Raw genomic sequence first — 54,778 nt, 5'->3', positions numbered from 1 at the left:
CGCCCACAGCGGCAGGTCCCCGGTGATCTTTGCCAGCGCGTCGAGGTCGGCGGGCGAAGACACCTTCGGCAGGAGGATGGCGTCACATCCCATGTTGGCAGCCGCCTCTGCATCCGCACGCCCCCATGCGGTGTCGAGCCCGTTGATCCGCACGATCTTCACGCGGTTGCCATAGCCGCCTGCCGCCAGCGCCTCGGCCAGGGTGGCGCGGGCGTTGTCCTTCTCCTCGACCGAGACCGCATCCTCCAGATCAAAGATGATCGCATCCACCGGCAGGCTGCGGGCCTTGTCCAGCGCCCGGGGCTTTGATCCCGGAATATAGAGGACGGAACGATGAGGGCGGGCGCGCGGATCCATGGGGCTCTCCAGATCTGACAAAGTCACAATATTACCCAAATCGCTACATTTGACGCGGAATAATTTCAAGGCGAATTGCGCCGCATCGCAGAAATTATCCAGGTGGCGCGTGTCGGAAATCTGATAAACGCTTGAATTACAACATGAACGCCCCATTAACCAGTTCTTTGGACCTCTCTGTCAGTCTGAACCATACCGGCGCTCTTCTCCGGCGGGTGTTCCGCTCTGGCGCCATGTGGGCCTTGGGTCCGCAGTCATGATTACGTCACCAGAAAACCGGTCCGTCCCAGGTCGCCGGGGTGCCTCTTCGGCGCCCTGCCGGGGGAGCCGTTCCGAAAGGGGTAAAACCTATGATGAAGACGCTGTTCACATTCTCCGCAGGGCTGATCCTGGCCCTGACCGCCCAGATGGCCACCGCCCAGAGCCAGAATTGCGCGCCGCGCGAAATGGTCGTGAAGCGGCTGGCCGAGAAATATGGCGAGAGCCGCCAGAGCATCGGCATGGGCCAGCAGGGCATGGTGATGGAGACATTTGCCTCCAACGAGACCGGCTCCTGGACCATCACCGTCACCACTCCCAACGGCATGACCTGCCTGGTGGCTTCGGGCCAGTCCTACGAGGTCCTGGCCGAGGCGCTGCCGGCGATGGACACCGACGCCTGATCGCACCGGACCCGGCCGCCACGCCCCGTACGCGGGGACGCGTTCGGGTCAGGTCACCCCGCGCGTGGGTACGCGTTCGGGCAAGGCCACATGTGGTCAGGCCACGTGCGGCCACGGCTGCGGGCATGGGCGCAGGGAAGGGTCTGCAAAACCCGGGCATCGGGGATGCGCAGGTCCCCCGATTCGCCGCTTCACCAGCGATGACCATCCGCGTGCATCGTCTCGGCACAGTGCCGTGCCGGGGCGCCCCGCGACGCCAGTGTCAGGGTGCAGCAGCGGGGTCGGCCGCGCCATCCGGCGCCCGACTTCCTTCGCAAAATCAACACATGTTGTCGCAAACAGGCACAAAGCAGCACCCCTCTCCGGAAATGCCGCATCGCAGAACACTTGCGAAGCGGCACCGAACGCCGTAGGCATCGGGTCAGAAATCAACCGGACCGGAGAGATTATCCCATGGCACGACCCAAAATCGCCCTTATCGGCGCAGGTCAGATCGGTGGCACCCTCGCGCATCTTGCAGCCCTCAAGGAACTTGGCGACGTCGTTCTGTTCGACATCGCCGAAGGCACCCCCGAAGGCAAGGCGCTGGACATTGCCGAATCCGGTCCGTCCGAGGGCTTTGACGCCAGCCTCAAGGGCACACAGGACTATGCCGACATCGCGGGCGCAGACGTCTGCATCGTAACCGCAGGTGTGCCGCGCAAGCCGGGCATGTCCCGCGACGACCTGCTGGGCATCAACCTCAAGGTAATGAAGTCCGTCGGCGAAGGCATCCGCGACAACGCCCCCGACGCGTTTGTGATCTGCATCACCAACCCGCTCGACGCGATGGTCTGGGCGCTGCGCGAATTCTCCGGCCTGCCGCATGAAAAAGTCTGCGGCATGGCGGGCGTGCTGGACAGCGCCCGCTTCCGCCACTTCCTCGCCGAGGAATTCAACGTCTCGATGAAAGACGTCACCGCATTTGTGCTGGGCGGCCATGGCGACACCATGGTGCCGTCGGTGCGCTACTCCACCGTGGCCGGCATCCCGCTGCCCGATCTGGTGAAGATGGGCTGGACCACCCAGGACAAGCTCGACGCCATCGTGCAGCGCACCCGTGATGGCGGCGCCGAAATCGTTGGCCTGTTGAAAACCGGCTCTGCCTATTACGCGCCGGCGACCTCGGCGATCGAGATGGCCGAAGCCTACCTCAAAGACCAAAAACGCGTCCTGCCCTGTGCCGCCTATGTGGACGGCGCGCTGGGTCTGAACGGCATGTACGTCGGTGTGCCGACCGTGATCGGTGCCGGCGGCATCGAGCGCATCGTCGACATCAACCTGAACGCGGAAGAGCAGGCCATGTTCGACACCTCCGTGAACGCGGTCAAGGGTCTCGTGGACGCCTGCAAGGGCATCGACAGCTCGCTGGCCTGAGCCACGACGCGATAGCACAGATCAAAGCGCCCTGTTCCGGGGCGCTTTTTTCTTGTCCCTGCGGTGTCACGCTGCACCGCAATTGTGGAGCCCCCGCACATGCCCCCGCACAAGACACCGCCGGAGATCGAGACCCAACGCCTGCTCCTGCGCGGCTGGAAACCGGTTGATTTGACCCCCTTTGCCGCGATCTGCGCTGACCCGGATGTCATGCGCTACATCGGCACTGGCGCGACCCTGACGACCGAGGAGACCGCGCGACGCATCGCATCCTTCGAGGCGCATTGGGCGGAGCGCGGATATGGTCTGTTCGCGGTGCAATCGAAGGCCACCGGCGACCTGATCGGCTTTGCCGGGTTGTCCTGGCCCGGGTTCCTGCCGGAGGTCCTCCCCGCGGTCGAGATCGGCTGGCGGTTTGCCAAGGCACACTGGGGGCACGGCTACGCCAGCGAAGCGGCAAGGGCGGCGCTGGAGTTTGGCGTCGGGACGCGCGGCCTGACGGAGATCGTCAGCATCTACCAACCCAAAAACGCCGCCTCCGGGCGCATCATGCAAAAGCTCGGGCTGGTATTTGACCGGCGCACCCTGGACCCGAGCTGCGGGCGCGCGGTCGAGGTCTATCGCCTGCCCAGACCGTGACGGCCAGGGGACAGCCCCCACAGAATCAATGTGGTCACTTGAAACGCCCGCCCCCAACGTCGCCCGAGGGCGACGAAGCGCCCGGATACTGGTCACTGGAAACCGCCCCGACAGCCGCTGCAAACAGTGACCTCCAGTTGCTGGAAGCCTCTTGACGCCGGGCACATCCTTCATCCGCCTTCGGGGAATGCCTGCACGAATCGGCTGTTTTTTAGCGTTTCAGTTATGTGATCACACCCCGCAAACCTGTGATCACAAATCCGAAAAAACTTCATCATTTAGCGCTCACCGGGCAGAAAACCCTTTAACCTCCTGTTTGAAGACGGCGTACTAGCAAGGGACAATTGCAGCCAGACGGGACAGTTTCTCATGAACATCCACGAATATCAGGCCAAGGCCCTCCTCCGCAGCTACGGCGCTCCGGTTTCCGACGGGCGCGTGGTGAAGAAAGCCGACGAAGCCAAGACCGCAGCCGGTGAGCTGGACGGGCCGCTCTGGGTGGTGAAGGCCCAGATCCACGCGGGTGGCCGCGGCAAGGGCTCCTTCAAGGAGGCCGATGCGGGCGAAAAAGGCGGCGTGCGCCTGACCAAATCGGTGGAAGAAGCCGCAGAAGAAGCCAAGAAGATGCTGGGCCGCACCCTTGTGACCCATCAGACCGGCCCGGCGGGCAAGCAGGTCAACCGGATCTACATCGAAGCTGGCTCCGGCATCCAGACCGAGCTCTATCTGGCGCTGCTGGTGGACCGCGTGACCTCGCGCGTGTCGTTTGTATGCTCCACCGAGGGCGGCATGGACATCGAAGAGGTCGCCGCAGAGACCCCGGAAAAGATCCTGTCCTTCTCCGTCGATCCGGCCACCGGCTACCAGCCCTACCACGGCCGTCGCATCGCCTTCTCCCTCGGCCTTGAAGGCGCGCAGGTGAAGCAGTGCGTCAAGCTGATGGGTCAGCTCTACCAGGCCTTCATCGACAAGGACATGGAGATGCTGGAGATCAACCCGCTGATCGTGACCGACAGCGGCGACCTCAAGGTGCTGGACGCCAAGGTCGGGTTTGACGGCAACGCGATCTATCGCCACGCCGACATCGCCGAGCTGCGCGACACCACCGAGGAAGACCCCAAGGAGCTGGAAGCGTCGAAATACGACCTGAACTACATCGCGCTGGATGGCGAGATCGGCTGCATGGTGAACGGCGCAGGTCTGGCGATGGCCACCATGGACATCATCAAGCTGTATGGCGCGGAGCCTGCGAACTTCCTCGATGTGGGCGGCGGCGCCACCAAGGAGAAAGTGACCGAAGCGTTCAAGATCATCACCTCCGACAAGAACGTCAAAGGCATCCTGGTGAACATCTTTGGCGGCATCATGCGCTGCGACGTGATCGCAGAAGGCGTGATCGCGGCCGTGAAGGAAGTCGGTCTTGAGGTTCCGCTGGTTGTGCGTCTCGAAGGCACCAACGTCGAGAAGGGCAAAGAGATCATCGCGACCTCCGGCCTGAACGTGATTGCCGCGGATGATCTGTCCGATGGGGCCGAGAAGATCGTGAAAGCGGTGAAGGGCTGACCCGCCTTCCCCGAGCCAACCGGTTCGGGGAGCGCAGGATCTGAATGGTTTCCGGGCATGAAGCTGGCGACATACATGATCTCTCTCGACCGGGCGACGGGTCGGCATGCCGCGATGCAGGCCGCCCTGTCCGATGCCGGTCTGGAGGCTGAGTTCGTGTCCGCCGTGGATCTGGAAACCACTCCGGAAGCGGAGCTGTTGCAGCAATGCAAGAGCTTTGGCCCCTGGGGGGTGTTTGCCCATGGCAACATGGCCTGCACCCTGAGCCACGCCAAGGTTTGGGAGCAGTTTCTGGCGTCGGATGCGGATGTTGCCCTCATTTTTGAGGATGACGTCTTCATCTCGTCGGAGTTGCGCCAATGGACCGCGGATCTGAGCTGGTGGCCGCAGGGCTGCGATCTGCTCAGTCTGGAGTTCTGGCGCAGCGAGACCATGAAAGTCATGCTGGGCACCAAACCCTACAGGCATCTGGGCCGCGACGTGGCGCCGATGCTGTCGCGCTATCCCGGCGCGGCGGGCTACATGCTGACCCGGCGCGGGGCCGAGGTGCTGCTGGCGCAGGCGCCGTTCGACCAGACCGTGGACTCGCTTTTGTTCAACCCGATGGTGTCCGGGCCCGCGCGGAGCCTGACCCCGCATCAGATCACCCCTGCCCTGGTCACACAGGGCAACACCCCTCCTGACGAGGGCACCTTTCTGGGCCATGCGCAACGCAAGCCCCGAGGTGCGCTCTACCGCAAACAAAAACGCCTGCGGGGCATGGCCGAGCTGCGCGCTCTGCCCCTGCATCTCCTTCGCCTGATCTCGGGGCGCGCACGGCTTGTGCGGGTCACCTATGCGGATCGGGCGCTCACCGACGACAGCGCGGCACGTGCCGCCGAGGCACAAACCGCATAATCGAAAGGAAAGGACATCATGGCAGTCCTCATCGACGAAAACACCAAAGTCATCTGTCAGGGTCTCACCGGCTCTCAGGGCACCTTCCACACCGAACAGGCCATCGCCTATGGCACCAAGATGGTCGGCGGCGTGACCCCCGGCAAGGGCGGTCAGACCCACCTCGACCTGCCGGTGTTCAACTCCGTGCATGAAGCCAAGCATGTGACCGAGGCCAACGCTTCGGTGATCTACGTGCCGCCGCCGTTTGCCGCCGATTCCATCATGGAGGCGATCGACGCCGAGATGGAACTGATCGTCTGCATCACCGAGGGCATCCCGGTTCTGGACATGATGAAGGTGCAGCGCGCTCTCGAAGGCTCCAAATCGCGCCTGATCGGCCCCAACTGCCCCGGCGTGATCACCCCCGACGCGTGCAAGATCGGCATCATGCCCGGCCACATCCACAAGCGTGGCTCGGTTGGTGTTGTGTCCCGGTCCGGTACCCTGACCTATGAGGCGGTGAAGCAGACCTCCGACATCGGTCTGGGCCAGTCCTCTGCCGTGGGTATCGGCGGCGACCCGATCAAGGGCACAGAGCATATCGACGTGCTGGACATGTTCCTCGACGATCCGGAAACCCAGTCGATCATCATGATCGGTGAGATCGGTGGCTCTGCCGAGGAAGAAGCGGCGGAATTCATCGCCGAGCAGAAGAAAAAAGGCCGCTGGAAGCCGATCGCGGGCTTCATCGCAGGCCGCACCGCCCCTCCGGGCCGCCGCATGGGCCACGCGGGCGCGATCGTTGCCGGCGGCAAGGGCGGCGCCGAAGACAAGATCGAAGCGATGAAATCCGCAGGCATCGTGGTTGCCGACAGCCCGGCCACCCTGGGCGAAGCGGTTCAGAAAGCGATCGCAAACGGCTGATGCAACCGCATCCGACATATAGCGAGAGATCATCTGATGATCTGCGGGGTGGGCGTTTTGCGCCCGCCCCGGTTCTGCCTGTCCTGCGCAGATCCACGGACCCTGTTGCTGATGCGGCGCTCTGGCCGCCTTCGCCACAAGATCCGCCAGCCCCCTGATACGGAATTTACGCCCTTTCGGGCTTTCAGCCCCGGACAACAGGCTGATTGCTTACGGTCCAAACCCATATGAGGCACAACAATGACCGACCAAAGCCCCAACGACATCTTTCATGCGTCCTCTTTCATGCAGGGGCACAATGCGGAGTATCTGGAGCAGCTCTATGCCCAATACGCCAATGATCCGGGTGCGGTGGACGCCGCCTGGGCAGAGTTCTTCCGCGCCATGGGCGACGGCGACATGGACATCAAGAAAGAGGCCGCCGGGCCGAGCTGGGCACGCAGCGACTGGCCGCCGACCCCCAACGATGACCTGACCGGCGCGCTGACCGGCGAGTGGCCCGCCCCGGCCGAAGCCAAGGCCGCCGGCAAGAAGATCGCGGACAAGGCCAAGGAGCATGGCGTTGCGGTGTCCGATGACGCCATCAAACGCGCGGTGCTCGACTCGATCCGCGCCATCATGCTGATCCGGGCCTACCGGATTCGGGGCCATCTGGCCGCAGACCTGGACCCGCTGGGCATGCGCGCCAACACGCCCCACCCGGAGCTGGACCCCAAAACCTACGGTTTCAACGATTCCGACATGGATCGGCCGATCTTCATCGACAATGTGCTCGGGCTTCAGGTCGCACCGATGCGCCAGATCGTCGACATCGTGAAGCGGACCTATTGCGGCACCTTTGCGCTGCAGTACATGCATATCTCCGACCCGGAGCAATCGGCATGGCTGAAGGAGCGTATCGAGGGCTACGACAAGGAAATCCGCTTCACCCGCGAGGGCCGCAAGGCGATCCTCAACAAGATGGTCGAGGCCGAAGGGTTCGAAAAATTCCTGCACGTCAAATACATGGGCACCAAGCGGTTTGGTCTCGACGGCGGCGAGAGCCTGATTCCGGCGATGGAGCAGATCATCAAGCGCGGCGGCAATCTGGGCGTCAAGGATATCGTCATCGGCATGCCGCACCGGGGCCGTCTGTCGGTTCTGGCCAATGTGATGCAAAAGCCCTACCGCGCGATTTTCAACGAATTTCAGGGCGGGTCGTTCAAGCCCGAAGATGTGGATGGCTCGGGCGATGTGAAATATCACCTCGGCGCGTCCTCGGACCGCGAGTTTGACGGCAACAAGGTCCACCTGTCGCTGACCGCGAACCCCTCGCACCTTGAGGCGGTGAACCCGGTGGTGCTGGGCAAGGTCCGCGCCAAGCAGGACCAGCTCAATGACCGCGCGGATCGCACCGCGGTGCTGCCGATCCTGCTGCACGGCGACGCGGCCTTTGCGGGTCAGGGCGTTGTGGCGGAGTGTTTTGCGCTCTCCGGTCTGCGCGGCCACCGCACCGGCGGCACCATGCATATCGTTGTGAACAACCAGATCGGCTTCACCACGGCGCCGCATTTCTCGCGTTCCTCGCCCTACCCCACCGACAATGCGCTGGTGGTCGAGGCGCCGATCTTCCACGTCAACGGTGACGATCCGGAGGCCGTGGTGCATGCAGCCAAGGTCGCAACCGAGTTTCGCCAGAAGTTCCACAAGGACGTGGTGATCGACATCTTCTGCTACCGCCGGTTTGGTCACAACGAAGGCGATGAGCCGATGTTCACCAACCCGCTGATGTACAAGAAGATCAAGGGCCACAAGACCACCCTGAGCCTCTATACGGAACGTCTGGTCAAGGACGGCCTGATCCCCGAGGGCGAGATCGAGGACATGAAGGCCGCGTTTCAGGCGCATCTGAACGAGGAGTTCGAGGCCGGCAAGAACTTCAAGCCCAACAAGGCCGACTGGCTGGACGGGCGCTGGTCGCACCTCGACAGCAAGGACGAAGATTACCAGCGCGGCGAGACCGCCATCAAGCCCGAGACGCTTGAAGAGGTCGGCAAGGGTCTGACCACCCTGCCCGAGGGCTATCCGGTGCATAAGACCATCGGGCGTTTCCTCGATGCGCGCAAAAAGATGTTCGACAGCGGCGAGGGCTTTGACTGGGCCACCGGCGAGGCGCTGGCGTTTGGCTCGCTGCTCACCGAGGGCTACCCGGTGCGTCTGGCCGGTCAGGATTCCACACGCGGCACCTTCTCGCAGCGGCATTCGGGCATCGTCAATCAGGACACCGAAGAGCGCTATTACCCGCTCAACAACATCCGCAAGGGTCAGGCCTCTTACGAGGTCATCGACTCGGCGCTGTCGGAATATGCGGTGCTGGGGTTTGAATATGGCTACTCGCTGGCCGAGCCCAACGCGCTGACGTTGTGGGAAGCGCAGTTCGGCGATTTTGCCAATGGCGCGCAGATCATGTTCGACCAGTTCGTGTCCTCGGGTGAATCGAAATGGCTCAGGATGTCGGGCCTTGTGTGCCTGCTGCCGCACGGGTTCGAAGGCCAGGGGCCGGAGCACTCCTCCGCGCGTCTGGAGCGGTTTTTGCAGATGTGCGGTCAGGACAACTGGATCGTGGCGAACTGTACGACGCCGGCGAACTACTTCCACATCCTGCGCCGTCAGCTGCACCGGACCTTCCGCAAGCCGCTGATCCTGATGACGCCGAAATCGCTGCTGCGTCACAAGCTTGCGGTCAGCAAGGCGCATGAGTTCACCTCCGGATCGTCGTTCCACCGGGTTCTGTGGGATGACGCGGAAACCGGCGCGTCGGAGACCAAGCTGGTCGAAGACAAGAAGATCAAGCGCGTGGTGCTGTGCTCCGGCAAGGTCTACTTCGATCTGCTGGAAGAGCGCGACGCCCGGGGCATCGACGATGTCTACATCATGCGGATCGAGCAGTATTACCCCTTCCCGGCGATCAGCCTGGTGAAGGAGCTGGAGCGGTTCAAGGATGCGGAGATGGTCTGGTGTCAGGAAGAGCCCAAGAACCAGGGCGCCTGGACCTTTATCGAGCCCAACATCGAATGGGTCCTCACCCGCATCAAAGCAAAACACACCCGTCCGGTTTACGTCGGACGCGCCACCTCGGCCTCGCCTGCAACCGGCCTGGCCAGCGAACACAAAGCCCAACAAGCGGCGCTCGTTGACGAAGCGCTGAGCATCTGAGGAAGATTGAGATCATGACCACCGAAGTGCGCGTGCCCACCCTGGGCGAATCCGTGACCGAAGCCACCGTCGCCACCTGGTTCAAGAAACCGGGTGACAGCGTGGCGCAGGACGAGATGCTCTGCGAGCTGGAGACTGACAAGGTGACCGTCGAGGTGCCGGCGCCCGCCGCAGGCACCCTGGCCGAGATCGTCGCCAAGGAAGGCGAGACCGTCGGCGTCGATGCGCTGCTGGCCAATATCGCCGAGGCTGGCGAAGCGGGCCCGGAAACCCCGGAGCCGAAAGCCGACAACAGCGCAGGCCTGGCCCCGGCCGCAGGCGCGGGATCCGTCGATGTGATGGTGCCGACCCTGGGCGAAAGTGTTTCCGAGGCGACCGTCTCCACCTGGTTCAAGAAAGTCGGCGACAGCGTCGCACAGGACGAAATGCTCTGCGAGCTGGAAACCGACAAGGTTTCCGTCGAGGTGCCCGCGCCTGCCGCCGGCGTTCTGGCCGAGATCACAGCGCCGGAAGGCACCACGGTCGATGCCTCCGCGAAACTGGGCGTCCTCTACGGCGACGGCGCAGCGGTAGCGGCGGCCCCGGCTGATGCGCCTGCGGCAAGTGACGCGCCTGCCGCCGCGTCCAAGGACGTCGCCAATGCGCCATCGGCGGAAAAGGCGATGGCCGAGGCCGGTCTCTCCGCCTCCGACGTCAAGGGCAGCGGCCGCGATGGTCGCATCATGAAGGAAGATGTCGCAAGCGCAATCGCTGCGGCCCAATCCGCCCCCTCTGCTGCGGCGCCCGCCGCCGCCCCGCGTGCGCCGGTGTCTGCCGATGATGCCTCGCGTGAAGAGCGGGTGAAGATGACCCGTCTGCGCCAGACCATCGCCAAACGCCTGAAAGACAGCCAGAACACCGCTGCCATGCTCACCACCTACAATGAGGTCGACATGACCGAGGTGATGGCGCTGCGCAACGAATACAAAGACCTGTTCCTGAAGAAACACGGCGTGAAACTGGGCTTTATGTCCTTCTTCACCAAGGCCTGCTGCCACGCGCTGAAAGAGGTCCCCGAGGTCAACGCCGAGATCGACGGCACCGACATCGTCTACAAGAACTTCGTCCACATGGGCATCGCCGCTGGCACGCCCACGGGTCTGGTGGTTCCGGTCATCCGCGACGCCGATGCGATGTCCTTTGCCGATATTGAGAAGGCGATTGCCGAGAAAGGCGCGCGCGCCCGTGACGGCAAGCTGTCGATGGCGGAAATGCAGGGCGGCACCTTCACCATCTCCAACGGCGGTGTCTATGGCTCGCTGATGTCCTCGCCGATCCTGAACCCGCCGCAGTCCGGTATCCTGGGCATGCACAAGATCCAGGACCGCCCGATGGCGATCAACGGCAAGGTTGAGATCCGCCCGATGATGTATCTGGCGCTGTCCTATGACCACCGCATCGTCGACGGCAAAGGCGCTGTGACCTTCCTCGTGCGCGTCAAGGAAGCGCTGGAAGATCCCCGCCGCCTGCTGATGGATCTGTAAGCACCATCAGGGCAGCGCCCGACCCTGGGTGGGTGCGAAAGCGCCCTCCCGTGGGGAGGGTCGGGCGCTGCCCGGCGATGCCGGGCAAGAGGGAAGCAGCAAATGACTGCGCAAGAATTGGCAGAGCTATTTCGCGATATGTCGAGGTAAAATGACCCCCGAACTCACCGCCCTCACCCTTGCCGCCCTGCTTCAGGTCTTTCAGATCGCCCTGATGGCGGTGCCGGCGAACCTGGAGCTGAAACCGGGCCAGACGGTCAGTCCGCGCGACCGGGACCGCATGGGCGGGGACCTGCAAGATCAGGTCTCCAAACGCACCGCGCGGCTGTTTCGTGCGATGAACAACCACTTTGAGGGGCTGATCCTCTTTTCGATCGCCTGCGTCGTGGTCACGCTCGCGGGGCAATCCTCGCTGTTCACCACCGTCTGCGCCTTTGCCTACCTCGGCGCGCGGGTGCTTTATATCCCGGCCTATGCCTTTGGCTGGGTGCCGTGGCGCAGCCTGATCTGGGCCGTGGGCTATCTCGCGACCGCGGCGATGCTGGTGGCCGCCCTGATATGAGCATCACCAGGCATATCCTGCGCCTGGGGCTACTTGGGCTGGGGCTCGGCGTCGCCATTTTCTCCTATACCAAGGTGATGGCGCGCACGGGGTCCGGCACACCGCCGCCAATGGCCGAAGTCCACGCACAAGCGGATGAGATCCTCGTGATCAAATCCACCCGCGCGCTGCATCTGCTGCGCCAAGGCGAAACCATCCGCCGCTACGACATCTCGCTTGGGGCCGCACCCGAAGGCCACAAACTGGCCGAGGGCGACGAGCGCACCCCCGAAGGGCGCTATGAAATCGACTGGCGCAATCCAAACTCCATCGCGCATCTGAGCCTGCATATCTCCTACCCCAATGCCGCAGATCAGGCCGCAGCCAAAGCCGCGGCGCGCGATCCCGGCGGCAATATCATGATCCACGGCCTGCCCAACGGGTGGGGGGCCTTGGGTGCATTGCACCTGATGCGGGACTGGACCGACGGCTGCATCGCGGTGACCAACGCCGAGATGCGCGAGATCTGGTCGCTTGTTCCAGACGGAACCCCGATCACCATCGCGGAGGCGCTCTGATGATCCTTCAGATCGAACATATTCGCTCTGGACATTATCGGGCGCATCTTCATCTTTTCACCAATACCTCGGGGGAGGCCCGCATGGGCCGGGGGCAGCGCCCCCTCCCCGCTCAACTCCAAAGGAGCACATGACCCATGGCATCCTATGACGTCATCATCATCGGCGCCGGCCCCGGCGGCTATGTCAGCGCCATCCGCTGCGCCCAGCTGGGCCTGAAGACCGCCATCGTCGAAGGCCGCGAGACCCTCGGCGGCACCTGCCTCAACGTGGGCTGCATCCCCTCCAAGGCGCTGTTGCACGCGACCCATATGCTGCATGAGGCGGAGCACAACTTCGGCGCTATGGGTCTCAAGGGCAAAAGCCCCTCGGTCGACTGGAACCAGATGAAATCCTACAAGGATGAAGTCATCGGCCAGAACACCGGCGGTGTTGAGTTCCTCATGAAGAAGAACAAGATCGACTGGCTCAAGGGCTGGGCGTCGATCCCCGAGGCCGGCAAGGTCAAAGTGGGTGACGACACTCATGAGGCCAAGAACATCGTGATTGCCTCCGGCTCCGTGCCCTCTTCCCTGCCGGGCGTCGAGGTCGACAACGACAAGGGGATCGTGGTCGACAGCACCGGCGCGCTGGAACTGCCCAAGGTGCCAAAGAAAATGGTCGTGATCGGCGCAGGCGTCATCGGTCTGGAGCTGGGCTCGGTCTACGCGCGCCTCGGCGCGGAGGTCACCGTGGTCGAATATATGGACGCGGTCTGCCCCGGCATGGACAAGGACGTCCAGCGCGGCTTCAAGCGCATCCTTGAAAAGCAGGGCCTCAGCTTCATCATGGGGGCCGCCGTCAAGGGGGTGGAAACCACCAAGTCCAAGGCCAAAATCTCTTATGAGCCGAAAAAGGGCGGCGACGCCGAGGTCATCGAGGCCGATGTGGTGCTGGTTGCAACAGGGCGTAAACCCTATGCCGAGGGCCTTGGGCTGGATGCGCTGGGTGTCAAGATGACCGAACGCGGCCAGATCGCCACCGACGCGCAATGGGCCACCAATGTCAAAGGCATCTACGCCATCGGCGACGTCATCGAGGGTCCGATGCTCGCGCATAAGGCCGAGGACGAGGGCATGGCCGTCGCCGAGGTGATCGCGGGCAAACATGGCCATGTGAACTACGGCGTCATTCCCGGTGTGGTCTACACCACACCCGAGGTTGCGACCGTCGGTGCCACCGAGGACGCGCTCAAGGCCGAGGGCCGCAAGATCAAGACCGGCAAGTTCATGTTCATGGGCAATGCGCGCGCCAAGGCTGTGCATCAGGCCGAGGGTGGTTTTGTCAAACTGATCGCCGACAAGGAAACCGACCGCATCCTCGGCGCGGCCATCATCGGCCCCGGCGCAGGCGATCTGATCCACGAGATCTGCGTGGCGATGGAATTCGGCGCCTCTGCCGAGGATCTGGCGCTGACCTGCCACGCGCACCCGACCTATTCCGAGGCCGTGCGCGAAGCCGCCCTTGCCTGCGGCGACGGCGCCATCCACAGTTAAGCCCAACCGGGCCCGGCGGAGCAATCCCGCCGCATATCTCATCGGCCCGCCACATCGGCGGGCCGTTTCCGTCTGCAAAGGAACGCAACCATGACCGTCAGCCTGCAAGTGCTCTATCCCGCGCCCGAGGAGGCGCAGTTCGATTATGACTACTACGTCGAGACCCACCTGCCCCTGATCGAGGAGCACTGGGGCGATCTGATCGAAACGGTCGAGGCAACGCGCGGGCTGGCGGGCGGCCCGGATGTGCCGCCGCCCTACCTGCTGATTGCCACGATCACCTTCCCGGATATGGAGGCCCTCGATACCGCCATGGGGGATAAAGGCGGTGTCATCATCGACGATGTGGCGAATTTCACCAATATCCGTCCACAGATCCTGGTCGGCGAACTGCTGATGAGCTGACCTCGCAGGCGCCCGACCGGCGCGGTGGGACCGCAGTGGAACCGGCAATTGGTCGCGGCGTCATTCCCCCACCTGCGCGGGCTGGCGCCAGGTCATCCCCCGCGATGCCAAAACCATCCGGATCAGCGGCCCCGGCATGATCGGAATCATTTGCCCCAGGGGCCGGTTTTGCCCTAAACGCGGGCCATGGATCATTTTCTCTACCGCGATGGCGCCTTGTTCGCCGAAGACGTCCCCGTAGCCGAGATTGCCGCTGCGGTGGGCACGCCGTTCTACGTCTATTCGACCGCGACGCTCCTGCGCCACTTCCGCCTGTTTGACGAGGCATTGGAAGGCACCGACCATCTGGTGTGCTACGCGATGAAGGCCGCCTCCAATCAGGCGATCCTGAAAACGCTGGCCGCGGCGGGTGCGGGCATGGATGTGGTCAGCGAGGGCGAATACCGCCGCGCCAGGGCCGCAGGTGTGCCGGGGGACAAGATCGTCTTTTCCGGCGTTGGCAAGACCGCAGACGAGATCCGGACCGCGCTAAGCGGCGGCATTCGCCAGTTCAACGTCGAATCCGAGCCGGAAATGGACGTCATCAACACCGTCGCGCTGGAACTCGGCACCACCGCGCCGATCACCGTGCGGGTGAATCCGGATGTGGATGCCAAGACCCACGCCAAGATCGCCACCGGCAAATCCGAGAACAAATTCGGCATCCCGATCGCGCGCGCCCGCGAGGTCTATGCCCATGCCGCCAGCCTGCCGGGGCTTGAGGTCATCGGGATCGACGTTCACATCGGCTCCCAGCTCACGGATCTCGACCCGTTCCGCCTTGCGTATCAAAAGGTTGCGGAGCTGACGCAGACCCTGCGCGACGATGGTCACGACATTCGCCGCCTCGATCTGGGCGGCGGGCTGGGCATCCCGTACACCCGCTCCAACGAGGCACCGCCGCTGCCGGTGGAATACGGCCAGATGATCAAGGAAGAACTCGGCCATCTGGGCTGCGAGATCGAGATCGAGCCGGGCCGACTGGTGGCGGGCAACGCAGGCATCATGGTCTCCAAGGTGATCTACGTCAAAGAGGGCGAAGGGCGCGATTTCCTGATTCTGGATGGCGCGATGAACGACCTCATCCGCCCCGCCATGTATGAGGCCTATCACGATATCATTCCGGTGGTGGAACCCACTCCGGGACTGGAACCCAAGCCTTATGATATCGTCGGTCCGGTCTGCGAAAGCGGCGACACCTTTGCCAAGCAGCGCCAGATGCCGCCGCTGGGGGCGGGCGATCTGGTCGCCTTCCGCAGTGCGGGCGCTTACGGCGCGGTGATGTCGAGCGAGTACAACTCGCGCCCGCTGATCCCCGAGGTTCTGGTGCATGGCGATCAATTTGCGGTCATCCGGCACCGCCCGACCTTTGACGAGATGATAAATCGCGATACCATCCCGGAGTGGCTGTAACACGCTCCGCCCTGCGCCGGTCCGGGACCTGATCCCGTCCGGTCGAGACCGGCGGTGGCGGGTCAGCAGCCCGACGACAGGTGGTCTCTCCCCTGTCGGGACCCGCGCGGAGGCACAGCGGCATGACCGAGCAGCACACCCCTGACCCGTCCGTCGAGGTCGGATCGTCCCCCCGCCCACCGGCGCTGGCACCGCTGCGCCGGGCGATCGTGATGACCCGGCTTGGCCTTGTTGCGGAACGCCTGTGGCGGGCGTTCTGGCCCTTGGTGACGATCCTGTTCCTGGCCACCGGCATCGTATTGCTGGGCGGCTTCGACTGGCTGGCGGTCGAAGCGGTCTGGGCGCTGGTTGTCATCACCCTCTTGGGCAGCGCGGCGGCGTTGGTCTGGGGGGCTTTGCGCTTTCGCTGGCCCCGCGACGAGGACGCGCTGATCCGCCTCGACCAGACCCTGCCGGGCCGGCCCATTGCCGCGCTTCTGGATACCCAGGCCTCCGGGGCGACCGACCCGGCCTCGATTGCCCTGTGGCAGGCGCATCAGGACCGTATGGCCGCCCGCGCCGCCCGCGCCGAAGCCCCGGCGCCAAACCTGCGGCTGCATGACCGCGACCCTTATGCGCTGCGCTATGTGGCGCTGCTGGTGCTGGTCACCGGGGTCCTGTTCGGCACCGCCTGGCGCGCCGGCAGCGTGGCCGAGCTGTTGCCGGGCACGGGCACTGCGGGCCTGTCGGGCCCCACCTGGGAGGGCTGGATCGAACCGCCGCGCTATACCGGCCTGCCGACGCTCTATCTGGGCGACATGACCGGGACGGAGTTGCGCATTCCCGAAAACAGCCAGATCACCCTGCGCTTTTACGGCGAGGTCGGCGATCTGGCTCTGGCCGAGACCGTCTCCGGGCGCACCGGAGAGCTGCCCTCGGCCACCGATCCGGAACAGAGCTTTGCCGTCACCCGCAGCGGTGATCTGACGATCGACGGGCCGGGCGGCGACAGCTGGCAGGTCTCGGTGATCGCCGACGCGCCGCCGGATGTGGCCATCACCGGGACGCCGGACCTGGCCGCGGACGGGACCATGACGCTGCCGTTCGACGCCGCCGATGATTATGGCGTGATTGGCGGTCAGGTGACCATCACGCTGGACGACACTGCATTGCCGCGCACGCATGGGCTGGCGACGCCACCGGATGCGCGCGACCCGATCACCGTGCCGCTACCCCTGTCCCTGACCGGCGACCGCCGCATGTTCAGCGAGGCGCTGGTCGAGGATTTCTCCGCCCATCCATGGGCCAATCTGCCGGTGGTCTACAGTTTTCGCTCAGAGGATGCGCCGGGACAGCAAAGCCGCGCCGCGACCCTCTCCGCGCCGCTGACCGCGCGCCGGTTCTTTGACCCGATGGCGGCGGCCCTGATCGAACAGCGTCGCGATCTTTTGTGGGCGCGGGCAAATGGCCCAAGGGTGGCGCAGATCCTGCGCACCCTCAGCCACCGCCCCGAGGATGTGTTCCCCGATATGGGCAACTATCTGCAACTGCGCACGATCCTGAAGCGGCTCGAAAGCTTTGGCGCGCAGGGTCCGATCAGCGTGGCACAGCAGGAGGAGATCGCCACCGCGCTGTGGGATCTGGCCTTGCAGCTGGAAGAGGGCGATGTCGGCGATGCGCTGGAGCGTATGCGCCAGGCCCAGGAACGGCTGAGCCAGGCAATGCGGGACGGGGCCAGCGACGAGGAAATCGCCCGCCTGATGCAGGAACTGCGCGAGGCGACCGAGGATTACATGCGCCAGCTGTCGCGGCAGGCGCAGGAACAGGGCGACTCGCAGGACGGCGGCGAGGAGGGGCAGCAGAACAGCATGCAGCTGAGCCAGTCCGACCTGCAGGCGATGATGGACCGCATCCAGGAGCTGATGGAACAGGGCCGCATGGCCGAGGCCGAACAGGCCCTGCGCGAGTTCCAGCAGATGATGGAGAACATGCGCGTCACACAAGGCGAAGGTGGTGAAGGCGGCAGCCCGGGCCAGGAGGCGATGGAAGGGCTCGCCGAAACCCTGCGCGATCAGCAGGGCCTGTCCGATCAGGCTTTCCGCGACTTGCAGGAACAGTTCAATCCCGATGCCCGCCGCGGGGAAAGCCAGGGCAACGAAGGGCGCAATGGCGGGCTTGGGCGCGGCCAGTCCCACGAGGGCGGCCAGGGGGGGCAGGGCGGCAGTGACGGCCAGTCTCCCGGTGAGCGCGACCAGAGCGAGGGCGGTCAGGGTCAGGGCGGCAGTTCGGCCCCCGGCGCCACCCCCGGCAGCCCCGAAGATCTGGCGCAGCGGCAACAGGCCCTGCGCAACGAGTTGCAGCGCCAGCGCGACGGTCTGCCTCTGGGCGGTCCCGAGGGCGACGCGGCGCGCGACTCCCTCGATCAGGCCGGGCGCGCCATGGAGGGCGCCGAAGAGGCCCTGCGCGGTGGCGATTATGCCGAAGCCATCGACCGCCAGTCCGAAGCGATGGAAGCGCTGCGCGAAGGCATGCGCGCCCTGGGCGAGGCCATGGCGGAACAGCAACAACAGGGCCAGCAGCCGGGCAACCAGCAGGGCCTCGGCAACCGCCAGGGCAACGCGCTCGATCCTCTGGGCCGCGACCGCAGCGGCCAGGGTGGCGACATGTTCAGCCGCGACAGCATCAGCGACGGCCAGGCCTATCGCCGCGCCTGGGATCTGCTCGAGGAAATCCGCCGCCGTGCCGGCGAGCGGGAGCGCAGCGAAAGCGAACGCAATTACCTGCAACGCCTGCTGGATAAATTCTGACCCTCACGGCCCCGCAGCGGGACAGAAACACAAACGCCGCGTTCGGCCTTTGGCGAACGCGGCGTTGTGCTGTCAGTGTCGAATAACGGTGTTGGCTCAGTCCGCCGCCAGCGCGCTGGCCTTGGCATCAAGCCACAGACGCAGCTGGTCGACCCAGGCCACATAGGCGCTGATGTAAGGATCGGCCTGCGGCAGGCGCTCGGCAATGGCGGGGGCATTGGCGTAGACTAGGATCGCCGCCACCATCAGCAGGATCATCAGGACAAAGCCGCGTGAAAAGCCGCTGCGTTGCCGGGCACGCGGCAGATCCTGTTCCGGGGGCGGCGTCGCAGAGCCGCCGCCGGAGGCAAAGCCACTGTTGATCTCCTCGATGTCCGGCAGCAGGTCGCGGCGGGAGGTGGTCTCCGGCATCACGCGTTCGGACGCCCCGGCATCCTCCCGGGGGCGTGCCGCCGGCTCTGCCGGTGCCGGATCGGGCGCGGGGGGCTCGCCCCGCATCCGCGCCACACGGTCCTGCGCCTGTCGCGCACGGCGGCTCGCCTCATCCTCGGCCGGATCGGACAGGCCCAGTTCGGCCTGGGTTTCCAACCCGTCCTGCCCGGATCTGAGGGCGCTTTCGCGCAGAGCTTCCTCACGCAGCACGCGGGACACTTCGGGATCCAGACGACGCTTGGGCGGTGCATCCACGGGGCGCGGCGGCGCAGTCGCCGCCTCATCGTCGATGTCGTCCTCCTCGTCCCCGGCCGCGGCGTCCCGTTCCGCTGCGCTCTCGGGCGCCTCCGGGTCCTCCTGCCAGGTGGCATCGGCCGCGGCGGCGGGGACCTCGGGCTCGGGCGCAGGCGGCCAGACCTCCTCGGCGGGAGGCTCGGGGATTTCCTGCGGTGCGGGCTCCGATGCCGGATCAGCGGGAGCCGGGTCGGAGGGCGGCGTCGGGCTGGGTTCTGGAGACGGTTCGGGCGCTGGCGTCGGTGTCGGCTCCGGGTCCGGCGCGGGTGCTGGCTCGGGTTCCGGTGCCGGTTCGTCAGGCGCCATAGCCGTCGACGCCGCGGGCTGTGCCGCGGTTTCAGCCAGCATGCGGGCGGAGGGTTGAAACCAGGTATCACCGCAATTGGAGCATTGCACATCGCGCCCGTCGTCCGGGATCACGTCCTCGGGCACCTCGTATTGTGCGCCGCAATTGGGGCAAATCAGTCTCATCCGGTCTCCTTGGCGGGCCCTGTGACCCCGAAAAGGGTGAATTTCCCTCTAATCATAGTAACTTCCTGAAAGGCAAGAAAGAGCCAATCCCCGCCGGGCCTCCAGATTGCGCGCCGCACCCGGTTGCGCGCACCATTGAAACTGCCGCCTTGCTCGTGCAAAACACCGCGACGCAACGCGGAATGGCCGCGCGCTGGCAGAAACCTCGGGCTGGGATGCAATCGTGATCGAACTCGAAGATGTGGGCTACAACTACGGCGGAGGAGAGCTGTTCAGCAACCTTTCCGTGCAGCTGGCGCCCGGCTCCTTCCACTTTCTGACCGGCCCGTCCGGTGCGGGCAAGACCACGCTGCTCAAGCTGTGCTACGGGGCCCTGACGCCGACCTCGGGCCATGTGCGCGCCTTCAACATGGACGTGAAGGGGCTGGACCGGGACCAGATGGCCTATCTGCGCCGTCGCGTCGGCGTGGTGCATCAGGACTGCCGCTTTCTCGACCACCTGCCGGTGGTGGAAAACATCGCCCTGCCCCTGACGGTGTCGGGTCGCGGCCTGATGGAAGAACAGGCGAACCTGCAGGAACTGATGAACTGGGTCGGCCTGTCCGAGCGGATGGACGCCCTGCCGCCGGAACTGTCGGGCGGCGAGCGCCAGCGCGCAGCCCTGGCCCGTGCGGTCATCCTCAGCCCTGATGTGATCATCGCGGACGAACCCACCGGCAACGTCGACTGGGAAATGTCGCAGCGCCTGCTGCGGCTGCTGGTGGAGTTGAACCACATGGGCAAGACGATCCTGGTGGCGACCCATGACCTGCCGCTGATCCGCGCCGCCAAGAACCAGGTGCAGGCGCGGGTGCTGCGGCTGTCGAACCGGCAGATCGTCTCGGCGGGGGCAGACCTATGAACGCGCTGCGCAAGCTCATCATCGGTGACGCCCAGGCCGACCGGGTGGTGCCGCCCTCCGGCTTTACCGCGCAGCTGACGCTGTTCGTCTCCGGCGCGATGGCGTTTCTCTGTGTCTTTGCGCTGGCGCTGTCGCTGGCCTCGGGTCGGGTGGCCACGCGCTGGTCGGATGAGCTGGCGCGCGCCGCGACCCTGCGCATCAATGCGCCCGCCGAACAGCGCGATGCCCAGACCCAGGCGGCACTGGAAATCCTGCGTCAGACCCCCGGCGTCGCCAAGGCCCGGGCGTTGACCCAAGAGGAACAGGCGGCGCTGCTGGCGCCCTGGTTCGGCGCTGGCATCCCGCTGGACACGCTGCCGGTGCCGCAGCTGATCGAGGTGACCGAGGACGATCCCGGCTATGACGCCCAGGGGCTGCGGCTGCGGCTGCAGGCGGAGGTGCCCGGTGCGGTGCTTGACGACCATGCCCGCTGGCGGCGCCCGCTGGTGGAGGCGGCGATCGCCCTGCGTCGCCTTGGTGTGGTGTCGATCCTGCTCATTGGCGGCGCCATGGCCGCGATGATTACGCTGGCGGCCAATGCCGCCCTTGCTGCCAACGCGCAGGTGATCGAGGTGCTGCGGCTGGTGGGGGCGCAGGACAGCTATATCGCGCAGGCCTTTGTGCGCCGTTTCACCCTGCGGGCGCTGACCGGGGCCGCTGTCGGCGTCGGGCTGGGCATGATCGGCGTCTGGCTGATGCCGGCGGCCTCGGAGGAAGGGGGCTTTCTCACCGGGCTTGGCTTCCAGAGCTGGCGCTGGCTGCTGCCGCTCCTCATCCCGCCTGTCGCGGCGACCGTGGCCTTTGCGGCCACCACCCGCGCGGCGCGCAAACGTCTCGGAGAACTTGCGTGACCCTTGCCTTTCAATATCTTCGCTCGCTGATCTACGTGATCCAGATCTATGCCGCCATGCTGCTGCTGGGCATCGTCTTCGCCCCTTATGCGCTCTTGTCGAAGAACGGCGCGCGGCAAGCCTGCAAGACCTATGCCCGCTGGGCGCTGTGGAGCGCGCGCTGGATGGTCGGCATTCGCACCGAGGTGCGCGGCACGGTGCCCATCGGCGAGGTCATCGTCGCGGCCAAGCATCAGAGTTTCCTTGATATTCTCGTCATCTTCAACGCGCTGCCGCAGGCCAAGTTCATCATGAAGCGAGAGCTGATGTGGACCCCGATCATCGGCGTTTATGCCAAGCGCCTGGGATGCATCCCCGTCAACCGGGGCCGCCGCGGGGCCGCGATCGCCCGGATGGTGCAGGATGTGGCCAAGGAGTTCACCGAACCGGGGCAGCTGGTGATCTACCCGCAGGGCACCCGCGTCGCGCCGGGCGCGCAGAAGTCCTACAAGGTGGGCAGCGGCGTGCTCTATGCGGAGTTGCAGCAGCCCTGCGTTCCGGTCGCCACCAACGTGGGCCTGTTGTGGCCGCGCACCGGCATACTGCGCAAACCCGGCCTCGGGGTCGTCGAGTTCCTCGACCCGATCCCGCCGGGACAGGAGCGGGACCTGTTCATGGCCGAGCTGGAGCGCCGCATCGAGACCCGGTCGGATGCACTGATGTCAGAATTGGGGTTTGAACACGATGGACTTCGTCAACACGGTTGAAGATCTGGAGGCGCTTTACGGGACACCGGGAGCGCCTTCGTTACGTAAAGTGGCGCGGCAGATGACGCCGCTCTATCGCAAATGGATCATGGCATCGCGCCTGTGCATGCTGGCCACGGTCGGGCCGGAGGGCACCGACGACAGCCCCCGCGGCGATGACGGTCCGGTGGTGCAGGAACTGGATCCAGGCACGCTGGCGCTGCCGGACTGGCACGGCAACAACCGCATCGATTCATTGCGCAATATCGTGCGCGACGGGCGGGTGTCACTGATGTTCCTGGTGCCGGGATCAAACAACGTGGTGCGCGTCAATGGCACCGCCAAAGTGACCGCCGACCCTGACCTGCTGCGGCGGTTTGACAAAGCGGGCAAACTGCCGCGCACGGTCATCGTGATCAAGATCAACGAAATCTACAGCCAATGCGCCCGCGCCCTGATGCGCGCCCGGATCTGGACCTGCGGGGATGAAAGCGCGGATCTGCCGTCGATGGGCGACATCCTGGCCGAACAAACCGCAGGCGAGGAAGGCGGCCCCGCCTATGACGCCGCCTGGGCCCCGCGTGCGGCCAAGACCATGTGGTAATCCGGGGAGGCTCGGTTTCGGGGGCGTGTCAGGACCGGAGAAAGGTCGGACGCGCAGAGTGCAGAGGCGCCGGACGATCCGGCCTCAATCGCTCCAGACGACGCCCACGCGGGCCTCACCGGAGATGTGAATGCCCGGCTCTGACGGCGGTGTGGGGGCTGGTGCCCGGGGTGGGCCGCCGACATCGCAGGCGGCCAGCCCCAGCGTAATGCAGATCAGGCCGACCCGACGGCAAAGCGCCCCCGGCCCACGCTGCGCGCATCGCATTGCAAGCTCGGACATCACGCGGGCGCCCTCACAGGCCGACGCTGACGGTGACGGGGCCCTTGCTGACCCCTACTGCGCCACCGAGGTGGATACCGCTGTTGGAGATCCCGAGACCCGCGTTCAGGCTCGGGCGCACCGGTTCGCCGTCGACGCCGCAGGCGCCGAGGAACGCCGCCACACCTAGCACCATCAGAACACGGGTCATGGTCGTTCTCCTTGCGTCGGGCTCAGCCCAGGATCTGTTTCCAGCGCGCCACCTGCGCGCGCACCTGCGCGGGGGCGGTGCCGCCATAGGATGTGCGGGAATTCACCGAGTTTTCCACGCCCAGTACCGAGAATATATCCTCGGTGATGCCCGCGTGCACGGATTTCATGTCCTCAAGGGTCAGATCCGGCAGATCAACGCCGCGCCCTTCGGCCATCGCAACCAAAGCGCCGGTCACATGGTGGGCATCGCGGAACGGCACCTTGAGAACCCGCACCATCCAGTCCGCCAGATCGGTGGCGGTGGAGAAGCCGGACCCCGCCGCGGCCGCGAGGCTGTCGCGGTTGCCGGTCATGTCCTTCACCATGCCTTCCATCGCCGCAAGCGCCAGCATCCAGTTGTCGGCGGCATCAAAGACCTGTTCCTTGTCTTCCTGCATGTCCTTGGAATAGGCCAGCGGCAGCCCCTTCATCACCATCATCAGCGCCGTGTTGGCGCCAAAGATCCGGCCCACCTTGGCGCGGATCAGCTCGGCGGCGTCTGGGTTTTTCTTTTGCGGCATGATCGAGGAGCCGGTGGAGAACCGATCCGAAAGCGTCACAAAGCGGAACTGCGCCGAGGACCAGATCACCAGCTCTTCGGCAAAGCGCGACAGATGCATGGCGCAGATGGAGGCGGTCGACAGAAACTCCAGCGCGAAATCACGGTCCGAGACCGCATCAAGCGAGTTCGCGGTCGGGCGGTCGAACCCCAGCGCCTCGGCGGTCATCTCGCGATCAATCGGGAACGACGTCCCCGCCAGCGCGGCAGAGCCAAGGGGCGATTCGTTCATCCGTTTGCGGGCATCGCGGACGCGGCTGAGATCGCGGCCAAACATCTCCACATAGGCCATCATGTGATGCCCCCATGTGACCGGCTGCGCGGTTTGCAGGTGGGTAAAGCCCGGCATCACCCATTCCGCGCCAGCCTCGGCCTGATCCACCAGCGCGCCAATCAGCGCCAGCAGGCCTTTTTCTGCGGCATCGAACTGATCGCGCACCCAGAGTTTAAAGTCGGTCGCGACCTGATCGTTGCGCGACCGGCCGGTGTGCAGACGGCCTGCCGGTTCGCCGATGATTTCCTTCAGGCGCGCCTCGACATTCATGTGGATGTCTTCCAGTGCTGTGGAAAACTGGAACTCGCCGCTTTCGATCTCTGACAAAACGGTGAGCAGCCCTTCACGGATCGCCTCGGCATCATTATCCGTAATCACACCGGTGGCGGCGAGCATCGCAGCATGCGCCCGTGAACCGGCAATATCCTGCGCTGCCATGCGCTGGTCGAACCCGATCGAGGCATTGATGGCCTCCATGATCGCGTCCGGTCCGGCGGCAAAGCGGCCGCCCCACATCTGGTTCGAGGTCTTGTCTGTCATGGCCAACCCTGGAGATACTATGCGTCTAGTTCGTCAGCTTTCCCTTTATATGGCCCTTGCCCTCGGTGCAAATGCCGCCTTTGGCGCCGATCTCAGCGCGGTAGAAGCGCTGCGCGAGGGCGACATGAAGAAACTGGTCTTTCACACCGAGGCCAAACCGGCGTCAAATGCCAGCTTTGAGCTGGCCGATGGCGCGGGTGAGGCGCAGCTGTCGGACTATGAGGGCAAATATGTGTTGCTGAACTTCTGGGCCACATGGTGCCCGCCCTGCCGCAAGGAAATGCCGATGCTCTCGGCCCTGCAAGACGAGTTCGGTGGCGAGAATTTCGAAGTTTTGACGCTGGCAACGGGACGCAACAACCCGGCCGGGATCAAGAAGTTCTTTGAAGAAATCGGCGTCACCAACCTGCCGCGCCATCAGGACCCCAAGAGTGCCGTGGCCCGCGACATGACCGTTCTGGGCCTGCCGATCACCGTGATTCTGGACCCGGAAGGCAATGAAATCGCACGGTTACGTGGCGAGGCCGACTGGAGCTCCGAGAGCGCCAAGGCCGTGATCGGCGCCCTTGTGGCGGGGTCCTGACGCACGTTCTGGACCTGTCGCATCGCCCGGTTTTGCAGCGTCTTTCGGCTGCGAACCGGGTATTGACTAAAATGCGCCTCTTAATCTCCACGCAACTCTTTTGAGAGAAGTTAGAGTTCAATGGACAACTCGGACGGTGGCGGCGCTGCGCCGGTCACCGCAGACCGATGGGGCGTGCGAAGGTGAAGAAACGGCATTTCTGGAAAACCGACATCCCGGAAGGGGCGGAAAACCCACTCTCGGCGGCCATCGTCGCCCGGGATCGCAGCGTGGTCGATATGGTGGCGGAGGCGGTCAAGCACGACCAAACCCTGCTGGCCTATCAGCCCATCGTGCAAAGCCAGGCCCAGGACACGATCGCCTTTTACGAGGGCTACATCCGGGTCATGGACGCCACTGGTCGCATCATTCCCGCCCGCGAGTTCATGAGCGTGATCGAAGAGCGCGAGTTGGGGCGCAAGCTCGACTGCCTCGCGCTGGAACAGGGCCTGCGGGTGCTGCAACGCAATCCCAACGTGCGCCTGTCGATCAACATGTCCGCCCGCTCCATCGGCTACAGCCAGTGGAACAAGGTGCTTGAGCGGTTCTTGGAACGGGACGAATTCCTCGGCGAACGGCTGGTGCTGGAAATCTCCGAAGCCTCCGCCATGGCGGCGCCGGAGCTGGTGATCGACTTCATGGACCAGATGCAGCAGCACGGCATCGCCTTTGCGCTGGATAACTTTGGCGCTGGCACCACCGCGATCGGACATTTCCGCGATTTCTTCTTCGACGCGGTGAAGATCGACGGGCAGTTTGTCCGCGGCGTCAGTGGCAATCACGACAATCAGGCGGTGATCCGGGCTCTGGTGGCGATCGCCAAGCAGTTCGACATGTTCATCGTCGCCGAATCCGTGGAACGGCAAGAGGATGCCGATTTCCTGGTGGATGCCGGGGTCGATTGCCTGCAAGGGTTCCTCTACGGTGCGCCGACGATCACGCCCCCCTGGCACGAAAAGGGCGAGACCCGCGCCCGCGCCTGATCCGCTGCCCTGACCACTGCAACCTCCCCTGCCCCGGGACGGCGATCACCTCTGTCCTGTCTCGGTATAGCACGGGCGCAAGGGCGCGTTTGCCCGCTGTACCCCTGTGCCGGTCCCTCCAGTCCCGGAACGTCCTTTTTGCGCCGAACCCGGCTCCGCTGCGCCGAAACCATTGCTGCACGTGCACGGTTGGGCTATCCAGTGAGAGAAAGGGAGGAGACGTCGCACGATCCGGGTGACGCTTTACACACCCCGGCGCGTCGGCATTTCCGCATTTAGTGCAGAGGACTGACCGAATGACCAACGTAGTAATCGCATCCGCCGCGCGTACCGCCGTCGGCAGCTTTGGCGGCGCGTTCGCCAATACGCCCGCCCATGATCTGGGCGCCGCCGTGCTGGAGGCCGTCGTGGCCCGCGCCGGCATCGACAAATCCGAGGTCTCGGAAACCATCCTCGGCCAGGTTCTGACCGCAGCCCAGGGCCAGAACCCCGCCCGTCAGGCCCATATCAACGCGGGCCTGCCGCAGGAAAGCGCTGCCTGGGGCATCAACCAGGTCTGCGGTTCGGGTCTGCGTGCTGTTGCACTGGGCGCCCAGCACATTCAGCTGGGAGATGCGTCCATCGTCGCCGCAGGCGGTCAGGAAAACATGACGCTCTCCCCCCATGCCGCCAACCTGCGCGCGGGGCACAAGATGGGCGACATGCAATATATCGACACGATGATCCGCGACGGGCTGTGGGACGCTTTCAACGGCTATCACATGGGCCAGACCGCCGAAAACGTCGCCGCAAAATGGCAAATCTCCCGCGACATGCAGGATGAATTCGCCGTGGCCTCGCAGAACAAGGCCGAAGCGGCACAGAAGGCGGGCAAATTCGCCGATGAGATCGCCGCCTTTGTCGTCAAGCACCGCAAGGGCGACATCACCGTGGATCAGGACGAATACATCCGCCACGGCGCCACCATCGAGGCGATGCAGAAACTGCGCCCCGCCTTTGCCAAGGACGGCTCGGTGACCGCGGCCAATGCCTCCGGTCTGAACGACGGCGCCGCCGCCACCCTTCTGATGAGCGCCGATGAGGCCGAGAAGCGCGGCATCGAACCGCTGGCGCGCATTGCGTCCTATGCGACGGCCGGCCTCGACCCCTCCGTGATGGGCGTCGGCCCGATCTATGCGTCGCGCAAGGCGCTGGACAAGGCCGGCTGGACTGTGGACGACCTCGATCTGGTCGAAGCCAACGAAGCCTTTGCCGCCCAGGCCTGCGCCGTGAACAAGGACATGGGCTGGAACCCGGAGATCGTGAACGTCAACGGCGGCGCCATCGCCATCGGCCACCCGATCGGCGCATCGGGCTGCCGCGTCCTGAACACGCTGCTGTTTGAAATGAAACGCCGCGGCGCGAAAAAAGGCCTCGCGACGCTCTGCATCGGGGGCGGCATGGGCGTCGCCATGTGCGTGGAGCGCCCGTAAAAAGCTCAGTCCTGATTGGAATATCGGCAATTTTGGGGGCGTCTTCGGACGCCCCTTTGTTTTTCGTTCCCCCGTTACAATCTCCGGTTTAGTGTGGGGGCACGGCCTGAGGCGTGGCGCAATTCTGCAAGCGCAAAATGGTTACGAAATTTTATTGCCACTTGGCGCAGCGCCATGCAATAAGATTACAAAGTGAAGTAAAGAAGTTGGAGGACCCTCACATGGCTCGTATTGCCCTTGTTACCGGCGGATCGCGCGGTATCGGCGCCGCTATTTCCAAGACTCTTCAGGCGCAAGGCTGTCAGGTCGCCGCAACCTATGCCGGCAACGATGCCGCAGCTGCACAGTTCACCGAGGAAACCGGGATCAAGACCTACAAGTGGAACGTGGCCAGCTATGAGGAAAGCAAGGCCGGGATCAAACAGGTCGAGGCGGAGCTTGGCCCCATCGACATCGTTGTCGCCAACGCCGGCATCACCCGCGATGCGCCGTTTCACAAGATGCAGCCCGAACAATGGCAGCAGGTGATCGACACCAACCTGACCGGCGTGTTCAACACGGTACATCCGGTCTGGCCCGGCATGCGCGAGCGGGGTTTTGGCCGCGTTGTGGTGATCTCGTCGATCAATGGCCAAAAGGGGCAGTTTGCACAGGTCAACTATGCCGCCACCAAGGCCGGCGACCTCGGCATCGTGAAATCGCTGGCCCAGGAAGGTGCGGCCAAGGGCATCACCGCCAACGCGGTCTGCCCCGGCTATATCGCGACGGAAATGGTGATGGCGGTGCCCGAGAAAGTGCGCGATGCGATCATCGGACAGATCCCCACCGGGCGTCTGGGCGAACCCGAAGAAATCGCCCGCTGCGTCGGGTTCCTCGCCTCGGACGAGGCCTCGTTTATCAACGGCTCCACGATTTCCGCAAACGGTGGCCAGTTCTTCGTCTGATCATCTGGGTTTCGCAACGCTATGAACAGAGCAAGGGCCGGTTCGTGATGAACCGGCCCTTCTCTCATCCCGTAAGGGCCTGTTGGTCAGCTCGCGCGCGCTGAGGTCCAGCGGGAAACCCGATACCCCGAAGCCGGTGCACGGCGGCGGGCAAAGATCCATGAGAGCGCATCGCGCAGGACCTGCGCACGCGCGTCGTGGGCCTGGGCCATGCCCTGTTTCACTTCGGCTGTTGCAGTATATTCAATCATCCTGGCCACCTTTCGGTTTAGCGTCTCTGTTGTGTCCTCAATATGCGCATTTGTTGGATTGACGACAAACGAGAGTTTTGCGAGCTTCGGTTAAGTTATTCTTGGGTGAACCGTGACCGACCGCCTGCCCCCGCTCACCGCTTTGCGCGCCTTTGACGCAGCTGCCCGACATATGTCCTTTGCCAAGGCGGCGGAGGAGTTGAATGTGACTCCGGCCGCCTTGTCGTTTCAGATCAAATCGCTGGAGGCGCATCTGGGCGCGCCGCTGTTTCACCGCCTCAATCGTGCGGTGGAATTGACCGAGGCCGGGGCGGCGCTGGCATCGGGCGCGGACGCGGGGTTTCAGGCCCTGAGCGCGGCCTGGCGACAGGCGCAGCGGGTGCTGGACACCACCTCGCTGACGGTGACGGCGGGGCCGGCGCTGACGGCAAAATGGCTGGCGCCGCGGCTCTATGATTTTGCCCGCAGCCATCCCGACATCGATCTGCGCCTGTCGGCGGGGTTGCGGGTGGTGGACCTGCGCCGCGACAGCGTCGATGTGGCGATCCGATTCGGCTATGGCGTTGACGAGGATCTCGTATCGCAACCCGCGCGCCCGGAGTGGCTGACCCCGGTGATGACGCCGGAGCTCTATGAGCGGTTTCCCACCCCCGAAAGCCTGCGTGAAGCGCCGCTGATCTATGATGACAGCATCAGCTTTCTCAGCCCCGCTTGCGACTGGCCTGCATGGTTTCGCGCCTTGGGGCTGGCGTTCACGCCGGGCCATGGCACCCATTTCTCGCACGCGGATCACGCCATTGATGCCGCCTGCGCCGGGCTGGGCGTCGCGCTGGGACGGCGCCCGATGATTATCAAGGATGTGCAGGAAGGCCGCCTTGTGGCGCCGTTCAAGATCGCGATCGAGACCGAGGCCCGGTTTCGGTTCCTGTGCCTGCCCAGCACCCAGGATCGCCCGCAGATCCGGGCATTTCGCGAATGGTTCTTTGCAGAGATCGAGAAAACTGCACATATGTGGGACGATTTTCAAATCATCCCGATCAAGGATCTCTGACGCCCCATGCCCCGCACCCGCGCCACCGCCATTGGATTTGTCGCTGTTCTCCTCTGGGCGCTTCTGGCGCTGCTGACGGTTGGCTCCAGCCCGACGCCACCGCTGATGCTGAATGCGATCTGCTTTACCATTGGTGGGGTGATCGGGCTGATCTGGGTTCAGATGACCGACAGTTGGGCCCAGCTGCGCCGGGTGCCGCTGCGGGTCTATGCCTTTGGCTCGATCGGGGTGTTCGGCTATCACGCGCTTTATTTTTCGGCGCTGCGGGCGGCGCCGGCGGCCGAGGCCGGGCTGATCGCGTACCTCTGGCCGCTGCTGATCGTGCTGTTTTCCGGCCTGCTGCCCGGCGAGCGGCTGCGCGGGGGGCATTTCCTCGGGGCGCTCTTGGGGTTTGCCGGGGCGGCCTGCATCATCACCGGAGGCGGTGACGGGTTTCAGGCGCAATATCTGCCCGGCTACGGCCTTGCCTTTCTGTGTGCGCTGTTCTGGTCCAGCTATTCGGTCGGCTCTCGCCTGATGGGGCATGCGCCCACGGCATCGGTTGCGGTGTTCTGCCTGCTCAGTGCCATTGCATCCGGCGTGCTGCATCTGCTGGTGGAAGAGACCGTCTGGCCCCTCGGCCTGTTGGGCTGGAGCTCGACCCTGCTCCTGGGTCTCGGTCCCGTGGGGCTGGCGTTCTACGTCTGGGACATCGGCGTCAAACAGGGCGACATTCAGATGCTGGGCACCAGTTCCTATGCCGCGCCGCTGCTGTCGACACTGATTCTGGTGGCAGCGGGGATCGCCGCGCCCTCCTGGGGCCTGGCACTGGCGGCGCTGCTGATCACCGGCGGAGCCCTTCTGGCCGCGCGGGCCTCCGTCACCGCCTGAGCGGGCGGCACATCCTACGCGCCGGAGGCGCAGACCGGCATATTTGCCTTTCTCAAATAGAAAAGGACCTCGCGCTTGGCGAGGCCCTTCATCCTGTCACTGACCGGGACCGGTTGGGATACAGCCCCTAGGCGGCCCGTCATCGGATACTGTGGATCGGTCTTATGCAGGTGCAGAGAACCGATCTGCCGCGCCGCTATGCGTGGGAGAGACGCTCGATCTCGTCCTTCAGGCGCAGTTTCTCTTTTTTCATGGATTTGACTTGGAGGCGGTCTGTGGCCGGGGATTTCTCCGCTCGTTCCACTTCAAAGCTCAGATGCTCGTGCTTCTTCTTCAGTTCGGTGAGATGCGAGCTGAGGCTCATGTCATTCCTCCTTTTCAAAGCTTGATGCCAACAACATGGGGATTGGAGCATGGATCTTTCAACCTGTCACGCCGCAGACGCACAATTCAGAACGGTTCTTTTGTGCAAATTGCAACTTTTGGCTAAAACCCGCTCATCCAGCCCCACCTGCGGGCAGCCACATTCGGCTTTGCCTATTCAAAAGCACAAAGATAGCGCAAATCTTCGACCCGCTGCGGAGCGATCGGTGATTCAGCGTTGCGGCCAGGGCAAGGCGGCTCCGTCGCGCAAGACGGCAGTGACCTCCGCGCTGTAGTCGGCGCCGTCGCGTTCGTGCCGCGCGCCGGCATGCAACACCAGCGGTGCATGCAGGCGAAAGGCGGCCCGCCCGCCTTTTCGTGCGCGCAGGATCACCAGCTCCGCCCCGCGCCCCACCCTGGGCGCCAGCGGCAGCACCTCCAGCGCGCCCAGTCGCCCGGCAGCGGCGGCCAGCATGTCGGGCAGACGATCCGCGCGCTGGATCATATGCAGATACCCTTTGGGCGTCAGCCGCCGAGCGGCAGTGTCGATCCAGACCGCCAGCGGGGTTGCCTCGCCCAGGGCCGTCCGCCGCCCGGCGTCCTGCGCCGGGCTATGGGCGCCGGCACGGTAATAGGGCGGGTTGGCGATCACGTGGTCAAAGCTCTGCTGGCGCAGCCTATCCGGCAGCTGTTCGAGATCCGCACAGACGACCTCCGCCGCGATACCATTGGCAGCGGCATTTTGGCGCGCCAGTTCCGCATAGGGGGGTTGCAGCTCGACCCCGGTGAGGGTCAGCGCCTCCACCCGCGCCCCAAGGCAGAGAAACGCCTGCCCCGCGCCGCAGCCCAGCTCCAGCACCGATTGTCCCGGACGCGCGGCAACACTGGCCGCCAGCAGCACCGGATCCACCCCGGCACGATAGCCTGTCCGGGGCTGGGCAAGGGTGAGGCGCCCCCCGAGGAAGCCATCATGGCTGAGGTCGGTGTCGGAAAACACCGCCGGGTCAGTCACGGTCCGACACCGGCAGATCGTTGTCGCGCATCACCACGCGCGCCTCTGCCAGATCATCGGGATGCACCAGCAGGCGACGCGGAAAAATCCCGATGCCCCCTTCAAGAACGCTCATATTTACGTCCATTTCAAAGCAGTCTATACCCTCCCCGTTAAGAAGGGCGGTGGCAAAGGCCATGATCGTCGGATCGGTGCTGCGCAGAACTTCCTTCATATCCATGGATCTAAGGGCAAGACCGGGGTCTTGTCGAGCCTATCAGTCGGGAATGTGATGAACCAGGTGATGACGCAGAAGCCCCATGAATTGCTGGCCGCCACCCTTGCGGAGGAACTGGAGGCCGTGAACCGGCTGATCCGCGAGCGGATGGCCTCGGAACATGCCCCCCGCATCCCCGAAGTGACCGCGCATCTGGTCGAGGCCGGCGGCAAGCGGCTGCGCCCGATGCTGACGCTCGCAGCGGCACGGATGTGCGGCTACACCGGCGACCACCACCTGAAGCTGGCGGCGACGGTCGAATTCATCCATACCGCTACGCTGCTGCATGACGATGTGGTCGACGAAAGCGCCCAGCGTCGCGGCCGCCCCACCGCCAACCTGCTGTGGGACAACAAAAGCTCGGTTCTGGTGGGCGACTACCTCTTTGCGCGCAGCTTCCAGCTGATGGTGGATACCGGATCGCTGCGGGTGCTGGACATCCTCGCCAATGCCTCGGCGACCATTGCCGAGGGCGAAGTGCTGCAGATGACGGCAGCGACCGATCTGGCCACCACCGAAGAGATCTACCTCCAGGTGGTGCGCGGCAAGACGGCAGCGCTGTTCTCGGCCGCCACCGAAGTGGGCGGCGTCATCGCGGACGCGCCCGAAGCGCAGGTGCAGGCGCTGTTTGACTATGGTGACGCGCTTGGAATTGCGTTCCAGATCGCCGATGACCTGCTGGATTATCAGGGCGACACCACAAAGACCGGCAAGAACATCGGCGACGATTTCCGCGAACGCAAACTGACGCTGCCGGTGATCAAGGCGATTGCCGAGGCCACCGATGAGGAGCGCGCCTTCTGGCAGCGCACCATCGCCAAGGGCCGGCAGCAGGACGGTGATCTGGAGCATGCGCTGGAACTGATGGCAAAATACGCCACGCTGGAAGCAACACGCGCGGATGCCTTTGGCTGGGCGGAAAAGGCAAAATCCGCGCTTGCGGTCCTGCCGGAGCACCCCATTCGCAGCATGCTGATCGATCTGGCCGATTACGTGGTGTCGCGTCTGAACTGACCGCACGGGTCAGGCGGGCTGCCGGGCTCGCCGGGCCGGGGCGGTTCAGGTCAGTTCGGTCGCCACGCACCACCACTCGGGATGTTCTGCGCCGATCTCATAGGCGGCGAAATGCGCGGCCTTCATGCTGGGATAGAGCGCAAAACAGGTCGACCCCGACCCCGACATCCGCGCCATCAGCGCATCGCGGGTGCCGCGCAGATCGCTCAATACCCGGTCGATCTGCGGCGCGACCTGGATCGCCGCCGGCTCCAGATCGTTGCGCTGCGCCTCCAGCCAGGCGGCGCAGTCTCCGCTGCCGTCAAACAGCGGCACCTCTGCGGGCATCGGGGGATTGTCGCGTGACGCAAGCGCCGAGAACACGGCCCCCGTGGGCACTTCGACGCCGGGATTGACCAGCAACGCCGGCAGGCGTGGCAAGGCGACGGCCGTGATCTCCTCTCCGATGCCCTGCATCCGCGCCGCCGCAGCGGCCATGCAGACCGGGACATCCGCCCCCAGCGAGAGCGGCAGAGCGTCGGGAAACGTCCCCCCCTGCTCTGTCAGGGCCTTTAGCAGGGCCGCCGCATCCGAAGACCCGCCCCCGATACCGGCCCCATGCGGCAGGGATTTCTCCAGCGCGATCCGCCCGGTCCACCCGGCGCCCTCTGCCGCGCGCCACACGAGGTTGCGCGCATCCTCCGGCACGCCGGGGGCAAACAGCCCCGACACCGCCAACGACAGCTCTGGACCGGGGGTCAGACGCAGGTGGTCCCCCACGTCCGCAAACGCCACCAGACTGTCGAGCAGATGATAGCCATCGCCGCGACGGCCGGTGACATGCAGGGTGAGGTTGACCTTGGCCGGGGCAAAGACCTCAGCTGTCGTCATTGGCCACCTGCAAGGGGGCCGCGCCTTCTTCGGCCAGAACCACATCCAGGCCAACTTCCAGCTTGCGGCGGATACGTTCCGGGTCGGCTTCGGCGTTGGTGTCTTCGGGATCGACGAAGGACAGGGCGCGCTTCCACTGGAATTCGGCCTCCAGCTTGCGACCCACGGCCCAGTAGACATCCCCCAGATGATCGTTGACCACCGGATCCACCGGCATCAGCTCCACCGCGCGTTCCATATGCCCGACAGCCGCCGCGTAATCTCCGAGCCGGTAGAGCACCCAGCCGAGGCTGTCGACGATATAGCCGCTGTCGGGGCGCGCGGCGACCGCGCGTTCGATCATCGCCAGCGCCTCGTCCAGCTTTTCCTGACGCTCCACCAGCGAATATCCGAGGTAGTTCAGCACCTGCGGCTGGTCCGGGTCGATCTCGAGCGCGGCGCGGAAATCGGCCTCCGCCGCGTCCCATTCCTGCAACCGCTCGTGGCAGATGCCGCGCGCATAGAGCAGGAACCAGCGATTGGGGGCGTCCTCCTCGCTGAGGTCGAGCGCCCGATTGTAGGCCGCCACGGCACCGGCATAGTCCTCCTGCTGGCGCATCAGATCGCCCAGGTCGATGTGCACGGCGATGTGCTGCGGGAAATCGCGCACCAGCTGTTCCAGCACCTCCTGTGCCGCCTGCGGATTGGCCGACCGGCGCAGGGCCTCGGCCCGGCCCAGTTCGGCGGCGTGGAAATCGGAATGATCGCGCGGCACTTTCTTGTAGGTGGCGATCGACAGCTCGTAGCGGCCCATCTGATCCAGCAGCCCGGCGCTGAGCAGGATCGCGTCCACATGCGCGGGGCTGAGGGTCGCGGCCATGCGCGCATACATCAGCACATAGTCGCTCGCGGCCTCGCCCGACAGCGCCTGCCCGAGGCTGAAGAACACCTCGGCCATGCCATCGCGGGGCGTTGGCGCGATCGAGAACGCCAGCGTTTCACCGGTGGCGAGACGGTCTGCAAGATCCGTCAGCGCGGGATCGAACCCGGCGCCGAAACTGTCCACCAGCACCTCGAGCGCCTGCTCATTGCGGCCAAGCTGCGACAGGATCTGCACCCGGGCAATGGCAGCGCGGCGGGAGGAGCGGCCCAATTGGCCCTCATTTGCGGCCAGCAGCTCCTCGGCGCCCTCGTAATCGCCGACAGAGGCCAGTGCCAGCGCCTTGTGATAGAGCGCAAAGAAACGTAGCCCGTCCTGCCCGGCCACCGCATCGAACTGGGTCAGCGCATCTGACACCGCGCCGTTGCCCATGTAGGCCCATGCGTCCAGCAGACCGTCGACCAGCGGGCTGATTTCGAATTGTTGCGCATCACGCGCCAGCAATCCGGCGTAATCCTCCTCAAGCGCGAGGTTGCCGGCCATGACGATATTGGCGACCTGGCTGCGCACGCCGGCCTCCCACATCCGCTGCGCCACCGGCAGGGCGGATTTCACGTTGCCCAGCGCCAGCTGCGCGTAGACGAGGTTCTCCATCAGGGTGACGTTCTGCGGGTCGCGCACCAGCGCGCGGGTGTAATATTTGGCCGAGGCGGCAAAATCGCTGTCGTAGGTCGCGGCCCGCCCGGCCAGGTAAGCCCCGGCCAGCCCGTCCGCCACCGCCATCGGGCCAGTGGTCAACAAAAGCGCGGCGGCGCAGGTCAGGGAACGGAGATAGGATACGGGCACGAAGGGGCCTCCAGAGCAGGATCACAACAATCTGGATCGGAGCGTAGACGCCAGCCCTGCAATGCGCAATGGGGCGCCCCGCAGGCGCCCCATCAAAGTGATCACGAATGGCATATCTGCCGGTTACATGTTCGGATAGTTGGGTCCATCCCCGCCCTGCGGCGTGGTCCAGTTGATGTTCTGGCTCGGGTCCTTGATGTCGCAGGTCTTGCAGTGGACGCAGTTCTGGAAGTTGATGACGAACTCGGCCTTGCCGTCCTTTTCGACCACTTCATAGACCCCTGCCGGGCAGTAGCGCTGCGCGGGTTCGTCGAACTTCGGCAGGTTGACGGAGATCGGCGTGTCCTTGTTGCCCAGCCGCAGGTGGCAGGGCTGGCTTTCCTCGTGGTTGGTCGCCGCAAAGGACACGTTGGTCAGGCGATCAAAGGACAACACGCCATCGGGCTTGGGATAGTCGATGGGCTTGTGCTGTTCGGCCGGTTCCGTCGCCTCGGCATCGTTCTTGCCGTGACCCAGCGTGCCAAAGAGAGACAGGCCAAAGAGGTTGTTGGTCCACATGTCCAGACCACCCAGCGCCAGCGAGGCGGTGAGACCCCATTTGGACCACATCGGTTTGACGTTGCGCACCATCTTGAGATCTTTGCCGATGGCACCATTGCGCACCTCCGCCTCATAGGCGGTCAGCTCCTGATCGGTGGTGTCGGCCTTGATCATCTCATAGGCCGCTTCGGCTGCGGCCTTGCCGGACAGCATGGCGTTGTGGTTGCCCTTGATGCGCGGCACGTTGACCATGCCCGCGGAACAGCCCAGCAGCGCGCCGCCCGGGAAGGTCAGTTTCGGCATCGACTGATAACCGCCCTCGGTGATTGCGCGGGCGCCGTAAGCGACGCGTTTGCCGCCTTTCAAAAGCTCCGCCACCATCGGGTGATGCTTGAAGCGTTGGAACTCCATGTAGGGATAGAGATGCGGGTTCTTGTAGTTGAGGTGCACCACAAAGCCCACATAGACCTGATTGTTATCCAGGTGATAGATGAAGGAGCCACCGCCGGCGTTGGAATTCAGCGGCCAGCCCATGGTGTGGGTGACGGAGCCTTCCTTGTGCTTGGCGGGGTCGATCTCCCAGATTTCCTTCATGCCGACGCCGTATTTCTGCGGCTCCTTGCCGTCAGAGAGACCGTATTTGGCGATGACTTCTTTCGACAGCGAGCCGCGCACGCCCTCGGAGAGGAAGACGTATTTGCCGTGCAGCTCCATCCCCGGTTCGGTGTTGGGGCCGTAGGAACCATCTTCTTCGAGGCCAAAGACACCCGCGACCACGCCTTTGACTTCGCCCTTGTCGCCATAGACCAGCTCGGAGCAGGCCATGCCGGGGAAGATCTCGACGCCCAGCTCCTCGGCCTGTTCCGCCATCCAGCGGCAGACATTGCCCATGGAGACGATGTAGTTTCCGTGGTTGTTCATCAGGGGCGGCATCGGCGCGTTGGGGATGCGGATCTGACCCGCCTCGCCCAGCATGTAGAAATTGTCGTCCTTGACAGCGACGTTCAGCGGCGCGCCCTTTTCCTTCCAGTCGGGCATCAGCGCATCGAGACCGCAGGGGTCCAGAACCGCGCCAGACAGGATATGCGCGCCGACCTCGGAGCCCTTCTCCAGCACCACGACGTCCAGATCGGCGTCGAGTTGCTTGAGGCGGATCGCGGCCGACAGACCGGCAGGACCGGCCCCGACGATCACAACGTCGTATTCCATTGCTTCGCGTTCAATCTCGGCCATTCGGCGTGCTCCTTGGCTATCGTGCGGACCTGCGCGTCTGGTCCTTGGCTGGTTGGCGCAATGTGACTGCGCTGGCGGTGTGGCGCAACATTCTTGCGCGGTTGCTTAGCGGGTGCAGCATGGAGAGGTCAATCCATACCCTACGTAGGTTCCCTGACAGACCCGGAAAATACCCCCTTGGCGCGCCGGTTTTCGTCACCCGAGACGCGAATAACGGCGTGAATCGACAGGAGTGTCAAGTTTCGGGCCGATCTCCCATCAGATATCGTGGTCCCTGGCCCTTTTTGGCGGCCCGGTCCTCTGCATTATAAAGCGCACAGGTGGGCAAAGACAGGCAGCCGCAGCCAATACAGCCATCCAGATCGTCGCGCAGTTTTTCAAGCGTTGCGATTCGCGCGTCCAGATGGCTGCGAAACCCCGCCGACAGGCGCGACCAGTCGTCCTTGGTCGGGGTGCGCTTGTTGGGCAGGCTTTGCAGCTGCTCGCGAATTTCAGGCAAGGTGAAGCCGAATTTCTGCGCGATCATGATAAAGCTCAGCCGCCGAATGTCGGCGCGATGAAACCGACGCTGACCGCCTGCATTGCGCCAGGGCTCCAACAGGCCCTGCGCCTCGTAATAGCGAATGGCCGACACCGCGAGGCCGGTGCGCTCGGCCAGATATCCGATCGACAGTCCATGGGGGGCGGGCATGCGGTAGATCCTTCCGTAGCTGGTGGGCTGGGCGACGGGCCAATCATGGGGCCGGGCAAAAAACGCAGGGATCGGCCAGAAACCTCTTGAGCTAAAGTTAGGTTTAGAAATTATCACGGATGGAGGCAAGACATATGGAAGGAGCCTCCGCGATGACTGCAACGCTCGAACACGCCAATATCTGCGTCAGCGATCCCGACAAGACCGCCGCATGGATGGAAAAAATCTTTGGCTGGCACATCCGCTGGCAAGGGCCGGCCCTGAACGGTGGCTACACCGTACACGTGGGGTCCAAGGACAGCTACCTCGCGCTCTATGCGCCCGCCGAGGGTCTGGCCGACCCGACCCCGCGCTATTCCAGCAAGGGCGCGCTCAACCATCTTGCGGTCGTGGTCGAGGATCTCGATGCCGCCGAAGCGGCGGTGAAGGCGGCCGGCTACACGCCAAAAAGCCATGCGGATTATGAACCAGGACGCCGGTTCTATTTCCTCGACGAAGAGGGGGTGGAGTATGAGCTCGTTGAGTATGATTGACCTTCTGTTCCTGGCCGCAAACGGACCGCGCGGGTTACGGGACTTCGGCCCCGCGCGGCGACATCGGGCGCGGCCTCCACGGCCTCCCAGTCTGACCGGGCCGCTGCCGCCGAGGCCCCGCTGGCTGCGTTAAACACCCGCAGCAAACAGCAAAAGCCCGCACATCCCGCGCAGCCCCCCTTGCAATTGCATCCATGATTGGGTCAGGTATTTGCCAACACGACGGCTCGCCCCGCTGCTCCTCGCGGCGGGGCGGTGGCGTTCAAGAGACATGAAACAACAAAAGAACGAACCACGAAAGCGGACAAGACCATGGACAAGATCCCGATGACGCCGACGGGCTTTCAGGCGCTGGAAGCGGAACTTAAGAATCTCAAGAGCGTGGAGCGCCCGGCCATCATTCAGGCCATTGCCGAGGCCCGCGAGCTGGGCGATCTGTCGGAAAACGCCGAATACCACTCCGCCCGTGAAAAGCAGTCCTTTATCGAGGGCCGTATCAAGGAGCTCGAAGGCGTGCTGTCGCTGGCCGATGTGATCGATCCGGCGAAACTGTCGGGCGCGATCAAGTTCGGCGCCAAGGTCACCGTGGTGGACGAGGACACCGACGAAGAGAAGACCTGGCAGATCGTGGGTGAGCACGAGGCCAATATCGAGGCGGGTCTGCTGAATGTGAAATCCCCCATCGCGCGCGCCTTGATCGGCAAGGAAGAAGGCGACAGTGTAGAGGTGCGCACCCCGGGCGGGGATCGTGCCTATGAGATTCTCAAGATCACCTACGCCTAGGCAAAACCAAGCACACAGAGGGACATAGCGGGCAGGACATGACCACCGATCCCAGCCAGAAGGACCAGCCCTCTGCCGCCCGGCAGGCCGGTATGGCATTGCCGGAACTGGAGAGCAGTTCCCGGACGCCGCTTGGCCTGCCCGAGCTGGCGGCGCTGGCGCTGGCGGTGCTCTGGGTGCTGGTCATCCTTGCGGTCTATGTGCTGGCGCCCGACATGGCGCTGTCGACCGAGTGGAACGCGCCCTTGGTGCGGGTGCTTGCGGTGATGATGCCGGTGCTGATGCTGCTGGTGGCCGCAATCGCGCTGCGGTCGGCCCGGATCATGCGCGAAGAGACGGATCGCCTGCATGCGGCGATTTCCAGCCTGCGTCATATGTATCTGGCCCATACCCAGGCGGCGGCCGCGGTGTCCGAGCCCTCGGTGACCAAGAAGCTGGAAGAGATCGCTGAAACCGCCCGCAAGACGGAGACGGTTCTGGCCACCTTCCAGTCCACCCGCCGCACGCCGGAACGGCTGGCGATTCCGTCCAAGGCGATGGAGGCGGTGGCCGAACAGGGATCGCTGGAGCTGGGCACCTCTGCCGAGGACATGTCGCCGCCCCTGTCCAATGAGCATTTCATCCGGGCGCTGAACTTCCCGGAGTCGGCTGAGGATGAGGATGGCTTTGTCTCCCTGCGCCTTGCGCTGAAGGACCGCCACGCGGCGCAGGTGATCCGCGCCGCCCAGGATGTGCTGACCCTGCTGAGCCAGGAAGGCATCTACATGGATGACCTGCGCCCCGACCGTGCCCGCCCCGACATCTGGCGTCAGTTTGCCAATGGCGCGCGCGGACGCGCGGTCGCGGCGCTTGGCGGGGTGCGGGACCGGTCATCGCTGGCGCTGTCGTCGGCGCGGATGAAGCAGGACCCGCTGTTTCGCGACAGTGCCCACCACTTCCTGCGCCGTTTCGACCAGATGTTCACCCGGTTTGAGGCGGAGGCGACCGATACGGAGATCTCCGCCCTGAGCGACACCCGCACCGCCCGTGCGTTCATGCTCCTGGGGCGTGTTGCGGGCACCTTCGACTGATGCGCAGCACGTTTGGGGCTGCGGACGCATGACCCTGCGCCCGGCCCGCGCCGAGGATGCCTCAAGCCTTGCGGCCCTGTCGCTGGAGGTCTGGATCAGCACGTATCTGCGCCGGGGCATCAACGCGCATTTTGCGGATTATGTGCTGTCAGAATTTACGCCGGCCCGAATGGCGGCATTGATCGACGCGCCGGATCACAGCATCATCGTCTCACAGAACCAGGATGGCATTGATGGCTACATCCGGATGTCGCACCGCTGTCCGGACCCGCTGGCAGGCCACCACCAGACCGAAATCGCCACGCTCTACGTGCAGCCGCGTCATCATGGCAAGGGCATTGGCCGCGCGCTCTTGTCAGCCGGCATGCGGGCTGTACAGGAGGCGGGAGCTGCCTCGGTCTGGCTCACCACCAACTCTGAGAATGCGCCCGCCATCGCCTTCTACCGCGCTCAGGGCTTTGAGCGGATCGGCATCACGCAGTTTTGCATTGAGGATCAGGCCTATCAAAACGATGTTTTTGCGCGGGCGCTGAACCTCTGACGACATTGACCGGGGACGCAAGGACGGGGAAGCTCCCGCCCGTCACAACTGCATTATAAATGCAGCCGTTCCCGTTGGGCCCGGCGCGCCCTGCGGGCGCGGCCCGCGATTTACAGCGATAGGGGTCATTCAGGCGCGCCCCACAGCGCGCCCGCAGGGCGCGCTGCCGGGCCCAAACGGGGGTGGTGGCATCTGTGATGCCGCCGCGCTCGGCGGGAGCGCCCCCGCCCGCCCTGTCACCCCATGCCAAAGCTGGCGAAAGGGATAAATCGCACAGGATCCCCCGGCGCGATCTCGGCGGCCCCGTCGGGCAGCTCCACCAGACCCTCGGCCCAGCTGAGGCCCGAAATCCGGCCTGAGCCTTCGGATTTGAACACCTCCGCCCGTCCTGCCCGCATACGCGCGCGCAGATACTCCCGCCGCCCCGGCTTCTTGCGTTTTGCAAAGGCGGCTGGCACCTCGAACCCCTGCGGCTCTGCCCAACCGGCGCCAGCCATCAGCCCCATCGCGGGGCGGGCAAACACCAATGTACAGACCAGCGCCGCCACCGGATTGCCCGGCAGGCCAAAGACCGGCGTGCCCTGCCACATCCCCAGCGCCAGCGGGCGGCCCGGTTTCAGAGCGATGCGCCACTCCTGCATCGCGCCAGCCTCGCGCAGCAGAGCCGACACATGGTCCTCATCCCCGGCCGAGGCGCCACCGCTGGTCAAGATCACATCCGCCTGCGCGGCGGCCTGATCAAGCGCTGCGCCAAGCCCGGCGCGGTCATCTTTGATCCGCCCCATATCCACCGTCTCAAAACCGAACTGCCGCATCAGAGCCAGCAACATCGGACGGTTGGCATCGTAGATCTGCCCCAGACCTGCTGGCTCGCCGGGGTCCACCAGTTCATCGCCGGTGGAGATCACCGCCACCCGCAGAGGTTTGCGCACCAGAAGCTCTGCAAGCCCGGTGGCAGAGGCCAGCGCCAGATCCGCTGGGGTCAGCACCCGGCCTGCGGTCAGGATCACATCCCCTGCGGCCACATCCTCGCCCGCCTTACGGGTATTGGCCCCCGGTTTCAGCGGTCCGTTAAAGGCGACAGAGGCCCCATCCGTGCGCACGTCTTCCTCAAGGATCACCGTATCAACCCCCTCGGGCAGCGCCGCACCCGTCAGGATGCGGATTGCCTGTCCCGGCGGCACGACACCGTTAAACGGCACCCCGGCAGCGGCACGCCCTGCCACCAGCGGCATCACATGCGCTCCTTCGGGGCGCCCGCCGGCAAAGCCATAGCCATCCACCGCCGTATTGGGTTGCGGCGGGTTGGAACGCAGCGCAATTGCATCCTCGGCAAGGACACGCCCCAGCGCCTCGGACAAGGACACGGTCTCCGCCCCGGTCACCGGTCCCAGACGACCGCGCAACAATGCCAATGCCTCGTCCACGGGCGTCCAGTCCACCCCTTGCGGCAAAGCGAAACAATCATTGCTGAGAGGCGGTGGTGTGAGGGTCATCAGTCAGGCTCCACGGCGAAAATCCAGCCCTCTTCCAATGCGATGGGGGCGGTCACGTTCAGATATCGGTTCAGGTCTGCCACAGGGCGACGGGCGAGGTCCAGCGCCACGCTATGCACCTGCCAGGCGTCCTTGATCCACCCGTCGGGGGCCGGAGGGGTCGTGAGCGACGGCCAGATTTCCAACAGCGCGACCGGCGTATCGAGCGGCTCGAACGGCCAGACCGCCACATGGGGCGCAAACCCTGCGCGCAGGCGATGCAGCACCGGCAGGCCCATCATGACCTGCCCGCCAACCGCACCCACACCAGACATCTGCCAGCAGGTGAAGCTGCCCTTGGCGCTATGTTCCACCGCTCGACGATCTGCAAAGGGGTTGTGATAACGCACCTTGCGACGCGGCAGGCCGGGAATGTCACGCCTCAGCCCATTGCCCCAGAACGGACCCTGCCTCTGCGGTCCCGACCCAAGGCTCAGATTGATCTCACCTGCCAGATCAAAGCGATTGTTCGCCTTCGGTGCATCCTCGATCCGGTCAGCGAACCATTGCCACAGGGCCAGCGGGTCAGGCCTGCCCGTCATCTCCGCTGCAAAGCCTGCCGGGTAGCCAAACGGGAAATCGAACCCAAGCGCCACCCTGCGGCCCGCTGTCAGTTCGGTGTCGATCAGATCAGCCAGCCATTCCTGCGCCAACGCGCGATTGCGCAGGTAGACAGGGGCCTCAGCCGCGCCCCCGCGCGCCACGCAGACCCAGATGGCATCCTTGCGCGGACGCGGTCCGGTGTCGTTGCCCCCGGACCAATCCACCATGACAAACGTGTCAAAGCCCCTCAGAGCCCCAGCTCCGCCGCGATAAAATCGGCAATCGCCGCCGTGTCATCGAGATCAAAGACAGGACGATCAAGCTCCAGCGCCGTATCAGAGGCCACCGCGCGAATGGTCGGATCGTTTAGAGCGATCAGCGCCGTCGATGCCTCCGCCCTGTGCACTTCGATCTTTGGATGGGTCTCGCGCTTGTAGCCCTCGATCAGGATCAGGTCGACCGGCCGCATCCGGGCGAGGAGCTCCGTCAATGAGGGTTCCTGCGCGCCGCGCAACTCCTGCATGATGGCGACGCGATTGGGCGAGGCCAGCACCACCTCTGATGCACCCGCAACACGGTGGCGATGACTGTCCGTGCCGGTCTGGTCCACATCGGTGGCGTGATGGGCATGCTTGAGGGTCGAGACCGTGAGGCCACGTGCGGTGAACTCCGCCACCAATCGCTCCATCAGCCCGGTCTTGCCGTTGTTCTTCCAGCCCGTCACCCCATAGAGCTTCATCGCAGCAGACCTTCTGCCCGCGCCAGATCGTCGGGCGTGTTGACGTTGAAGAAGGGATCAAAGGGCTCCGCCTCAAACAGGGCTTCGCGTCCGTCGTGCTGGTCGGTCCACAGGACCACCTTGCGCAAACCGCCGGTGAGTGCCGCCCGCAGATCATCGCGCAGGGCAACCGGCCACAGACCAAACGTCGGGTGGCGGTTCACCCGCCCCTTGCCGCCGGATTTCAGCACCTCATCGCCGCTCTTGGGGGTGGTTGCCAGAACCAGCGGGTGGCGCTGCCCATCAGAGGCCGCGACCAGCCGCGCCACCAGATCATGCGGGAAAAACGGCGTATCAGCCGCCACCGTGACAATCGCCGCCGCCCCCTGTTCCGCCGCCCAATCGAGGCCCGCAAGAACCCCCGCCAGCGGACCCGCAAAGCCCTCGATACTGTCCGGGATGACCGGCAGCCCAAAGTTATCAAACCGCGCCCCGTCACCATTGGCGTTGAGCGCGATCTGACGCACTTGCGGTGACAACCGGTCGATGACTCGCGCCATCAGGCTCTGACCACCAAGGGACAAAAGCCCCTTATCACCGCCCCCCATCCGGGTCGCGAGGCCACCGGCAAGGATCACACCAAGGGGTTGGGTCATGTCACATTCTCCGTCCAAGGGTCAGGCCGCAGCAACATGGCTCCCGCCACACTGACGCCTAAGGCCATCCATAAAAATACCCACGTGAAAAAGTACCCAAACAGCACCACGACGAGCGCCTGCATCAAATAGACCGAAAGAGCCAAGCGCCGATAGGACTGCAGGGCCGACAACGCCTCTTGCGAGTGTTTCAGCTGTGGCGGTGGCCCCCAAAGCGTAAGCCGCCAAAACAATCTGCGATGCGAGTACTCTTGGCGAGCACCCAGTATCGGCACAATCGGGTTTCCACGTCGCCACCCAAGTGCGGCGCGGTGCTGCCATGAGGTCGTCTCCATTGCGCTAAAATAGCGCCCCAAGAGCGACTTCGTTTTCCACAAGATCGCAAGTGCAGAGAACCCGACCACGATCCACGCCATAAAACCGACAACGATCCATATCCCAAAATCACGTTCCATGGCTCACTTCCATCCACTCGCGGCGCACCCACAGCGGCACAGCCGCGACGCGCGCCGAGGGGCCTCGATGGCCCTGAGGCGCGCTGCCCCCCCGCGCGGTCAATCCGCACTCTTGCGGCGGTGTTTCTTGTCTTCTTCCGGCATCGCAGAGGGGTCCACATCGCGCGCCAGACGCTCCTCACCCGCCAAGCAGACAAACCTTTGCCCGCGCATCCGGCCGATCAGCGTCAACCCGACTTGCCGCGCGATCTCCACGCCCCAGGCAGTGAATCCAGACCGCGAGGCCAGCACCGGGATGCCCATCATCGCGGTCTTGATCACCATCTCCGAGGTCAGCCGCCCGGTGGTATAGAGGATCTTGTCCGATGCCTCTGCCCGCTCCGACAGCATCCAGCCTGCGATCTTGTCCACCGCATTGTGGCGCCCCACGTCCTCCATGTAGACCAGCGGGCGGTCCTCCCGACAGAGCACGGTGCCATGGATCGCACCTGCCTCCAGATAGAGCGAGGACGTGCGGTTGATCTCATGTGCAAGCGTATAGAGCCAGGATGTCTTCACCGGCGTTGCGGGCAGGGTCACGCCCTCCAGCCCCGCCATCATATCCCCAAAGACGGTGCCGACCGCGCAGCCCGAGGTGCGGGTCTTTTTCTGGAGCTTTTCTTCATGCGAGGTCTCGACCTCGGTGCGCACCACGACCGTCTCGACCTCTTCGTCGTAGTCGACGCGGGTCACGACATCCTCAGCGCTCAGCATGCCCTGGTTTTTCAGAAACCCCAGCGCCAGATACTCCGGGTAGTCGCCAATCGTCATCGCGGTGACGATCTCCTGCCGGTTCAGATAGATCGTGAGAGGGCGCTCCTCGACCACCGAAATCTCGGCCTCCTGGCCAAGATGATCAACGCCGGTGACCTTGCGCGTCAGACGCGGGTTGCCGGGATCCGGTGCAATACGGTATTCCGTTGCCACGTTAAGTTTTGCCAATTGCCAAGCGCCTCCAACCCGCGTAGCCATGTGAGGCATAACCTAAGGCCCCGTCATGCCAATCTCCACCGTGAAATCCGCCTTTTGGAAAGGCATGCGCGACAGCGCCCCGTTTGTGCTGGTCTCCGGCCCCTTTGGCCTGCTGTTCGGCGTGCTGGCCGCCGAGGCCGGGCTGAACGTCATCGAGGCGTTTTCCTTTTCGCTTGCGGTGTTTGCCGGCTCTGCCCAGTTCACCGCGCTCCAGTTGATGCAGGAACAAAGCCCGACGTTGATCGTGCTGATCTCCGCCCTCGCCGTGAACCTGCGGGTGGCGATGTATTCGGCCTCGCTCACGCCCTACCTGGGCGATGCACCGCTCTGGCAGCGGGCCTGTGCGGCCTATGTCACCGTGGATCAATCCTATGCTCTGTCGATGATCGAATTCGAACGCCGCGCCGACTGGGGCACGTCGGAACGGATGGCCTATTTCTTTGGCACCAACGGGCTGGTGGCGCCCTTCTGGATGGTGGCGACGATCACCGGCGCGCTGGTGGGGGCATCGGTGCCCGACAGTCTCGGGCTGGATTTTGTGCTGCCGATCGCCTTTCTGGCGATGATCGGGCCGATGCTGCGCACCCCGGCGCATGTTGTGGCCTGTTTCACCGCCTGTGCCGTCGCGCTGCCGGCGGCGATGCTGCCCTACAACCTCGGTCTGATCGTGGCCGGGCTGGCCGGGATGATGGCGGGGGCGCAGGCGGAACTGTGGTTCGAACGCCGCACCGCAACCAAGACGGAGGTATAGGCATGGCTGGGCCCGAAATGAGCTTTGATCGCAGCACGCTCTGGATTGTCATTGCCGGATTGGCGGTGGGCTCTTATGCGCTGCGCTTTGCCTTTATCGGGCTCGTCGGCAATCGCGCGATGCCCGCCTGGCTGATGCGGCACCTGCGCTATACCGCGGTGGCGATCATCCCGGCGCTGGTGGCACCGCTGGTGGTCTGGCCGGCGCCGACCGGGGGCACGCCGAGCTTGATCCACTTCGCAGCTGCCGCGCTCACCTTTGCAATTGCGGCGCTAACAAAGAACGTGCTTCTGGCGATGGTGTCCGGTGCCTGCAGCCTGTGGGTGCTGATGTATCTCACCGGCTGAGCCCGCCGGAGCGCTCAAGGGCCGTCTTGCAGCCCTGCAAACGGCGCTTTTGGACAGGCGGGCCTTAGGTTCTCTGGCTCAAAGGCACGGGCGCCCCATCAGCTGCCGGTATCTGCGTTCAGGCTGGCATTGCCCGCCTCCAGACCCGCAGAGAGATCCTCGCTGTCGTTTTCATAGTATTTGCCGGTCTCGACACCGGGAAACTGCGCGAATTGTTCCTGGAGTTTCACCGGATAATAGGTCACGTCGATGCCCTCGAAGCCCGGGACCTGGCGCAGGATCGACGAGGTCGCGTTGGCGCAGAACGCACCCGGGACGCGGCCATTGGTGGTGACCAGCTGATAGGCCATCTGGGCCTGCGCGGGCGTCAGCGCGACCTCCTGCGTCACCACATGAAAGGTCTCGCGCGCATGGGCGCTGCGATAGGCCTGGAACACGCGCGGGGAAATGCCAAACAGCACGTCCTGACGCTCCGGCACCACATCGGCGTAGAACGAGCCGGCCGGGTCAAAGATCACACGTTCGGAGGCATTCACCATCAGCGCCGTGTGTCCGCCCTGGCCGGTCCGGTTGTTCACCACCGTTATCAGCGTCATCGACGGCCCGCCCGCATCCCGATACCGCACCGCTGCGATCGTGTCGGGATCAGCGTCCGGACGTTGGGGCGCCGCGCATCCGGCAAGTGCCGCGCAGAGCGCAAGGATCAGGATCGGCTTGCGCATCGGACGGTGCTCCTGAATGTCGCGGCGAGATGGGGGGCTGGTCGGACGAGCAGAACTCAGGTTGCGAAGATCGCCAGGAACAGGGCAAAAACAACCAGCGCAATGCAGAAACGCGTGACGAAGGTCATGAAGCCCGCGTAGGTCTGTTCTTGAACGGTGGTATCCATGGTGCCGTGCTTGTGTTCAGCCATAACTGTGAAGTCCTGTTCGCATCTTCCTGTTGCACGTGGTGATACTGGATTTCAAAACGGCTGTCACCACCCCACGCACCGGACATGTTTCAAAACCACTGCGGCAACCAACCGCAGACCTGGCACCTCGTCAAAACCACAGCGGCAAGGGGCAACTCCCGCCCCTTTGTGCATGAGGCAGAGCCTCCCGCAAAAGCGTTGGGCCCGGCAGGGGCGGCGCCGAAGGCGCCGCCCCTGCCCCCCGGCGATTTGCAAAGCAAAGCGCAATCCCTCGATGACCGAACGGAACGGGCCGCCCATATTGTCCGGACTGACCCGGGCTCATCCCATCAGGCCTGATCTTCGAGCTCCGCCACCAGACGAAACCCGATCCGCTTGGCTGGCTCTTCCGGTTTGGGCTTGGGCATCGCCCGCAGGATCACGTTCAGCTGGCTCACATGCTGCACCAGCTGCGTTCGGGCGCCACGCGAATCGCTGCCGTAGAAGGTCACGATGTCCGGGTCAAAATACCCCATGCCCTCGATCCGCAGCACACCGGCATCGCCACCGGCAAACCCCATCGCCACCTCATGCTCGCCATCCAGCGTCTTCTCAAAGTTCTGGATGTAGAGGATCAGCCGTTCATAGGCCCAGCGCGCCGGGCTCTTCTGCTCTGGCGCGGGCACCTTCTGCATCGGGGCCGGCACATCCTTCAACGCCGCGGGCGCATCGGGATCCGTATGCACCTCGCGATGGCAGGGCAGCGCCGCCGCCTCTGCCGCCTCGGCGCTGGTGGAAATCTTGTCGTCCATTGGAAACGTCCTTGGGTCGTCGATATTTCACCCAAGGTGGCAGGCTTAGCGCCGTTGGTAAACCCAAGCCTCATCATCGCGCCGTGTGCGCGAGACCTGGCCGGTGCGGTAGAGGTGATTGACATGGGCCACCGCCTCGACCAGCGCGAGCCCGTATTCGCCCGGTCCAATGCTGCGTTTGAAGAGCGGAGGAAAGCACTCGGCGGCGCTTTTGGGACTGTCCAGGTGATCCAGCAACCGGTCCAGCGCGCCGTGGTGATTGTCGATCAATTGCCGCATCCTGAGCGGCAGCCGGGTAAACGGCAGCTTGTGCCCGCCCAGCGCCAGATGCTCGGGGCGCGCCAATGCCGCCAGTCGCTCGCAGGCCTCCAGCCATTCCGCCAGTGGATCAGCCTCGGGTTCGGTGGCATAGACGCCGATATTGGGGCTGATGGAGGACAGCACCTGATCGCCGGTCAGCACGAGGTTATCGTCCCGGCTCCAGAAGGTTGCGTGCTCCGGCGCGTGGCCATTGCCCATATGCACGTCCCAGTCGCGTCCACCCATGCGAAACACATCGCCCTGCTGCACGCGGGTAAAGCCCAAGGGCATCGGGTAGACCGTATCGGCAAAGTTAAAGGGCCGGTCGGCCTTGCGCGTCGCGTAGGTCTCCGGGTCCATGCCGGCGCTGCGATAATAGGCCAGTGTTTCCGCAGGCCATTGCTCCTGCACATCCAGCGTCAGCATCCGGGCAAACAGCCACGCCGTGCGGGTGGTGACCAGCTCCGCGCCGTGTTCGGACTGAAACCAGCCCGCATTGCCGATATGATCGGGGTGGTGATGGGTCACCACCACCCGGCGCACGGGTTTGCCGCCCAGAGGCCCCGCCATCAACTGCTCCCAGATGCGGCGGGTCTTGTTTGAGGACATGCCAGTATCCACCACCGTCCAGCTGTCTCCCTCGTCGAAGGCATAGACATTGACGTGATCGAGCTTCATCGGCAGCGGCAGGCGCATCCAGAGAACGCCCTCGGCGACCTCAATCGCCTCGCCCTGTGCGGGCGGCTCTTCCCACGGGGTGCGGGGGGCCACATCGGCGACAGACACCATCAGCTTGCCAGTTCTTCTGCGGTGAGGGCAAAGGCCCCCGCAGCGCCTTCGCGGGCGTGGATCAGATAGGCTGCGTGCTGGGGCAGCATCCGCTTGATGTAGAACCGCGCCAGTTTCTCACGCGCGCCGCCCTTGTCCGCCAAGGCCGCAGCAAGGTGATAGTGCCCGCCCAAAACACGGGCGAAGGCCATCAGATAGGGCACGGCCCCGGCAAAGCGGTCCTGCATATCCGCTTCGACCAGCCATTCGGTGGCCTCACGCAGGGTTTCGCAGGCCTGCCAGACGGCCTCGGCCATATTGGGGTGCGTGGGGCGGGCGCGCTCGGCCTGTTCTTCGATCTCGTCGATCAGGCGATGCGCCATCTCGCCACCGTCCATCATCTTGCGCGCCACAAGGTCCATGGCCTGAATGCCATTGGTGCCCTCATAGATCGCCGTCACCCGCACGTCGCGGTAGAACTGCGCAGCACCTGTTTCCTCAATGAAACCCATACCGCCATGCACCTGCACGCCCTGCTCGGACACGCGGATGCCGGTCTCGGTGCCAAAGGCCTTGGCAATCGGTGTCAGGAAAGCCGCGCGGGTTTTCCACTCGGCGTCTCCTGTGGCGGTGCCCATATCGATGGCCCCCGCACAGGCCAGCATGATCGCGCGCGATGCATAGACATCCGCCTTCATCTCCATCAGCATCCGGCGCACATCGGCGTGGTCCACGATGGTGCCCGTGCCACCCTCGCCCGGGGTCTTGCCCTGTTTGCGATCCAGCGCATAGGCCAGCGCGTGCTGATAGGCGCCTTCGGCTGCGCCAACACCCTGACCGCCCACACCAAGACGGGCGTTGTTCATCATCGTGAACATCGCCGCCATGCCGCCATGTTCCTTGCCCACGAGCCAGCCGGTTGCGCCATCGTATTGCATCACACAGGTGGGCGAGCCATGCAGGCCCATCTTGTGCTCAAGGCTGACCACCTTGAGGCTGTTGGCCTTGCCCGGGTTACCGTGCTCGTCGGGCAGGTACTTGGGCACAAGAAAGAGCGAGATCCCCTTTGTGCCGGTCACCCCATCCGGCAGCCGCGCGAGCACAAGGTGACAGACGTTTTTGGTAAAGTCATTGTCGCCCCAGGAGATATAGATCTTCTGGCCGGAGACCGCATAGGTGCCATCGCCGTTGTCTTCTGCCTTTGAGGACAGCGCCCCCACGTCAGACCCCGCCTGCGGCTCGGTGAGGTTCATGGTCCCCGACCACTCGCCAGAGATCAGCTTTGGCAGATAGAGATCCTTCAGCGCATCAGAGGCATGATGCTCCAGCGCCTCGATCTGACCCTGGCTCATCAGCGGGGCCAATTGCAGGCTGAGACACGCGCCCGACATCATCTCATTGACCGAGGTGGTCAGCGACATCGGCAGCCCCATGCCGCCATATTCGGGGTCCGCGCTCATCCCGATCCAGCCGCCCTCGGCGATCGCCTTGTAGCCGTCACCAAACCCCGGCGAGGTGCGCAGGACGCCGTTTTCCAGCCGCGCCGGTTCCAGATCGCCGGCGCGTTGCAGGGGCGCCATGACCGCATCGCACATCTTGGCGGCTTCGGTCAGGATCGCGCTGGCGACATCCGCATCCGCATCGGCAAAGCGCTCGGTCGCGGTTATGCGATCAAAGCCGAGGATCTCGGACAACAGGAACTGATATTCGGAAACGGGGGCGCGATAGCTCATCTGAGGGACCTCTTCTCATCGGGGCGGCGTGGCGTGCGCCATGCGGGCCTGCGCCGCTTGGCAACCGCGCCCATAGCCGTTATTTACTGTGCCTTGGCCCATGTCGTAAACTGCCCCGCACCGCACGCAATCAAAACGCGGCGTCATCGGGCAAAGTGACGGAACGGCCACTGGATGGATCTACCCCAAGAGTTGCGCCGATGACCCAAAGCCCGATCAAGACCGAAGCGCTGGATGCCGCGCCCGCCGGGATCGCCCGTGCGGCGGCATTGTTGCAGGCCGGAGAGCTCGTCGCCTTTCCGACCGAGACGGTCTACGGGCTGGGTGCGGATGCGCGCAATGGCACCGCGGTGGCCGGGATCTACGCCACCAAGGGGCGGCCGACGTTCAACCCGCTGATCGCGCATGTGGCGGATGTGGCATCGGCGCGCGCGCTGGTCGAGTGGAATGACATGGCCGAGGCCATGGCAGCGGCGCACTGGCCCGGCCCCCTGACGTTGGTCCTGCCGCTGCGATCCGGCCATGGCGTGTCACCGCTGGTGACGGCAGGGCTCGACACGCTGGCGGTGCGCGTGCCCGCCAAGGCCTGCGCTCGGGCGTTGCTGGCGGCGGTCGGCGGGCCGGTGGCCGCGCCCTCTGCCAACCCCTCCGGGCGGATCAGCCCGACCACCGCAGCGCATGTGGAGGCGGGGCTTGGCGGCAGCATCGCGGCGATCCTCGACGACGGCCCCTGTACGGTGGGGGTGGAATCCACGATCCTCGGGCTGGCCGGCGATGTGCCCGTTCTGTTGCGCCCCGGCGGGTTGTCCGCCGAAGAGATCGAGGCGACGCTGGGGCATGCGATTGCCGAACGCGACAGCAGCGACCCGCTGACCGCGCCGGGGCAGCTCCTGTCCCATTACGCGCCCAAAGCCAGCGTGCGCCTGAATGCGACACGGTTTGAGCCCGGCGAACTATCGCTTGGGTTTGGGGCGGGGCAATGCGACCTCAACCTGTCGGCTACGGGCGACCTGCGCGAGGCCGCAGCCAATCTCTTTGGCCATCTGCATGCGCTGGATGCGCGGGCCAGGCCCATTGCGGTGGCGCCGATCCCCGAACAGGGACTGGGCGTTGCCATCAATGACCGCTTGCGGCGCGCTGCCGCCCCGCGCTGACACGCGTTGGTGCCGGAGCTCCCTGCGGCAAGGCCCCGCCACCACAGATCTGCCCAAGACCCAGACACCCGCTTAGGCGCGCGCCGGATGCGACCGGACCCGCGCCGCGTCAGCGGCGCCGGGCCCAACGGGAGGACGGCATGTCCAATGCCGCCCGACGGGCGGGAGCGCCCCCGTCTCGCCGCCCCTGCCCCGCTGACCCTGACGGATCAGGCGTGACCGGCATCCATCGACAGGTTCAACGGCGTCACACCGATGCTGGCCAGCGCCGCCTCCCATTTGTCATCTGCCGTATCGGTAAAGATCATTTCAGGCTCGGCCTCCGCCGTGAGCCAACCGTTCTGGGCAATCTCATCCTCCAGCTGCCCGGGCCCCCATCCTGCATAGCCCAGCATAACCAGAAACTGCTCCGGCCCGCGCCCCTCGGCGATTTCTTCCAGCACATCCAGCGTGGCCGTCATCGAAAACCCGGGCTTCACCGGCAGCGAGTTCACGGTCGAGATATATTCATCCGAATGCAGCACAAATCCGCGCTGGGTCTCCACCGGCCCCCCGAAATAGACCGGCGCGCGCCCGGGCGTCGGTTTGGTCTCGATCTCCAGCTGGTCGAACAGCGTCCTGAGTTCCACGCCGGGGGCGAGCTTGTTGATAATCAGCCCCATCGCCCCTTCATCCCCGTGCGAACACAGAAACACCACCGAGTTGTCAAATCGGGGATCCCCGATTCCCGGCATGGCGATCAGCAACTTACCTGTCAGTTCCATGTGACTGCCTCTGTTGCGGCGCGTGGCCTTTGGACCCAGCATGACGCGCAGGCGCGCCACATGCAACCCTGCCCCCCTTGGTCATAAACACCCCGGAACTGTCACGTTTGAGTTACTTCCCCGAGCGCTCTCCGGGATGTGACTTGGCTTTGACGGTGCCCGGAGGCAATAGCTCTGGGCATGACCTTGCATCCTTCCTGGCGTACCCGCCTTGCGATCCTCCTGCTTGCCTGGGCTGCTCTGACTGCGGCCGTGGCCCCCGTTGCCGCGCAGGAGAACATGGCTGACCTCGTGTCCATCGATGTGCTCGATGGCGGCCCCTCTGCCGACGGGCGCTACATGGGAGCATTGCACCTACGCCTCGCCGAGGGGTGGAAAACCTACTGGCGCGCGCCGGGCGATGCCGGCATCCCGCCGCAGTTCAATTGGCACGGATCGCGCAATATCGCCGAACTGCGCATCACCTGGCCCACGCCCGAGGTGTTTCTGACCTCGGGTATGCGCACCATCGGCTATCACGACGAGCTGGTGCTGCCGATCGAGATCACCCCCAAGACACCAGGCCAGCCGATCCGCATCAAGGGCCGGATGGAACTGGGTCTGTGCAAAGACGTCTGCATCCCCTCCGAGCTGCGCTTTGACCATCGCGCCGACCTGACGGCCGGACGCCACCCGGCCATCGCGGCCGCGCTCGCGGCACGGCCCTACTCCGCCAGCGAGGCGCAGGTGCGGGCGGTGACCTGCCGCCTGTCGCCCACGCCTTACGGGCTGAAAGTCTCCGCCCGGATCGCGATGCCCTCCGCGGGCGGCGAGGAATACGCCGTGATCGAAGGCGACGGCACTTTGATCGCGACAGAGACCAAATCCTGGCGCGAGG

General features: G+C 64.6%; 58 protein-coding genes (2 of these 58 running past the window's edge). 33 read left to right on the top strand and 25 right to left on the bottom strand.

The window, feature by feature from the left end:
* On the bottom strand, positions 1 to 357 hold the 5' end (the start) of the coding sequence (locus MHM97_RS01360; RefSeq protein ID WP_239318765.1) for an HpcH/HpaI aldolase/citrate lyase family protein. The gene continues 498 nt to the left of window position 1, outside the view; the window shows 357 of its 855 coding nt (coding positions 1-357); the start codon lies at positions 355 to 357; the stop codon falls past the left edge of the window.
* A gap of 350 nt (positions 358 to 707) precedes the next feature.
* On the opposite strand from MHM97_RS01360, the gene MHM97_RS01355 reads away from it, so the two are divergent.
* From MHM97_RS01355 to MHM97_RS01290, 14 genes are all read left to right on the top strand, one after another.
* Positions 708 to 1,019 (top strand): hypothetical protein, encoded by a 312-nt coding sequence (locus MHM97_RS01355; RefSeq protein WP_239318764.1) that lies wholly within the window; start codon positions 708 to 710, stop codon positions 1,017 to 1,019.
* A gap of 453 nt (positions 1,020 to 1,472) precedes the next feature.
* Positions 1,473 to 2,435: a malate dehydrogenase gene (mdh, locus tag MHM97_RS01350; protein WP_239318763.1), complete on the top strand. Its 963-nt coding sequence runs from the start codon at positions 1,473 to 1,475 to the stop codon at positions 2,433 to 2,435.
* 99 nt (positions 2,436 to 2,534) lie between these two features.
* On the top strand, positions 2,535 to 3,074 hold the full coding sequence (locus tag MHM97_RS01345; RefSeq protein WP_239318762.1) for a GNAT family N-acetyltransferase: 540 nt from the start codon (positions 2,535 to 2,537) through the stop codon (positions 3,072 to 3,074).
* Between the two features lie 369 nt (positions 3,075 to 3,443).
* Positions 3,444 to 4,637, top strand: a complete 1,194-nt coding sequence (sucC, locus tag MHM97_RS01340) for an ADP-forming succinate--CoA ligase subunit beta (RefSeq protein ID WP_239318761.1) — start codon at positions 3,444 to 3,446, stop codon at positions 4,635 to 4,637.
* A 57-nt stretch (positions 4,638 to 4,694) separates the two neighbouring features.
* Positions 4,695 to 5,534: a glycosyltransferase family 25 protein gene (locus tag MHM97_RS01335; RefSeq protein ID WP_239318760.1), complete on the top strand. Its 840-nt coding sequence runs from the start codon at positions 4,695 to 4,697 to the stop codon at positions 5,532 to 5,534.
* An 18-nt stretch (positions 5,535 to 5,552) separates the two neighbouring features.
* Positions 5,553 to 6,440 (top strand): succinate--CoA ligase subunit alpha, encoded by an 888-nt coding sequence (gene sucD / locus MHM97_RS01330; protein WP_239318759.1) that lies wholly within the window; start codon positions 5,553 to 5,555, stop codon positions 6,438 to 6,440.
* 240 nt (positions 6,441 to 6,680) lie between these two features.
* Positions 6,681 to 9,635, top strand: a complete 2,955-nt coding sequence (locus tag MHM97_RS01325) for a 2-oxoglutarate dehydrogenase E1 component (protein ID WP_239318758.1) — start codon at positions 6,681 to 6,683, stop codon at positions 9,633 to 9,635.
* Positions 9,636 to 9,649: 14 nt separating this feature from the next.
* Positions 9,650 to 11,158 carry a 2-oxoglutarate dehydrogenase complex dihydrolipoyllysine-residue succinyltransferase gene (odhB, locus tag MHM97_RS01320; RefSeq protein ID WP_239318757.1) on the top strand — a complete coding sequence of 503 codons (1,509 nt, stop codon included), beginning with the start codon at positions 9,650 to 9,652 and terminating at the stop codon, positions 11,156 to 11,158.
* Positions 11,159 to 11,309: 151 nt separating this feature from the next.
* Positions 11,310 to 11,720, top strand: coding sequence for an MAPEG family protein (locus tag MHM97_RS01315; RefSeq protein WP_239318755.1), 411 nt, complete (start codon positions 11,310 to 11,312; stop codon positions 11,718 to 11,720).
* A complete protein-coding gene (locus tag MHM97_RS01310; protein WP_239318754.1) occupies positions 11,717 to 12,277 on the top strand; it encodes a L,D-transpeptidase family protein in 561 nt (186 codons plus the stop codon). Before MHM97_RS01315 ends, MHM97_RS01310 begins: the two co-directional genes overlap by 4 nt.
* A gap of 137 nt (positions 12,278 to 12,414) precedes the next feature.
* Complete coding sequence (gene lpdA / locus MHM97_RS01305; protein ID WP_239318753.1) at positions 12,415 to 13,812, top strand: dihydrolipoyl dehydrogenase; 1,398 nt, start codon at positions 12,415 to 12,417, stop codon at positions 13,810 to 13,812.
* A gap of 90 nt (positions 13,813 to 13,902) precedes the next feature.
* Positions 13,903 to 14,217 (top strand): EthD family reductase, encoded by a 315-nt coding sequence (locus tag MHM97_RS01300; RefSeq protein WP_239318752.1) that lies wholly within the window; start codon positions 13,903 to 13,905, stop codon positions 14,215 to 14,217.
* A 186-nt stretch (positions 14,218 to 14,403) separates the two neighbouring features.
* Complete coding sequence (gene lysA / locus MHM97_RS01295) at positions 14,404 to 15,669, top strand: diaminopimelate decarboxylase (RefSeq protein ID WP_239318751.1); 1,266 nt, start codon at positions 14,404 to 14,406, stop codon at positions 15,667 to 15,669.
* Positions 15,670 to 15,791: 122 nt separating this feature from the next.
* Positions 15,792 to 18,455 carry a TIGR02302 family protein gene (locus tag MHM97_RS01290; RefSeq protein WP_239318750.1) on the top strand — a complete coding sequence of 888 codons (2,664 nt, stop codon included), beginning with the start codon at positions 15,792 to 15,794 and terminating at the stop codon, positions 18,453 to 18,455.
* 96 nt (positions 18,456 to 18,551) lie between these two features.
* Here MHM97_RS01290 and MHM97_RS01285 read toward each other — a convergent pair whose 3' ends face one another.
* Positions 18,552 to 19,652 (bottom strand): zinc-ribbon domain-containing protein, encoded by a 1,101-nt coding sequence (locus MHM97_RS01285; RefSeq protein WP_239318749.1) that lies wholly within the window; start codon positions 19,650 to 19,652, stop codon positions 18,552 to 18,554.
* Positions 19,653 to 19,875: 223 nt separating this feature from the next.
* On the opposite strand from MHM97_RS01285, the gene MHM97_RS01280 reads away from it, so the two are divergent.
* From MHM97_RS01280 to MHM97_RS01265, 4 genes are read left to right on the top strand one after another with little or no spacing between them, the layout of a single operon-like run.
* Positions 19,876 to 20,553, top strand: coding sequence for a cell division ATP-binding protein FtsE (locus MHM97_RS01280; RefSeq protein ID WP_239318748.1), 678 nt, complete (start codon positions 19,876 to 19,878; stop codon positions 20,551 to 20,553).
* Complete coding sequence (locus tag MHM97_RS01275; protein WP_239318747.1) at positions 20,550 to 21,443, top strand: cell division protein FtsX; 894 nt, start codon at positions 20,550 to 20,552, stop codon at positions 21,441 to 21,443. The genes MHM97_RS01280 and MHM97_RS01275 overlap by 4 nt, the downstream gene beginning before the upstream one ends.
* Positions 21,440 to 22,189: a lysophospholipid acyltransferase family protein gene (locus tag MHM97_RS01270; protein ID WP_239318746.1), complete on the top strand. Its 750-nt coding sequence runs from the start codon at positions 21,440 to 21,442 to the stop codon at positions 22,187 to 22,189. Before MHM97_RS01275 ends, MHM97_RS01270 begins: the two co-directional genes overlap by 4 nt.
* On the top strand, positions 22,167 to 22,772 hold the full coding sequence (locus tag MHM97_RS01265) for a pyridoxamine 5'-phosphate oxidase family protein (protein ID WP_239318744.1): 606 nt from the start codon (positions 22,167 to 22,169) through the stop codon (positions 22,770 to 22,772). The genes MHM97_RS01270 and MHM97_RS01265 overlap by 23 nt, the downstream gene beginning before the upstream one ends.
* Positions 22,773 to 22,856: 84 nt before the next feature.
* On the opposite strand, the gene MHM97_RS01260 is transcribed toward MHM97_RS01265, so the two are convergent.
* The 3 genes from MHM97_RS01260 to argH are packed head-to-tail and all read right to left on the bottom strand — an operon-like array spanning position 22,857 to position 24,658.
* Positions 22,857 to 23,054, bottom strand: coding sequence for a hypothetical protein (locus tag MHM97_RS01260; RefSeq protein ID WP_239318743.1), 198 nt, complete (start codon positions 23,052 to 23,054; stop codon positions 22,857 to 22,859).
* Between the two features lie 13 nt (positions 23,055 to 23,067).
* Complete coding sequence (locus MHM97_RS01255) at positions 23,068 to 23,244, bottom strand: hypothetical protein (RefSeq protein ID WP_239318742.1); 177 nt, start codon at positions 23,242 to 23,244, stop codon at positions 23,068 to 23,070.
* Positions 23,245 to 23,266: 22 nt separating this feature from the next.
* The gene (gene argH / locus MHM97_RS01250) at positions 23,267 to 24,658 is read right to left on the bottom strand and encodes an argininosuccinate lyase (RefSeq protein WP_239318741.1); all 1,392 of its coding nucleotides are present in this window, start codon (positions 24,656 to 24,658) and stop codon (positions 23,267 to 23,269) included.
* A gap of 19 nt (positions 24,659 to 24,677) precedes the next feature.
* Here argH and MHM97_RS01245 point away from each other — a divergent pair, with 19 nt between their 5' ends.
* From MHM97_RS01245 to phbB, 4 genes are all read left to right on the top strand, one after another.
* Positions 24,678 to 25,241: a TlpA disulfide reductase family protein gene (locus tag MHM97_RS01245; protein ID WP_239318740.1), complete on the top strand. Its 564-nt coding sequence runs from the start codon at positions 24,678 to 24,680 to the stop codon at positions 25,239 to 25,241.
* Positions 25,242 to 25,423: 182 nt separating this feature from the next.
* Complete coding sequence (locus MHM97_RS01240; protein ID WP_239318739.1) at positions 25,424 to 26,263, top strand: EAL domain-containing protein; 840 nt, start codon at positions 25,424 to 25,426, stop codon at positions 26,261 to 26,263.
* A gap of 296 nt (positions 26,264 to 26,559) precedes the next feature.
* Positions 26,560 to 27,735 carry an acetyl-CoA C-acetyltransferase gene (locus tag MHM97_RS01235; protein ID WP_239318738.1) on the top strand — a complete coding sequence of 392 codons (1,176 nt, stop codon included), beginning with the start codon at positions 26,560 to 26,562 and terminating at the stop codon, positions 27,733 to 27,735.
* Between the two features lie 221 nt (positions 27,736 to 27,956).
* Positions 27,957 to 28,679 (top strand): acetoacetyl-CoA reductase, encoded by a 723-nt coding sequence (gene phbB, locus MHM97_RS01230; protein WP_239318737.1) that lies wholly within the window; start codon positions 27,957 to 27,959, stop codon positions 28,677 to 28,679.
* An 86-nt stretch (positions 28,680 to 28,765) separates the two neighbouring features.
* Here the strand turns inward: phbB and MHM97_RS01225 are convergent, their stop codons facing one another.
* A complete protein-coding gene (locus MHM97_RS01225) occupies positions 28,766 to 28,930 on the bottom strand; it encodes a hypothetical protein (protein ID WP_239318736.1) in 165 nt (54 codons plus the stop codon).
* 112 nt (positions 28,931 to 29,042) lie between these two features.
* Between MHM97_RS01225 and MHM97_RS01220 the strand changes: the two genes are divergently transcribed.
* Both MHM97_RS01220 and yddG read left to right on the top strand, forming a co-directional pair.
* The gene (locus MHM97_RS01220; RefSeq protein ID WP_239318735.1) at positions 29,043 to 29,981 is read left to right on the top strand and encodes a transcriptional regulator GcvA; all 939 of its coding nucleotides are present in this window, start codon (positions 29,043 to 29,045) and stop codon (positions 29,979 to 29,981) included.
* A 6-nt stretch (positions 29,982 to 29,987) separates the two neighbouring features.
* A complete protein-coding gene (gene yddG, locus MHM97_RS01215; RefSeq protein WP_239318734.1) occupies positions 29,988 to 30,851 on the top strand; it encodes an aromatic amino acid exporter YddG in 864 nt (287 codons plus the stop codon).
* A 196-nt stretch (positions 30,852 to 31,047) separates the two neighbouring features.
* Here the strand turns inward: yddG and MHM97_RS01210 are convergent, their stop codons facing one another.
* From MHM97_RS01210 to MHM97_RS01200, 3 genes are all read right to left on the bottom strand, one after another.
* The gene (locus tag MHM97_RS01210; RefSeq protein ID WP_239318732.1) at positions 31,048 to 31,215 is read right to left on the bottom strand and encodes a YdcH family protein; all 168 of its coding nucleotides are present in this window, start codon (positions 31,213 to 31,215) and stop codon (positions 31,048 to 31,050) included.
* 231 nt (positions 31,216 to 31,446) lie between these two features.
* Positions 31,447 to 32,226: a tRNA1(Val) (adenine(37)-N6)-methyltransferase gene (locus tag MHM97_RS01205; protein WP_239318730.1), complete on the bottom strand. Its 780-nt coding sequence runs from the start codon at positions 32,224 to 32,226 to the stop codon at positions 31,447 to 31,449.
* A complete protein-coding gene (locus MHM97_RS01200) occupies positions 32,219 to 32,440 on the bottom strand; it encodes a putative signal transducing protein (protein WP_239318727.1) in 222 nt (73 codons plus the stop codon). Before MHM97_RS01200 ends, MHM97_RS01205 begins: the two co-directional genes overlap by 8 nt.
* A 57-nt stretch (positions 32,441 to 32,497) precedes the next feature.
* Here MHM97_RS01200 and MHM97_RS01195 point away from each other — a divergent pair, with 57 nt between their 5' ends.
* Complete coding sequence (locus tag MHM97_RS01195; RefSeq protein ID WP_239318726.1) at positions 32,498 to 33,496, top strand: polyprenyl synthetase family protein; 999 nt, start codon at positions 32,498 to 32,500, stop codon at positions 33,494 to 33,496.
* Positions 33,497 to 33,541: 45 nt separating this feature from the next.
* Here MHM97_RS01195 and MHM97_RS01190 read toward each other — a convergent pair whose 3' ends face one another.
* The 4 genes from MHM97_RS01190 to soxR all read right to left on the bottom strand — a co-directional run bounded on the left by MHM97_RS01190 (position 33,542) and on the right by soxR (position 38,535).
* Positions 33,542 to 34,366 carry a 4-(cytidine 5'-diphospho)-2-C-methyl-D-erythritol kinase gene (locus MHM97_RS01190; RefSeq protein WP_239318725.1) on the bottom strand — a complete coding sequence of 275 codons (825 nt, stop codon included), beginning with the start codon at positions 34,364 to 34,366 and terminating at the stop codon, positions 33,542 to 33,544.
* Positions 34,353 to 36,071: a tetratricopeptide repeat protein gene (locus MHM97_RS01185; RefSeq protein WP_239318724.1), complete on the bottom strand. Its 1,719-nt coding sequence runs from the start codon at positions 36,069 to 36,071 to the stop codon at positions 34,353 to 34,355. The genes MHM97_RS01190 and MHM97_RS01185 overlap by 14 nt, the downstream gene beginning before the upstream one ends.
* A 123-nt stretch (positions 36,072 to 36,194) precedes the next feature.
* Positions 36,195 to 37,844 carry an electron transfer flavoprotein-ubiquinone oxidoreductase gene (locus MHM97_RS01180; RefSeq protein WP_239318723.1) on the bottom strand — a complete coding sequence of 550 codons (1,650 nt, stop codon included), beginning with the start codon at positions 37,842 to 37,844 and terminating at the stop codon, positions 36,195 to 36,197.
* 235 nt (positions 37,845 to 38,079) lie between these two features.
* Entirely contained in the window at positions 38,080 to 38,535 is a 456-nt protein-coding gene (gene soxR, locus MHM97_RS01175) for a redox-sensitive transcriptional activator SoxR (RefSeq protein ID WP_239318721.1), read from the bottom strand.
* A 152-nt stretch (positions 38,536 to 38,687) separates the two neighbouring features.
* Between soxR and MHM97_RS01170 the strand changes: the two genes are divergently transcribed.
* From MHM97_RS01170 to MHM97_RS01155, 4 genes are all read left to right on the top strand, one after another.
* Positions 38,688 to 39,068 carry a VOC family protein gene (locus tag MHM97_RS01170; protein ID WP_239318719.1) on the top strand — a complete coding sequence of 127 codons (381 nt, stop codon included), beginning with the start codon at positions 38,688 to 38,690 and terminating at the stop codon, positions 39,066 to 39,068.
* Positions 39,069 to 39,380: 312 nt separating this feature from the next.
* A complete protein-coding gene (gene greA / locus MHM97_RS01165; protein ID WP_239318717.1) occupies positions 39,381 to 39,851 on the top strand; it encodes a transcription elongation factor GreA in 471 nt (156 codons plus the stop codon).
* A 38-nt stretch (positions 39,852 to 39,889) separates the two neighbouring features.
* Entirely contained in the window at positions 39,890 to 40,921 is a 1,032-nt protein-coding gene (locus tag MHM97_RS01160; protein WP_239318716.1) for a hypothetical protein, read from the top strand.
* Between the two features lie 28 nt (positions 40,922 to 40,949).
* Complete coding sequence (locus tag MHM97_RS01155; protein ID WP_239318715.1) at positions 40,950 to 41,462, top strand: GNAT family N-acetyltransferase; 513 nt, start codon at positions 40,950 to 40,952, stop codon at positions 41,460 to 41,462.
* Positions 41,463 to 41,698: 236 nt separating this feature from the next.
* On the opposite strand, the gene MHM97_RS01150 is transcribed toward MHM97_RS01155, so the two are convergent.
* The 6 genes from MHM97_RS01150 to MHM97_RS01125 all read right to left on the bottom strand — a co-directional run bounded on the left by MHM97_RS01150 (position 41,699) and on the right by MHM97_RS01125 (position 46,350).
* A complete protein-coding gene (locus MHM97_RS01150; RefSeq protein ID WP_239318714.1) occupies positions 41,699 to 42,958 on the bottom strand; it encodes a molybdopterin-binding protein in 1,260 nt (419 codons plus the stop codon).
* Entirely contained in the window at positions 42,958 to 43,767 is an 810-nt protein-coding gene (locus MHM97_RS01145; RefSeq protein ID WP_239318713.1) for a molybdopterin guanine dinucleotide synthesis, read from the bottom strand. Before MHM97_RS01145 ends, MHM97_RS01150 begins: the two co-directional genes overlap by 1 nt.
* 20 nt (positions 43,768 to 43,787) lie before the next feature.
* Positions 43,788 to 44,279 (bottom strand): molybdopterin-guanine dinucleotide biosynthesis protein B, encoded by a 492-nt coding sequence (gene mobB / locus MHM97_RS01140; protein WP_239318712.1) that lies wholly within the window; start codon positions 44,277 to 44,279, stop codon positions 43,788 to 43,790.
* Positions 44,276 to 44,914, bottom strand: coding sequence for a molybdenum cofactor guanylyltransferase MobA (mobA, locus tag MHM97_RS01135; protein WP_239318711.1), 639 nt, complete (start codon positions 44,912 to 44,914; stop codon positions 44,276 to 44,278). Before mobA ends, mobB begins: the two co-directional genes overlap by 4 nt.
* Positions 44,911 to 45,369, bottom strand: a complete 459-nt coding sequence (locus MHM97_RS01130; RefSeq protein ID WP_239318710.1) for a hypothetical protein — start codon at positions 45,367 to 45,369, stop codon at positions 44,911 to 44,913. Before MHM97_RS01130 ends, mobA begins: the two co-directional genes overlap by 4 nt.
* Before the next feature lie 99 nt (positions 45,370 to 45,468).
* On the bottom strand, positions 45,469 to 46,350 hold the full coding sequence (locus tag MHM97_RS01125; RefSeq protein WP_370645664.1) for a formate dehydrogenase accessory sulfurtransferase FdhD: 882 nt from the start codon (positions 46,348 to 46,350) through the stop codon (positions 45,469 to 45,471).
* Positions 46,351 to 46,405: 55 nt separating this feature from the next.
* Between MHM97_RS01125 and MHM97_RS01120 the strand changes: the two genes are divergently transcribed.
* Positions 46,406 to 47,131 carry an AzlC family ABC transporter permease gene (locus MHM97_RS01120; protein WP_239318708.1) on the top strand — a complete coding sequence of 242 codons (726 nt, stop codon included), beginning with the start codon at positions 46,406 to 46,408 and terminating at the stop codon, positions 47,129 to 47,131.
* A 2-nt stretch (positions 47,132 to 47,133) separates the two neighbouring features.
* A complete protein-coding gene (locus MHM97_RS01115) occupies positions 47,134 to 47,478 on the top strand; it encodes an AzlD domain-containing protein (protein ID WP_239318706.1) in 345 nt (114 codons plus the stop codon).
* Positions 47,479 to 47,576: 98 nt separating this feature from the next.
* Here the strand turns inward: MHM97_RS01115 and MHM97_RS01110 are convergent, their stop codons facing one another.
* From MHM97_RS01110 to MHM97_RS01090, 5 genes are all read right to left on the bottom strand, one after another.
* A complete protein-coding gene (locus MHM97_RS01110; protein ID WP_239318704.1) occupies positions 47,577 to 48,200 on the bottom strand; it encodes a hypothetical protein in 624 nt (207 codons plus the stop codon).
* A gap of 56 nt (positions 48,201 to 48,256) precedes the next feature.
* Entirely contained in the window at positions 48,257 to 48,391 is a 135-nt protein-coding gene (locus tag MHM97_RS01105) for an aa3-type cytochrome c oxidase subunit IV (RefSeq protein ID WP_239318702.1), read from the bottom strand.
* Between the two features lie 329 nt (positions 48,392 to 48,720).
* Positions 48,721 to 49,182, bottom strand: coding sequence for a DUF6173 family protein (locus MHM97_RS01100; RefSeq protein WP_239318698.1), 462 nt, complete (start codon positions 49,180 to 49,182; stop codon positions 48,721 to 48,723).
* Between the two features lie 45 nt (positions 49,183 to 49,227).
* Entirely contained in the window at positions 49,228 to 50,271 is a 1,044-nt protein-coding gene (locus MHM97_RS01095; RefSeq protein ID WP_239318696.1) for an MBL fold metallo-hydrolase, read from the bottom strand.
* Positions 50,271 to 51,983 carry an acyl-CoA dehydrogenase gene (locus MHM97_RS01090; protein WP_239318694.1) on the bottom strand — a complete coding sequence of 571 codons (1,713 nt, stop codon included), beginning with the start codon at positions 51,981 to 51,983 and terminating at the stop codon, positions 50,271 to 50,273. The genes MHM97_RS01095 and MHM97_RS01090 overlap by 1 nt, the downstream gene beginning before the upstream one ends.
* 200 nt (positions 51,984 to 52,183) lie before the next feature.
* On the opposite strand from MHM97_RS01090, the gene MHM97_RS01085 reads away from it, so the two are divergent.
* A complete protein-coding gene (locus tag MHM97_RS01085; RefSeq protein WP_239318692.1) occupies positions 52,184 to 53,137 on the top strand; it encodes an L-threonylcarbamoyladenylate synthase in 954 nt (317 codons plus the stop codon).
* Between the two features lie 209 nt (positions 53,138 to 53,346).
* Here MHM97_RS01085 and MHM97_RS01080 read toward each other — a convergent pair whose 3' ends face one another.
* Complete coding sequence (locus MHM97_RS01080) at positions 53,347 to 53,901, bottom strand: YqgE/AlgH family protein (protein WP_239318691.1); 555 nt, start codon at positions 53,899 to 53,901, stop codon at positions 53,347 to 53,349.
* Between the two features lie 180 nt (positions 53,902 to 54,081).
* Here MHM97_RS01080 and MHM97_RS01075 point away from each other — a divergent pair, with 180 nt between their 5' ends.
* Positions 54,082 to 54,778: the 5' portion of a protein-disulfide reductase DsbD domain-containing protein gene (locus tag MHM97_RS01075; protein ID WP_239318690.1), read on the top strand. The gene runs 134 nt beyond the window's last position; the window shows 697 of its 831 coding nt (coding positions 1-697); it begins with the start codon at positions 54,082 to 54,084; the stop codon falls past the right edge of the window.

It is taken from the genome of Epibacterium sp. Ofav1-8 (assembly GCF_022348185.1).
Classification (GTDB): domain Bacteria; phylum Pseudomonadota; class Alphaproteobacteria; order Rhodobacterales; family Rhodobacteraceae; genus Epibacterium.
The sequence above is the reverse complement of the archived record's forward strand: the minus strand, read 5'-3'. Positions and strand labels throughout refer to the sequence as shown.

What these genes read in the sequence shown, in the direction of transcription:
- MHM97_RS01355 (WP_239318764.1), top strand. Translation starts at nt 708, where the DNA reads ATGATGAAGACGCTGTTCACATTCTCCGCAGGGCTGATCCTGGCCCTG.
- mdh (WP_239318763.1), top strand. Translation starts at nt 1,473, where the DNA reads ATGGCACGACCCAAAATCGCCCTTATCGGCGCAGGTCAGATCGGTGGC.
- MHM97_RS01345 (WP_239318762.1), top strand. Translation starts at nt 2,535, where the DNA reads ATGCCCCCGCACAAGACACCGCCGGAGATCGAGACCCAACGCCTGCTC.
- sucC (WP_239318761.1), top strand. Translation starts at nt 3,444, where the DNA reads ATGAACATCCACGAATATCAGGCCAAGGCCCTCCTCCGCAGCTACGGC.
- MHM97_RS01335 (WP_239318760.1), top strand. Translation starts at nt 4,695, where the DNA reads ATGAAGCTGGCGACATACATGATCTCTCTCGACCGGGCGACGGGTCGG.
- sucD (WP_239318759.1), top strand. Translation starts at nt 5,553, where the DNA reads ATGGCAGTCCTCATCGACGAAAACACCAAAGTCATCTGTCAGGGTCTC.
- MHM97_RS01325 (WP_239318758.1), top strand. Translation starts at nt 6,681, where the DNA reads ATGACCGACCAAAGCCCCAACGACATCTTTCATGCGTCCTCTTTCATG.
- odhB (WP_239318757.1), top strand. Translation starts at nt 9,650, where the DNA reads ATGACCACCGAAGTGCGCGTGCCCACCCTGGGCGAATCCGTGACCGAA.
- MHM97_RS01315 (WP_239318755.1), top strand. Translation starts at nt 11,310, where the DNA reads ATGACCCCCGAACTCACCGCCCTCACCCTTGCCGCCCTGCTTCAGGTC.
- MHM97_RS01310 (WP_239318754.1), top strand. Translation starts at nt 11,717, where the DNA reads ATGAGCATCACCAGGCATATCCTGCGCCTGGGGCTACTTGGGCTGGGG.
- lpdA (WP_239318753.1), top strand. Translation starts at nt 12,415, where the DNA reads ATGGCATCCTATGACGTCATCATCATCGGCGCCGGCCCCGGCGGCTAT.
- MHM97_RS01300 (WP_239318752.1), top strand. Translation starts at nt 13,903, where the DNA reads ATGACCGTCAGCCTGCAAGTGCTCTATCCCGCGCCCGAGGAGGCGCAG.
- lysA (WP_239318751.1), top strand. Translation starts at nt 14,404, where the DNA reads ATGGATCATTTTCTCTACCGCGATGGCGCCTTGTTCGCCGAAGACGTC.
- MHM97_RS01290 (WP_239318750.1), top strand. Translation starts at nt 15,792, where the DNA reads ATGACCGAGCAGCACACCCCTGACCCGTCCGTCGAGGTCGGATCGTCC.
- MHM97_RS01285 (WP_239318749.1), bottom strand. Translation starts at nt 19,652, where the DNA reads ATGAGACTGATTTGCCCCAATTGCGGCGCACAATACGAGGTGCCCGAG.
- MHM97_RS01275 (WP_239318747.1), top strand. Translation starts at nt 20,550, where the DNA reads ATGAACGCGCTGCGCAAGCTCATCATCGGTGACGCCCAGGCCGACCGG.
- MHM97_RS01265 (WP_239318744.1), top strand. Translation starts at nt 22,167, where the DNA reads ATGGACTTCGTCAACACGGTTGAAGATCTGGAGGCGCTTTACGGGACA.
- MHM97_RS01260 (WP_239318743.1), bottom strand. Translation starts at nt 23,054, where the DNA reads ATGTCCGAGCTTGCAATGCGATGCGCGCAGCGTGGGCCGGGGGCGCTT.
- MHM97_RS01255 (WP_239318742.1), bottom strand. Translation starts at nt 23,244, where the DNA reads ATGACCCGTGTTCTGATGGTGCTAGGTGTGGCGGCGTTCCTCGGCGCC.
- argH (WP_239318741.1), bottom strand. Translation starts at nt 24,658, where the DNA reads ATGACAGACAAGACCTCGAACCAGATGTGGGGCGGCCGCTTTGCCGCC.
- MHM97_RS01245 (WP_239318740.1), top strand. Translation starts at nt 24,678, where the DNA reads ATGCGTCTAGTTCGTCAGCTTTCCCTTTATATGGCCCTTGCCCTCGGT.
- MHM97_RS01235 (WP_239318738.1), top strand. Translation starts at nt 26,560, where the DNA reads ATGACCAACGTAGTAATCGCATCCGCCGCGCGTACCGCCGTCGGCAGC.
- phbB (WP_239318737.1), top strand. Translation starts at nt 27,957, where the DNA reads ATGGCTCGTATTGCCCTTGTTACCGGCGGATCGCGCGGTATCGGCGCC.
- MHM97_RS01225 (WP_239318736.1), bottom strand. Translation starts at nt 28,930, where the DNA reads ATGATTGAATATACTGCAACAGCCGAAGTGAAACAGGGCATGGCCCAG.
- yddG (WP_239318734.1), top strand. Translation starts at nt 29,988, where the DNA reads ATGCCCCGCACCCGCGCCACCGCCATTGGATTTGTCGCTGTTCTCCTC.
- MHM97_RS01210 (WP_239318732.1), bottom strand. Translation starts at nt 31,215, where the DNA reads ATGAGCCTCAGCTCGCATCTCACCGAACTGAAGAAGAAGCACGAGCAT.
- MHM97_RS01200 (WP_239318727.1), bottom strand. Translation starts at nt 32,440, where the DNA reads ATGAAGGAAGTTCTGCGCAGCACCGATCCGACGATCATGGCCTTTGCC.
- MHM97_RS01195 (WP_239318726.1), top strand. Translation starts at nt 32,498, where the DNA reads ATGAACCAGGTGATGACGCAGAAGCCCCATGAATTGCTGGCCGCCACC.
- MHM97_RS01190 (WP_239318725.1), bottom strand. Translation starts at nt 34,366, where the DNA reads ATGACGACAGCTGAGGTCTTTGCCCCGGCCAAGGTCAACCTCACCCTG.
- MHM97_RS01180 (WP_239318723.1), bottom strand. Translation starts at nt 37,844, where the DNA reads ATGGCCGAGATTGAACGCGAAGCAATGGAATACGACGTTGTGATCGTC.
- soxR (WP_239318721.1), bottom strand. Translation starts at nt 38,535, where the DNA reads ATGCCCGCCCCCCATGGACTGTCGATCGGATATCTGGCCGAGCGCACC.
- MHM97_RS01170 (WP_239318719.1), top strand. Translation starts at nt 38,688, where the DNA reads ATGACTGCAACGCTCGAACACGCCAATATCTGCGTCAGCGATCCCGAC.
- greA (WP_239318717.1), top strand. Translation starts at nt 39,381, where the DNA reads ATGGACAAGATCCCGATGACGCCGACGGGCTTTCAGGCGCTGGAAGCG.
- MHM97_RS01160 (WP_239318716.1), top strand. Translation starts at nt 39,890, where the DNA reads ATGACCACCGATCCCAGCCAGAAGGACCAGCCCTCTGCCGCCCGGCAG.
- MHM97_RS01155 (WP_239318715.1), top strand. Translation starts at nt 40,950, where the DNA reads ATGACCCTGCGCCCGGCCCGCGCCGAGGATGCCTCAAGCCTTGCGGCC.
- MHM97_RS01150 (WP_239318714.1), bottom strand. Translation starts at nt 42,958, where the DNA reads ATGACCCTCACACCACCGCCTCTCAGCAATGATTGTTTCGCTTTGCCG.
- MHM97_RS01145 (WP_239318713.1), bottom strand. Translation starts at nt 43,767, where the DNA reads ATGGTGGATTGGTCCGGGGGCAACGACACCGGACCGCGTCCGCGCAAG.
- mobB (WP_239318712.1), bottom strand. Translation starts at nt 44,279, where the DNA reads ATGAAGCTCTATGGGGTGACGGGCTGGAAGAACAACGGCAAGACCGGG.
- mobA (WP_239318711.1), bottom strand. Translation starts at nt 44,914, where the DNA reads ATGACCCAACCCCTTGGTGTGATCCTTGCCGGTGGCCTCGCGACCCGG.
- MHM97_RS01130 (WP_239318710.1), bottom strand. Translation starts at nt 45,369, where the DNA reads ATGGAACGTGATTTTGGGATATGGATCGTTGTCGGTTTTATGGCGTGG.
- MHM97_RS01120 (WP_239318708.1), top strand. Translation starts at nt 46,406, where the DNA reads ATGCCAATCTCCACCGTGAAATCCGCCTTTTGGAAAGGCATGCGCGAC.
- MHM97_RS01115 (WP_239318706.1), top strand. Translation starts at nt 47,134, where the DNA reads ATGGCTGGGCCCGAAATGAGCTTTGATCGCAGCACGCTCTGGATTGTC.
- MHM97_RS01110 (WP_239318704.1), bottom strand. Translation starts at nt 48,200, where the DNA reads ATGCGCAAGCCGATCCTGATCCTTGCGCTCTGCGCGGCACTTGCCGGA.
- MHM97_RS01105 (WP_239318702.1), bottom strand. Translation starts at nt 48,391, where the DNA reads ATGGCTGAACACAAGCACGGCACCATGGATACCACCGTTCAAGAACAG.
- MHM97_RS01100 (WP_239318698.1), bottom strand. Translation starts at nt 49,182, where the DNA reads ATGGACGACAAGATTTCCACCAGCGCCGAGGCGGCAGAGGCGGCGGCG.
- MHM97_RS01095 (WP_239318696.1), bottom strand. Translation starts at nt 50,271, where the DNA reads ATGGTGTCTGTCGCCGATGTGGCCCCCCGCACCCCGTGGGAAGAGCCG.
- MHM97_RS01090 (WP_239318694.1), bottom strand. Translation starts at nt 51,983, where the DNA reads ATGAGCTATCGCGCCCCCGTTTCCGAATATCAGTTCCTGTTGTCCGAG.
- MHM97_RS01085 (WP_239318692.1), top strand. Translation starts at nt 52,184, where the DNA reads ATGACCCAAAGCCCGATCAAGACCGAAGCGCTGGATGCCGCGCCCGCC.
- MHM97_RS01080 (WP_239318691.1), bottom strand. Translation starts at nt 53,901, where the DNA reads ATGGAACTGACAGGTAAGTTGCTGATCGCCATGCCGGGAATCGGGGAT.